This is a genomic window from Pseudomonas sp. P4_C8 (assembly GCF_056401975.1).
Map to the genome: position 1 here is coordinate 1 of NZ_JBFUIH010000024.1, position 56,695 is coordinate 56,695.

The following is a 56,695-nucleotide window of genomic DNA, read 5'->3' on the forward strand; positions in this document are numbered from 1 at the left end:
TTCCAGAGTAGACGGATCTAGCAACGACATAATGATAAACTCACCAAGCGGTGAAATTTATTACGAATACTTATCATCCGGATTTAAATCATGCATCTCCATACTGTTTGGCATAATTAAGGAAATTGAATATCGATTCACAGACCCAAAACTTTCAGCAAAAGATTATAATGGCATCATACTAATAGATGAACTTGAAATTCACCTACACCCAGAATGGCAGTCCGTGATTGCCGCTACACTTACATCAATATTTCCTTCCGCACAATTTATTGTAACCACACACAGCCCACACATAATTCAAGCAGCTGACAGCAGCCAGATAATTGCGTTAGAACATACCGACGGTGCTACTTACCAAAGAGTTCTACCTTCTTCGAGTGAAGGATTTAAAGGATGGACACTTGACGAGGTTTTAACTGATTTGATGGGGATGAATGATACAAGATCACAGTATTTTATAGATCTTATAGCCGACTTTGGCAAAGCTATTGACGATGAGAACTTAGCATCTGCAAAAGAACATTTCAAAAAATTAGACGCAGCTCTTCACCCGGCAAACCCAAGCAGAAAGCTTTTACGCATACAACTTGCGTCTATTGACGGGGGTGAAGATGATAAAGCTTGAGCGTGATTTCACACCACTCTGCCTGACACCAAAAGAAGTCTACAGACTTACGAGCGAATTCAAAAACACCGGAAAAAACGTTTGGAATATTGAATCTTTAAAACTTGCTCTACTACAAACAAGCCACAACAAATGTGCTTACTGCGAATGTAATTTATCCAGCGAGTCAAAATACGTAGAAGTTGAGCACTTTTTAAATAAGGACCGCTACCCAGCGGAAGTATTAACTTGGAGCAACCTACTTCCATCGTGCAAAAGATGCAATGGCACGAAGGGCTCTCACGACACTTCAGCAGAGCCTATTGTAAACCCATACATCACGAACCCAAAATATCACTTCAAGCTAAAACACTACCGACTAAATCCTAAATCAGATCTAGCTAAAAGCACAATACATGCTATCGATCTAAACAACTACGATCGAGTAATAAAAGTTAGGCTCGAAATTGGCGAGTACATACAGCAGTCGATTGAACTTGCAACTGAAAAATTAGAATCCTATATAGAAAAACAAAGCACGCGCCGCCGCAACACGTTAATTTCACTGGTAACACAACTCTTGAATGAATGCCAACCTCAAGCATCTTATTCAGCAACAGCATCAACCATCCTGCATGACTCCGAATTATATACAGAGTTAAAACAAGGGCTGGCAGATGCTAAACTATGGAGTGACGACCTCGAAAAATTACACATCGCGTCAGAAGCGCTATCATTAGAAACAGCGTAGGCCTCGTTTGCCTGCTATTACAAACATGCAGGCAACCCCTCCTCAACTGAGCTAAGACCACTTAAACATTAGTCAACTCATACTTTTTGAATCGTACAACCTCCTCCCCCAACCAGTTATTCAATTGCAACATCCGTGTCTGAATGGGTTCCAGTTCATTGGCCGCATAGGTCTGCGCCGCCTCTCTGATCGATCCGAACCCCCCAGCATTCTGCGGCACGATGCCCATCAATTGTGGCGGAATCCGCAGACTGGCCAGCACGTCATCACGGGTCTGATCCTTGATCGAGTTGAATTCATCCTTTGCCGCCACCTCGCTGACCGGAATCAGTTGAATCCCGTCCTTCTTGCCGGTCGGCGAGTACACAAACAGATTGCGAAAATTCCCAGGGCCCTTCGAGTCCTTCAGCGCCTTGCGCAAGGCATCGATATCGGTCTCCGTCTGCGCAGCGTCGGTCATGTACAAAATGAAGCCCGCATGACTTCCGTTCTCGTAGTACTTTCGTCGGAACAGCGTCGCTGACTCGTTGAGCAAGGCCGATTGCAGTGCGCTGATCCACTCCGGCAGCCCATAAATCTCCTGGTGCAGATCTGCCTCCCGTAGATGAAAGACGCTGCCCAGTTCAAATGCATGCTCATCTTTGATACCCGGCACTTGGTAAAACTTGCCCTCCGGCCCCGCCCGCATGTATTTGGCCAGTGTCGGTACCAGTTGGCGAGTGCCGCCCAGTACCGAGCGGCGGCGTTCCAGATAACCATTGCCCAGGCACAACCAGTCCAAGGCAAACTGTTCAAACGCGGCGCGGGACAACAGCGGATGCGGGATAAAGGTCTTGCTCAGCAAGTTACGCTTGAACATCAGGCCCGAGTGCAGATGTACACTCGCCCCCACTGAGCGGGCCAGGCCATCCAGCGACAGCGGCGGCTCATACCAGCGCCCATTGAACCAACACTCCAAATAGTCGAAAACCTCTCGGCCACCCAACACAGGCGAAGGGTCACCAAAACTAAACACCTGCGTACCTTGGCTAACTGTCGGCGTCTCGGTAGCTGCGGGCACCAAGGCTTGATTGGTGTGTTGTTCCGTCATCAATAAATCTCCATCCGCCCAGTATTGGCAGCCGTCTGCCCCTCAAGCGGTTCATTATGCAATGCATGAAAAAGCGCCCACGCCAAATCAGCATGACCAGTATTGTCGTTCCGCCCCGCCGTATAGGTGTACTGCCGCCCCCCAGCAGTAACCGTCTTACGAATCGCCATCAACGACTGAGCCATATCAGTCCACCCCGCATCAAACTCCAGCCGCCCCTTATGGATCACGTCATAGGCCTTCAACACCAAGCGAGTTTTCACCTCAGGCGAATAGCTGAAGGAGGTAACCGCCGGAAAAAACTGCCGCACCAACTGCGCCACGCCACTCCCCAGCCCAGTGACATCAATCCCGATATACGTCACCCAATACCGATCACAAACACCCTTGATAAAACCCGCCTGCGCAGCAAAATCCATCCCCCGAAACTGATGCCGCTCCAGCACCCGAAACTTCCCCCCAGGCACCAACGGCGGCGCAACCACCACCAACCCCGAACAATCCCCCGTCTCAGCCGGGTCATACCCCACCCAAACCTGCCGATCACCAAACGGCCGCATAGCAAACGGCTTGTAGTCCTCAGCCCACTCCACCCAGCTATCGACCATGCACGGCTGCAACAACGCCAGCGGAAAAATGCTCGCCCCATCATCAATAAACTCGCACATCAGCAAATTGGCGAACGCCTCGGCGCTGTACTCCCGACGCAGCTCCTCAAGGTCGAACAGGTCGCAACCACCCTGCTCCGCATCCAGAATCGTGACGATCTGCCGCCACAACCGGTCCTCACAAAACCGACCCTGCTGAAGGGCACCGTGAGACACATCCACCTTCGTATGCTGCGCGGCCGGCAGGCCCTTGTTGAAGCGCTCGCCCGTCCAAAAGCTGTACGCCTCATGCGCCATGCTGGAAGGCGTCGAAAAGTAAGTCTTGCGCCACTTCTTGTGCATCGCCATGCCCGAGGCGACCTTATTCAGCTCCTCAAACTTGAACGTCCAGAAAAACTCATCAAAGTAAAAGTTGCCGTGATAACCCTGGGCGGTACGGGCATTAGTGCCGAGGAAAAACAGCTCAGCGCCATTGGGCAAAACGATGGGATCACCCGTCAGGTCAACCCCAATCACCTCACGGGCAAACGCCAGAATGTACCCACGAAACAGGTAGGCCTGGTTCTTCGAAGCCGACAGAAAAATCTGATTGCGCCCCGTGTCCAGTGCATCAATAAACGCCTCACGGGCGAAGTAGTAAGTCGCACCGATCTGCCGACTCTTGAGGATGACGCGGGTCCGCTGATTACCCGCCCGATACCAATCTTTCTGATAATCAAAACAGCCATCAACAAACGCTTCACGCAACAGCTCGACCTGGTCTTCACCGATCTCGTTTTTGACGGCCTTTCTCTTCGGCTCGGCATTGCGCTTGGCCAGATTCGGGTTGAGGTCGGTTTCGGTACCACCACCCTGAAAGCGCTGAATCCGTGCCTGCCGTTCCAACTGTCGGTGCAGCAAATCAATCTCTTTGAAGTCCCCGCCGCTCTTACCTTCCTTGAGGATCAACTGCACCAACCGCGCCTCCAGCGCCCCACCAATCCGCTCAACATTGTCCGCTCGGTCCCACGCATCACGGGCTTTCCAACTATGTAGCGTCTTCTCCTTTTCCCCCGTAGCCTCGGCAATCTCACAGACGCGCCAGCCCATCCAATACAGAAACTTGGATTGGCGTCGCGGATCAATGGGCAGCAGTTCAGTCGTAATCATGACCGCGATGCTGCCGCCCAACCCCGCGACTCAATAGCACCGCCCCTTGTACCCTCCCCGCCGACAGTTCCGTCTCATTGCCGCCACCCGCGCGCGTCCCGACCATGCCCCTCATTGCAACGCACTGAGAATTCCCGGCATGAAAAAATTCCGCAGCAACTGGTTCCGCGTCGCCGTCGAAGGCGCCACCTCGGACAAACGCACCATCAAACGCGACTGGCTGGAACAGGCCGCCAAGAACTTCAACCCATCCACCTACGGCGCCCGTATCTGGCTGGAGCATATCCGCAGCCTGCTGCCGGACAGCCCGTTCAAGGCCTACGGTGACGTCCTCGCAGTGAAGACCGAAGAAATCGACATCAACGGTCAGAAGAAACTGGCCCTGTTCGCCCAGGTCGAGCCCACCGCCGAACTAATCGCCATGAATAAGGCCAAGCAAAAGATCTACACCTCGATAGAAATCGACGACAGCTTCGCCGACACCGGTGAAGCCTACATCGTCGGTCTGGCCGTGACCGACTCCCCGGCCARCCTCGGCACCGACGTCCTGGCGTTCTCTGCGCAGAAGCCAGACGTCAGCCCCTTTAAAGACCGCCACTACTCCGCAACCTCGATGTTCACCGAAGCCGTCGAAGCCGAGCTGAAATTCGAAGAGTTTGAGGAAAAGCCCAGCCTCGGCGCCCAGCTCTTCAGCAAGGTACAAACCCTGCTTAAAGGCAAACAAGCCAGGGACGACAGCGAGTTCGCCCAGATCGGCCAAGCCATCGAAACCCTCGCCGAGCACGTCAAAGACCTGCCCGAGCAACTGGCCGCCGAAAAGCAGTTTTCAGCCCGGTTGAAAACGCAAATCGAACAGGTCAGCACCGATCTGAAAGAGCTAAAAACAAAACTCTCAACCATCCAAGACCCCAACCAAAAAACACGCCCTCCGGTAACCGGCGGCGGAAGCCAAGTCATGACCGACTGCTAAGACCCAGCTCCGAATACCAAGGACGACCTCCATGCGCAACGACACCCGGAACCACTTCAACGCCTACCTCGGCCAGCTAACCAAACTGCATGGCGTCCCCGACGTCACCACCAAGTTCGCCACCGCGCCGAGCGTCACCCAAACGCTGGAAACCCGCATGCAGGAATCCAGTCAGTTCCTCAGCGCGATCAACATCTACGGCGTCACCGAGCAAATGGGCGAGAAGATCGGCATGGGCATCGGCGGCCCCAACGCCGGCACCACCGACACCACCCAGAAGGACCGCGAAACCAGCGACATCACCACCCTCGATGACCGTGGCTACTTCTGCTCACAAACCAACTTCGACACCCACCTGCGCTACAGCAAACTGGATGCCTGGGCCAAGTTCCCGGATTTTCAGGCGCGCATCCGTGACGCCATCCTCAAACGCCAAGCACTGGATCGCATCCTCATCGGCTGGAACGGTACCAGCCGCGCCGCCACCTCAAACCCAGCAACCAACCCGCTACGCCAGGACGTCAACGTCGGCTGGCTGCAAAAAATGCGCACCGAAAACGCCGCGCGGGTGATGAAAGAAATCAAGGAAGACACAGGCAAAATCGCCATCGGCGCCGGCAAAGACTTCACCAACCTCGACGCCCTGGTCTTCAGCATGGTCGAAGAATTCATCGCGCCCTGGTATCAGGAAGACCCAGACCTGGTGGTGATCTGCGGTCGCCAACTGCTGGCCGACAAGTACTTCCCAATCATCAACAAGGACCACGCCCCGAGCGAAATGCTGGCCGCCGACATTGTCACCAGTCAGAAGCGCCTGGGTAACTTGCCGGCAGTGCGCGTGCCCTACTTCCCCGCGCGCGGCCTGTTGGTGACCAAGCTCGAAAACCTCTCGATCTACTGGCAGGAAGGCAGTCGCCGTCGCACCGTCCTCGACAACGCAAAACGTGACCGCATCGAAAACTACGAGTCGGTCAACGACGCCTACGTCATCGAAGACCTGGAATGCGCGGCCCTCGCTGAAAACATCGAAATCGCCTCGTAAGGCAAACGCACATGACCAACCCCTGCCGTCATCACTTTCTGCGCGTCACGGCCGCCATCGAGGCGGCCGCGGTTGCCCCCAACCAAACCATGGCCGGCGCCACCGCCTACGAGCATCAGCTCAACCAGCTGCTGCAAGATCGCCTGCGCCTGAAACAGATCCAGTCGAACCAAGGCAAGGCCGAACTCAAACGTCAGCTACTGCCAGACTACGTGCCCTACGTGCAAGGCGTGCTGGAAGCCGGGCTCGGTGCGCAAGATGAAGTGATGACCACCGTCATGGTCTGGCGCTTCGATGCCGGCGACTTCACCGGCGGCCTCGACATCGCCGAATACGTGCTGAAACACAAGATGGTCATGCCCGATCGCTTCGCCCGAACCTTGGGCTGCCTGGTTGCCGAGGACGTCGCCACCGCGGCATTGAGTGCCCAGAAAATCAACGAACCGTTCGACCTGGCCACCCTGCATCGCGCCGCCGAACTCACCGACACTGAAGACATGCCGGACCAAGCCCGCGCCAAGCTGTTCCTCGCCATGGGCCGCGCCACCCTGGAAGGCATCACCGAAAAACACCCCGGCCAACCCGGTCAAGCTCAGGTCGGCATCGACCTGCTGAAAAAAGCCATCGAACTGCACGACGGCTGCGGCGGCAAAAAGGATCTAGAGCGGGCCGAACGCCTGCTCAACAAACTCGTCGCCACTGGCGGCTAACCGAGCGTCCCCACGCACCCCGCCGGCTCGGGGCGGATCGGCCAGGACAAGTACCTGAACGTGAAGCCTCGACCACCGGCGACCTACAACAGAGTGCAGTTCCATGAGCGGATTCGTAGCGGGCGGCAAGACCGTCAGTGGCCACATCAACACCGACCCCTTCTGGCCATCGATTGACCTCGACAACGTGCGCGGCACATTGAGGATCGACGCCAGCGTCACCGCTATCCGACTGGAAACCGCAACCATCGCCGCCGCCATCAGCATCAATCGTGAGTTCGCAGAGTGGCGCCGATCCAAACAGACCGATGGCTATTCCACGTTGACCGAAGTCCCAGCCGAACAGGTCAAAGGCGTGTCGCACTACATCCACCTGTACCAGCGCGCGATCTACGCCGCGACCGGCGCGGAAATCTGCGAGCGCTACCGCTCCTACGACAGCACCAACAGCGGTAACCAGAACGCCGACGACCTCACCCCAAGCATCGACGAACTACGACGCGACCAGCGCTGGGCGGTGCGCGACTTCCTCGGCCTCGGCCGTACTACCGTGGAGCTGATCTGATGACCGTCACCGTCCGCACCCAGCAAAACGACACCGTCGATGTCCTGTGCTGGCGACATTACGGCCGCACCGCCGGCGTGACCGAAGCCGTATTTGAAGGCAACCCCGGACTGGCCGACCACGGACCAACATTGCCCCAAGGCCTGTCCGTGCAAATGCCCGAAACACAAACCGCCGCCCCCCAGCGGCAAATGGTGAACCTATGGGACTGACCGACCAGCACCATGCCCTTGTACCCACCCGCCTAGACCATGGAAGGAAACACATGCCCGAACGTCCCGACACCTGGGCCTGGCTCGCCACTTGGCTCGAAGAGCACTGGCCAACCCTGTACGCTGGCCTCCTGGCCTTGATCATTGCGGCCCTTCGAATCATGTACGGCGGTGGCACGTTACGTCGCATCGCCATCGAAGCCCCGCTCTGCGGCGCCTTGGCGCTGGCGGCCAGTCATGGCCTACCGTTGCTCGGTGTTTCCGCGTCCACCGCACCATTTTTTGGTGGCATTATCGGCCTGCTCGGCGTGGAAGGAACCCGCGCAGCAGCAAGGAAATTTTTCATTCGCAAGGAAGCCTCACGATGACCCCATTACGTCACGGCGACCGCTCACAAGCGGTTCGCCACCTGCAAACCATCCTGAACAGACACGGCGCACACCTAATCGTTGACGGGTACTACGGCGACACCACCGAAGCGGCCGTGCGTGCCTACCAGCTAAGCATCGACCTGGTCGCCGATGGCATCGCAGGCCACAAAACGCAGGCAACGCTCGCCGGCAATGACTGCCAGCAACTGCTGAAAAACGCCGACCTGGTCAACGCCGCGCAACGCCTCGACGCGTCCTTGGCCACCGTCTACGCGGTCAACGAAGTTGAATCAAAAGGCCGCGGCTTTCTCGACATTGGCAAACCGGTGATCCTGTTCGAACGGCACATCATGTACCGCCAGCTTTCGAAAGCTCGCCATGAAAGCGACAACATCGCCGAGCTCAAACACCGCGCCGATGAACTCGCCATCGCTCACCCGGCCATCGTCAACCCGAAAACCGGTGGCTACGTCGGCGGTAGCGCCGAACACCAACGGTTAGGTAGCGCCCGCGTGCTTCACGACATTGCCGCCCTGGAATCCGCTTCTTGGGGCGCCTTTCAGATCATGGGGTTTCACTGGGAGCGCCTAGGCTATGCCAGCGTGCATGACTTCGTCGCCGCCATGAGCGCAAATGAATCGCAGCAGTTCGATGCGTTCGTGCGCTTTATCAAAACCGACCCGGATTTGTACAAGGCATTGAAGGGGCGTAAATGGGCCGAGTTCGCCAAGCTCTACAATGGGCCGGATTACCAACGAAACCTGTACGACATCAAGCTCCAGCGCGCCTACGAGCGGCATGAGAACTGCGGTTGTGGTCAGTGGGTGGCCGCATGATCCGCCGTACCATCACTTATCCAGATATCAGCCCAGCAGGCCGCCATGAACAAACCCGATAGCCTGCGCACTCATCTGCTCACCACCATCGCCGAACTCAAGCACAACCCTGACCGGTTACTGGTCTTCATCGATAATGGCAAGGTGCGCTGCACTGCTGCGGCGAGCCTGTCGTTCGAATACAGCTTCGACCTGCAGATCATCTTGACCGACTTCGCCGGCCATCCTGACAGCGTCATGTTGCCCCTGCTTGGCTGGCTGAGCGTGCATCAGTCCGAGTTGTTGGAGAACCTGAACAAGTCTGCCGACGGCATCCAATTCGAAGCAGACATTCTCGACAACAGCAAAGTGGATATGAGTTTCACTCTGCCGCTGACTGAACGTGTGGTGGTGGGCAAGGATGAAGAAGGCAACACCACCACTCGCCATCCGGGTGAGCCGCGACGGGTCGCAGCATTCCTCGACCCGAACTGGGTGCCCGCTGCCAGGGACAACGGCAGCGAATGGGCCCTACCTCAATGACCAATCACCTGGAACCGCTTGAAGACTGGGCGGCAGGCCTACTCAGGCAACTTGAGCCGGCCTCTCGAAATCAGCTCGCCCGCGGCCTCAGCCAGATGTTGCGCCGTGGCCAGCAGAAACGAATCGTTGCCCAACGCAATCCGAACGGCAGCAAGTACGCGCCACGCAAACAGCGCAACCTGCGTGGTAAACAAGGGCGGGTGAAGAGAAATGGTCAGATGTTTGAAAAATTGCGTACGGCTGGTTTTTTGAGAATCCGAAATGACAGCAATGCAATCAATATTGGTTTTAATGGCCTAATTGCCCGAATCGCAAGGGTGCATCAGTTCGGATTGAAGGATCGCGCTGAACAAGGTGCACCAGATACTAAGTATGAGCAGAGAAAAGTGCTAGGGGTTACGGATGTTGACCTAGATTTGATTCGCGAAGAAWTACTCACTCACCTCATATCTCAAGTGTAGCTTGCTTTAAACATGCAAATATACATGTACAGCGCTGTTATTTTACTAGTAAAGTCGGGCGCCGACAGCAACATAATTGAAAACTACACAAACAAACACTCCCAGACTATGAAAAGGTCGCGACCGTTAAAATAGCAACTGATAGCACTAGATATAAACACCATACAAGACACCGAAAGTCCAAATAAAAAACCAAGACCATCATTGCCACATGTTTTTACGGTATTTTTATTTTTAACAACATTGATAATTACTCATTACAAAATGAGCTTCCAGTCACAACTATTGGTGCTACTGCCAAACCGTAGGTGACGTTCGTAAACCATGATAACGGCGACACAAGGCCGCCCTCAACGAGAACCACAATAAATCAGCCAACCTAAACTTAATATTTTAAGAATTGGCAAGACCATTTATAAGACGCCTGATTTTTGCTCTGCTCTCTTTCCTTATCTCTTTCCCCAACAATTCCCAATCCTGTCTCACCTGCGGGTTTTCGGCTACTGGCGTGTACAGTGTTGTAAGGTGCGATTGCAATTCATAGATTTGGGAGACCAAACGAGCCATGGGCTGACGTTCATTACCTACAATCGAGTCAAAATCAAGCGGCTCATTTTCATCATCCATTCGGCGAACCCCATCACCAAACTGACGATACAACTTTCCTATTTTTAGACCTTCTCGCTCCAAAGTATTATCTTCCAAATATTTCATCAACTCTGGCACACTATCCTTGAAACCACTTTCAATTAACTCTTTCACCGGCACTTGGACAATCGGTTGAAAAACATACACAGAAGGTTTATATAATGAAAATCGAGAAATTGGCGATTTAATTTTTCTCGAAGCTTTAAACTCTGACAAAACCGCCTTACCAGAATTCTCCCCATCAAGTTTTAGTTCAGTTTTAGAAGGGTATGGAAAACCGCACCTACTGGAGCACAAATAATCACTTGAACAATTAACAATGAGAACGTCATTAATTCTCAGCCCAAAAACAGCAGGTTCGCGATGAAAAGCTAAGCTCTCAACGCCGAAGGCGTTAAGCCCTTTACTCTTTTCATCAACTGGATAGACTGCAAGAAATCGATCTTTACTACGCATCCGACTTTTCACATAAAACGAAGGAGCAATATCAGTCGGATTACCTTGTAAAATATGGTAGTTCAGCCACAACCCCACTCGAACCTTATCTAGCCAATCTAACAACTTACTATATTGAATCGATGTCAACGAACCTCTTCCAAGAAGCGACTCAACGAGAGGGCTAACCTCACTTTCAAGAGTGGCAAATTCTGTATTGCAAGATTCACACGCCGGCATCACCAAAGCATTCCAAGCAAACCTGACAATTTTGTTTCGCTTATAGTCAAACCCTAAGTTAACAACTCTACTAGGATCCCCTGTCAGACTTAAAAGCCATTGAGGCAAAACATGCTCTCTATTTTTATTTACAGGCGGACTTCCACAAAACACACAAAACTTCTCTCCACTCATATTTCCATTCCTTGCTAAAAAAACGCTCAAATACGGTAGGACTAAGGAGCATATTAACGTTGTAAAAATAGACCTTACAAGTATACGAAGCCTCGCTAACTTTCCTGCGGTGCCATCATCCGCACCATGAACGACCTAGCCACCCTCGCCCGCCTGATCGAAAACCTCATCCGCTTCGGCACCATCGCTGAACTCCAGATGAAGCCCCCACGCGTGCGAGTTAAAACCGGCTCGGTGACCACCGGCTGGCTTCCCTGGATCACTCCGCGAGCCGGTGCCGACCGCGAGTGGAACCCGCCGACCGTTGACGAACAAGTCATCCTGTTCAGCCCGTCCGGCCAACTCGGCAACGGCATCGTCCTCACAGGCCTATTCAGCGACCACATCCCGGCCAATGGCGACCGCGAGGGCCTGCACCGTCGTACCTACCGTGACGGCGCCGTCATCGAATACGACAGCGTGGCCCATCACCTCAACGCCACCCTGCCTGCGGGCGGCACCACCAAGCTGGTCAGCCAAGGCGGGGTCCACATCACCGGCCCAATCACCCACGAAGGCGACTACACCCAGACCGGCAATCAAACCATCACCGGCAAAATTACAGCGTCAGTGGATGTGGTCGCAGCCAACATCAGCCTGGTCAAACACCCCCACGGCGGAGTCATGTCCGGCAGCGGCATCACAGGACAGCCGCAATGAACCGAGAGACCGGCGCCGCTATAGACCAGGTCCAACACATCACCCAATCCGTTACCGACATCCTGACCACTCGCCTCGGCACCCGCGTTATGCGCCGTGAGTACGGCAGCTTGTTGCCCGAGCTCGTAGACCAGCCATTCAACGACTTCATCCGCTTGCAAGCCTACGCCGCCACCGTCATGGCCCTGATGCGCTGGGAGCCGCGCATCAGCCTCAGTCGCGTGCAATTACATAGCGCTACGCTGCAAGGCCAATCGATCCTGGACCTTGAGGGCAGCATCGTCGATACCAACGAACCACTGAGCCTGAGCGTTCCTCTGCGTTTGGGGTCCAGCGCATGAACACCTTCGTCGCCATCGACCTGAGCCAGCTGCCGGCACCGCAAGTCGTCGAACAGATCGATTACGAACAGATCCTTGCCGAGCGCAAGGCCTATGCCATCAGCCTCTGGCCAGCCAACGAACAAGCGGAAATCGCCGCACGCCTGAACATGGAATCGGAACCACTGACCAAACTGCTCGAAGAGAATGCCTACCGCGAAATGGTCTGGCGCCAGCGGGTCAATGAGGCGTCGGTAGCCAACATGCTGGCTTTGGCCAAGGGCGGCGATTTGGAGAACCTGGCCGCCAACCACAACGTCAAGCGCTTGATCATTCAGGAAGCTAACCCTTCGGCCATAGCGCCACTGCCAAAGCTGATGGAAAGCGACGACAGCCTACGCGAACGCGCACAAATGGCCTGGGAAGGTCTCAGCACGGCAGGCCCACGTAACAGCTACATCTTCCACGCACGTTCCGCCGACGGTCGCGTTGCCGACGCCACCGCAGAAAGTCCTAAACCCGCAGAAGCGGTCATCACTGTGCAATCGGCACTGGGCGATGGCAGCGCCTCGGCGGATCTGCTGGCCACCGTCAAAGCCTACCTGAGCGACGATGACCGCCGCCCATTAGGCGATCGCCTGAAGGTTCAGGGCGCGCAGATCATCAACTACGAAGTCAGCGCCAAACTCTACCTGCTGACATCGGGGCCAGAGTCAGAGCTGATCCTGAAAGCGGCCAAAGAACGGCTGCTGAAATTTGTGCATCAACGCCGTCGGCTGGGCTTGGAGGTCTCCGAATCCGTCCTCCACGCCTCGCTGCATGTAGAGGGCGTGCGCAAAGTGGTGCTGGACGATTGGGACGACATTGTCGCTACTCCCTACCAGGCGCCGTACTGCACCAACATCGACCTGTCACTGGGGCTCGATGATGCCTGACCTTTCACTGCTGCCGCGCAACGCCACACCACTGGAACACCAAACCGCTCAAGTCTTGGCCCAGATCCAACGCGTACCGATCCCGCTGCGCCAACTCCACAACCCAGACCTTTGCCCTTTGCCCTTGCTGCCTTATCTGGCCTGGGCTTTCTCGGTAGACCGCTGGGACAGCCAATGGCCCGAAGCAGCCAAGCGCTCCGCCATCCGCTCCGCGTACTACATCCACTCCCACAAAGGCACCCTCGGCTCCCTGCGCCGAGTCGTCGAGCCGTTGGGATTCGTGATTGAAGTCGTGGAATGGTGGCAGACGATCCCCCTCGGCCCCCGTGCCACCTTTGCCCTAAACATCAGCGTTTCCGAAACCGGCATCACCGATCAGATGTATCAGGAACTGACCTGGCTCATCGACGACGCCAAGCCCCTCACCCGCCACCTGACCAGCCTCGACATCATTCTGGAAACCCACGTCGATATCCACGCAGCGATTGCCATCGATGACGGCGACGAAATCGATGTCTATCCGTGGGTAAACCCAGACATCGACGTGTTCATCCAAGGCTATGGCGGCGCCCGCATCTACACCCTCGACGAACTGGACGTGTACCTTCATGGTTGATAAGAACACCCTATTCGGCGGCATGCTCACCACCCTCGGAGCCGCCAAGAAAACCAACTGCGACGCCCTCGGCATTCCTTGGGAGCCAAGCTACATGCTGATCGGTGATGCCAACGGCACCGACCCGGTGCCGGATCCGTCACAGACACAGTTGATCAATCAGGTGCACCGCGCGCAGCTCAATCAATTGCGCGTCTCGCCTGCTGATTCAAACGTGTTGATTGCCGAAGTCGTGTTGCCACCCGAGGTAGGTGGCTGGTGGATGAGGGAACTCGCCCTTGAAGACAAGGACGGAGTGTTTTCGGCCGTCGCGAATCTGGCGCCCAGTTACAAACCGCTGCTGGCTCAAGGCACGGGGCGCAACCAGGTCGTGCGGATGCACCTCATCACCAACGGTACCGCCAACGTTCAACTCAAGATCGATCCCTCTGTGGTTCTGGCCACCCGTGATTATGTGGATCGATCCGTCAATGCGGGGGCTGCCTTCACCACCGTATCGTCCTCCAGAACCTTAAAACCCACAGAGATGGGCTTCGTCCTGATCGACGCCAGCGCGGGGGCTTTGAACATCCAACTGCCATCCGCCGATGCCAAAGTGGGTACACGCGACGTGATTGTTCACCGCAAAGACAACAGCATCAATCGCTTGGTCATCAAGGCCAAAGGCAACGACACCCTGAAATTTCATACCCATCTGAACCCGGCGGGCTACCCCTTTCTGGTGCTAATGGGTGCGGGCGATTGGTGGCGCTTGCGCAGCGATGGGGCCGGGAGCTGGTGGCCGGTTGGGCGCTTCGATAACACCACGCTGGGTCGCCCCGTCTTCGAAACCACCACCATGTTCAGCCCCGGCGGTTACGGCGCCATAAATGGGCAATTGCTCAAGCGGGATGAATGGCCATGGTTATGGGATCACGCCCAACAGTCGGGAATGCTATACCCGGAGAAGTATTCGTATATGGAGGGAGCCTGGACCTTCGGTGATTTCAAATCGACGTTTCGCATACCCGAGGCGCGAGGCGAGTTTTTCAGGGTGCTCGACGAAGATCGGCGCGTCGACAAATCGACCCTGAAGGGGGTTACGAAATCCGGCAGCCCTGTCATCACCCACCTCAACGGTCGCGGGCGTGTAAAGATTGGTATGACGCTGGAAGGTGGCGATTTTCCGAGTGGCACAACCGTTATTTCGGTCGGTGAAGGGGAGATAACAGCTTCCAACGCATCACAAACGGATGGTGCTGGGGAGTGGCGAATTGTCGGACGGATAGCCGGCTCATGGACACCCGACAATCTTGAACGTCACACCCACCCCGTCTCTTTCGGATCAGGCACGGGCGACCGTCTAGCACTGCTTCCGGCACCCTCCTCACTCGTTGGAGGTAACGCTCGACTGGACCATGTTGAGGCCAGAAACGCTTCACCCCCCTTCATCGGTCGCGTGGGTGACGAAGAAACCCGTCCCCGCAACATCGCCTACCCCGGCCGTATCAAAATGATTTGAGGTCTGAATGATTACCTATTTGATTGATGACGCAGGCGCCCTTTCTGGCCCGGTCACGTTCCCGGACATTCCCGGTTTCGGTCCGCAACTGCCGGGTAATGCGGTACAAGTCCCTAAGGTACTCGCACCATCAGAGCCCGGAAAAACCTGGGCATTGATCGATGGCGCGACGCAACAACTGCTCGACCTGCGAGGCACCGTATTCCGCACCACAGACGGCATGGAGCAATCATGGCAACAATTGGGAGAACTGCCTGAAGGCCTCACCACTCAGCCGTGGCCGGGCGAGCATTTCCGATGGATCAACGGACAATGGACCCTCGACGAATCTGCTCAACTTGCGGCACAAAGCGCCCAAGCCTTGGACCATCGCGACAATTTGCTGCGTGATGCGCAACTACGGATCGCACCACTTCAGTACGCGGAAAAACTGGCCACCGCTACGGCTGAAGAACTGGCCTCCCTCCTGGACTGGATGCGCTACAGCGTGGAACTCAACCGCGTCGAACAGCAAGAGCATTTCCCCAGCACCATTGTGTGGCCAACTCCGCCCCAACCCCTGCGCCGTTAAACGCACGCTGTAGCCACGCCCCCTACAATCCTCACCGCGCGACGAATTGACGTACGCGCGGCAGCCTGTGCACTGACTCAACATTCACTGCACAGGCCGCAACCATGTCCGACTATCTTCACGGCGTGCGAGTCATCGAACTCAACGATGGCTCACGCCCGATCCGCACCATCCCCACCGCCGTGATCGGCATGGTGTGCACCGCCGACGATGCCGACGCAACAGTCTTCCCCTTTGACACCCCCGTCCTGATTACTAGCATCCAAACCGCCATCGGCAAAGCCGGCGTAAAAGGCACCCTCGCCGCCAGCCTCCAAGCCATCGCCGACCAGACCAAACCCTACGTCATCGTCGTACGCGTGAAGGAAGGTCAGGACGAAGCCGAAACCACCAGCGCCCTGATCGGCACCACCACCGAGTTGGGCAAATACACCGGCATGAAAGCCCTGCTCGCCGCCAAGTCGAGACTCGGCCTGGTGCCGCGCATTCTCGGTGTCCCAGGCTTGGACACCCTACCCGTCGCCACGGCACTCGCGGCCATCGCCCAACAACTACGGGCGTTCAGTTACGTCAGCGCCTGGGGCTGCAATACCAAAGAAGAAGCCGTCGCCTACCGCAAAAACTTCGCCGCCCGCGAAGTCATGGTCATCTGGCCGGACTTCCTGAGCTGGGACACCGTCACCAGCAAAACCGTGAGCGCCACCGCGACCGCTCGCGCCCTCGGACTGCGCGCGAAGATCGATCAGCAAACCGGCTGGCACAAAACCCTCTCCAACATCGCTGTCAACGGTGTCACCGGGATCAATGCCGACGTGTTCTGGGACCTGCAAAACCCGGCCACCGACGCCAACTACCTGAACAGCCACGAGGTCACCACGCTGATCAACGAAGGCGGTTTGCGCTTCTGGGGCAGTCGCACCTGTAGCGACGATCCGCTGTTCGCGTTCGAGAGTTACACCCGCACCGCGCAGGTACTGGCCGACACCATGGCCGGCACGCAGATGTGGGCCATGGACAAGCCGCTGCACGCCTCCCTGGTGCGCGACATGATCGAAGGTGTGAACGCGGAATTTCGCAGCAAGGTGTCCGCCGGCTACCTGATCGGCGGCCATTGCTGGTACCCCGAAGACATCAACACCAAAGACACGCTCAAGGCCGGCAAACTCTGGCTCGATTACGACTACACACCGATCCCGCCGCTGGAAGACCTCACCCTGCGTCAGCGCATTACCGATCGCTACCTCATCAACTTCGCCAGCCAGATCAATCGCTAACCGGAGAGCTGCGCCATGGCCATGCCGCGCAAACTGAAAAACCTCAACCTGTTCAACGATGCCAACAGCTACGTAGGCGTCGTGAAGTCGGTCACCCTGCCACCCTTAGGCCGCAAGATGGAAGCCTATCGCGGTGGCGGCATGAACGGCCCAGTCAAGGCCGACCTGGGCTTCTCCGACGACGGCATCCAGTTCGAATGGAAGACCGGCGGCCTCGATCTGATTTCCCTGCGCCAGTTCGGCGCCGTCAATGCGTCGGGCGTGGCGCTGCGGTTCGCCGGCGCTTTCCAGCAGGACGACACCGGCGACGTCAGCGCCGTGGAAGTCGTCCTGCGCGGCCGCCACGAAACCATCGAGATGGGCGACCACGAACCCGGCGAAGACACCGAACACAGCGTCACCACCACCTGCACCTACTACAAGCTGATCGTCGACAGCGAAGACATCATCGAAATCGACTTGCTCCACTTCATCGAGAAGGTCAACGGCGTCGACCTGCTCGAAAAACAGCGCGCCGCTATCGGCCTCTAACCCTTGGAAAACGCTATGCAGACTGCTGAAATTCAACCGCTCGCCGACGACAACACCGTCACCCTCGACGCGCCGATCAGGCGCGGCAAAACCAGCATCGACGTCATCACTTTGCGCAAGCCTTCTTCAGGCGAGTTGCGCGGCGTGCAACTGGTTGAGTTGCTGAACATGGACGTGGCCACCCTGATGAAGATCCTGCCACGCATCACCAGCCCCGGCATCACCGCCCCGGAAGCCGCCGCCATGGACCCCGCCGACCTGCTCGCCTGTGGCAGCAAAATCTCCGGTTTTTTGTTGCAGAAATCGGTGAAGACGGACGCCTTCCTCGTTGCGTAGAGGACGCCATGGCTGACTTGGCGGTGGTCTTTCACTGGGCACCGGCTGATATGAATCAGCTGGGCCTGCAAGAACTCATGGAATGGCGCGAACGTGCCAGGGCGCGGAGCGTCGCCGATGGCGAATGACTTAAAACTTCGGGTACTGCTCAGCGCCATCGATAAGGCCACGCGGCCGCTGAAGGCGATCAACAACGAAAGTATCGGTGCCGCCCGCGCACTGAAAGACGCTCGCGACCGCCTCAGGGCACTCAACACCCAACAAAAAGACATCAGCGCCTGGCGCACACAACGGGCGGCCGCCGAGCAAGCCGAGCTGGCCCTCGGTGCTGCACGTGACAAGGTCAAAGCACTCCGCCAACAGTTCTCGACCATGGGCGCTCCCACGAAAGCCATGGCGAAGGACTTTCGCTCAGCCGTGCGTGAGGCGCAGAAGCTCAAGCAGCAACATCAACTCAATAGCGAACAGCTTCAAAACCTGCGCGGTCGATTGAGCGCTGCCGGCATCAGCACCAAAAACCTCGGCGACCATGAGCGACAATTGCGAGAGCAGGTCCGCGCAACCAACAACAGCATCAGCGAACAAACCAAACGTCTGGCCGCACTGGGCGCTCAACAGCGACGACTGGCAGCGGCTCGCGCGTCCTTTGATCAATCCAAACACCTTGCCAGCAGCATGTCAGGCAAAGGCGCCACTGCCGTGGCTGGTGGCGGCGCAACACTATACTCGGGCGCAAAACTGCTTGCGCCGGGCATCGACTTCGACGCCAGCATGAGCAAAGTGCAGGCGATCTCCCGACTCGATGAAAACTCTGAAGCGCTCGGCGCATTGCGCAGCCAGGCACGCGAACTAGGCGGTAAAACACAATTCACTGCTGGCCAGGCTGCGGACGCGCAAGGCTTCCTGGGCATGGCCGGCTTCGATCCTGCAGCGATCAAAGCCGCGATGCCGGGAATGCTCGACCTCGCAGCCGCTGGCGGCGCCGATCTGGCACAGACCGCCGACATCGCCTCAAACATCCTGTCGGGGCTCGGTATGAACGCCGGACAAATGGGCAAACTGGGTGACGTATTGGTGGGCACCTTCACGCGCTCGAACACCAACCTGCAGATGCTCGGCGAAACAATGAAATACGCCGCGCCGATGGCGAAAACCTACGGCGTTGAGCTGGAGGTCGCAGCCGCGATGGCGGGTAAATTGGGTGACGCCGGTTTGCAAGGCAGCATGGGCGGCACCGCGCTCAGCTCAATCATGAACCGCTTGGCCGCCCCGCCCAAGGCAGCCGAAAAAGCCTTGCAGCAACTGAACATCGTGACCGCCGACGCCCATGGCAATTTGAGAAACATGCCGGACATTCTCAAAGAGATTTACGACAAAACCAAAGACCTGGGCACTGCATCAAAAGGTGGGATGTTCAAAGCCATTGCCGGCGAAGAAGCGGTCAAAGGCATGACCCAACTGGTGGAGCAAGCGGGCACAGGTGAGCTGCAAAAGCTCATCGTGAGTCTGCGGCAAAGCCAGGGCGAAGCCTCGCAGACCGCCACCGTCATGGCCGACAACCTCAAGGGGGATCTGAAGACCTTGAGCAGTGCTTGGGAAGATTTGGGTATCGAGCTGCAAACCCAGCAGGATGGTCCGTTGCGCGGGCTGATCCAGTCCGTCGCAAACGTCATCCGAGGCATCAAAAGCTGGGCTAATGAAAACCCGAAACTCGCCGCCGGCATTGTGAAAACCATCGCCATCATCGCGGCACTGGCCATCGCGCTTGGCGGATTGTTGATGGTGGCAGCCAGTGTACTGCTGCCGTTTGCGGCATTGCGTTTGATGTTCGCCCTGATGGGGATCCGCCTGCCCGGTCTGATCAGCCTGCTGTGGAAGCTCGGCCGGTTCGTGCTGCCCTTCGTGGGCAAAGCACTGCTCATGGTTGGACGTGCGCTGATGCTCAACCCCATCGGCCTGGCAATCACCGCCATCGCAGGTGCGGCTTACCTGGTTTACAAAAACTGGGACGCGGTGAAGGCCTACTTCGCCGATGCGTGGCAAGAAATCAAAGCCGGGTTCAATGGCGGCACCAGTGGCATCCTCAAAACCTTGGCCAACTTCAGCCCTGTCGGGCTGCTCTACCGGGCCTTCTCTGCGGTGATGAAATACCTGGGCATCGAACTGCCCAGCCGCTTTACAGAGTTCGGAGGAATGATCATCGACGGTCTGGTCAATGGGCTAACGGCAGGCGTCGGAAAGCTCAAAGACGTCATGGGCGACATCAGTGATTCAACCATCGGCTGGTTCAAGGAAAAGCTCGGCATCCAGAGCCCGTCGCGAGTGTTTGCCGAACTGGGCGGCTTCACCATGGCGGGTCTCGCCCAAGGATTGGAAAGCGCGAAGAAAGGCCCGCTCCAAGCCGTCAACACGATCAGCCAGCAAATCACCAAGGTCGGGGCGTTCGCGTTCCACTCACCGGCAATTTCGCCGCCGACGTTTGCCACGACGGCGTTCGCTGCGCCTGCTACGTCTGCCGTACAGACCAAGGAAGCACGAGTAGCCGTACTCGGGCCTCTCGCCGAGCATCATCCGACAGCAAAGGCCAAAACCAGCGAGCTGCTGCCAACCATCGTTAAATTCGGCAAACAACTGGCCATTGGAGGATTGGCGTTTGGCTGGATGTCCATGCCGTCCTTCGCCATTGATGACCGCGCGCCCCTCAGCCCTACTCCAACGCCGGCCTTCGACAGCCACGACACCTATGAAATCAACATCCACACCACACCGGGTATGGATGCGTTGGCGGTGGGCCGTGCAGTGCGCGCAGAGCTGACCCGCGTCCAGTACGAGAAAGATGCCCGTCAACGCAGCCGACTGGCCGACCTGGAGTAATCCCTATGATGCTTGCCTTGGGTATGTTCGTCTTCAGCCTTTCCACCGCGGCTTACCAGGCATTGCAACGCCAGACCGAATGGCGCCACGTCAGCAACCCGCGCATCGGCGCAGCCCCAGCACGGCAATTTGTCGGGCGTGGTGACGACGCCATCACCCTCCCCGGCATCATCCTGCCCGAGCTGGCGGGCAGCACCCTCAGCCTGGATACCCTCCGCCTGATGGCCAACACCGGTAAAGCCTGGCCCATGGTGGAAGGCAGCGGCCGTATCTACGGCCTGTGGGTGATCGAAAATTTGAATGAAACCAAGACGGTATTTTTTCGCGATGGCACACCGCGCCGGATCGAATTCAGCCTCAACCTGAAGCGCATCGACGACGACCGCATTGACCTGATCGGTGCGGGAACCAGCGTGGGCGTCAGCATCATGAGGCGTTTGCTGTGATCGACGCTGCGCTCTCACGGGTGACCGGCTTCCTCAACGACGCCGCCGAACGCTATCGGCGCGACGCCGCTTATCCAGTCCCGGCGATCCGTATCACCGTCGATGGCAAAGACATTGCCCCCGCGATCATCCCTCGACTCATAAGCCTCGATCTGATGGACAATCGTGGGATCGAGGCCGACCAGCTGACCCTGAGTCTCAGCGACCACGATGGCCTGCTGGCGATTCCGCCCAAAGGCGCAATCATTCGACTCTGGCTCGGCTGGAGCGATACCGGCCTTGTGGACAAAGGCACCTACACCGTCGATGAAACCGAACACCACGGCGCCCCGGACGTACTGAACATCCGCGCTCGATCAGCGAACTTTCGTAAAAGCCTGAAGACCAAACGCGAACGCAGTTGGAGCAACACCACCCTCGGCAAAGTGCTGAGCAACATTGCCCTGAGCAACGGCTTGAGCGCGACCATCGCGGCCCCCTTGAAGGCTTATCCATCCTGCAGCTCGACCAGGCCAACGAGTCCGACGCCAACCTGATCAGCCGTATCGGCGAAGAGTTCGACGCCGTGGTCACCATCAAGGCCGGCCGCTTGCTGTGCCTGCCTGCGGGCGGCGGCAAGACCGCCAGCGGAGCCGAACTGCCCCATATCACCCTCACCCGTGCCGACGGTGACCAGCACCGCTACCTGCAAGCCGACCGCGACCGCTACGACGGTGTGCGCGCCTACTTCTACGACGTCAACAGCGCCAAGAAACAGGAGGCTATTGCCGGTGGCGGAGAAAACCTCAAAGTCCTGCGCCACACCTACAGCGACTACCAGTCCGCCCTGCGCGCAGCCCGGGCCGAATTCAACCGCCTGCAACGCGGCAGTGCCACGCTCAGCTACACGCTGGCCCGTGGACGACCCGACCTGATTCCCGAACTGACTTACACGCTCCAGGGTGTGAAGGATGAGATCGACGAAATCATCTGGTACGGCGGCAACGTGCAGCACACCCTCAGCGCGGACAACGGCTACACCGTCAGCCTGGAGCTGGAGAGCAAACTGCCGGACGACACCGTTGAGGATCTGGTCGAAGTGAACAACGGTGACTTTACCGGGCTCATTGCCCACTACCGCGAAAAGAAGACCGGGAAGGAAAAGACCGTGACGGCTGGGGACCAGCGCAAGCCGAAGCGGTTGCGCTGGTTGTACGCCACTGAGAAAGCCGCGAAGCGGGCGGTGGATCGAGAGTGGAGGCGAATGCAGCAATAAAAACCATGAGCCCGGCTGGTTATGACCAAGGACAAATTCCCTTTCAAGGACGACTTCATGCAGGACATCCGTTGCGGCCACTGCTGCCGCAAACTCGCCGCCGCCAGCGGCTTCATTGAGTTACAGATCAAGTGCCCGCGTTGCCGGACACTCAACCACTTGAAGGCCCAGAGCCTCCCCCAAGCGTGCCGCGAGCATCCAGAACAACGAGTTCATGAATGCAGCATCCCACCATTGGAAGCCTGTTCGCAGGCATAGGAGGTTTTGATGTCGGATTTGAAAACGCCGGTTACCGCAGCGCCTGGCAAGTTGAACTCAACCCGGTCAACCGGGCTGTGCTTGCCGATCGATTTCCCCATGCACGCCAATTTGAAGACGTGCGCCAATGCGGCGCCCACAACCTGTCCCCTGTCGACGTCATCACCGCCGGCTTCCCCTGCCAGGACATCAGCGTCGCCGGAGCCCGAGAAAGCAACCGAGACCACCGCGGACTACGCGGCGAACGCAGCGGCCTGTTCTGGGAAGTCATACGAATCCTCAAAGAAACTCAACCTCGCTGGGTGGTCCTTGAGAACGTCGTTAACCTGCTCGCTGTCAACGATAGCCAAGACTTTGAAACAGTCATCCGGGCCCTTGCGGACTGCGGGTATGTGGGATTTTGGCGAGTGCTTAATGCTCAATATTTCGGAGTCCCCCAGCAACGTCGTCGCGTATTCCTGGTCGCCGGTTATCGACAAATGCCCCCCTTCGAGTTCCTGGCTGACGCCGCGCCAGTGGACGCAATACCTCCAGCGTCTCAATCGATCCAGTGGCCACGGCCCGCGGATGCCTGGGCTGCCAATACTCTATTGGCCAGCAAAGCCGGCTCCCAAATCTCTCTGGGCTGTACCACTTTCGTCGCTCACGCGAACGGATGGGATCAGATGGCTGAGCGGCAGCGAGCGTCTGAAGATGATGGGGTTTGCCTCGGACTGGATGCGGCCAACCTTGCGGAGGCTTTTGGTGCCGGAAATGCCGTTGTTACGCAGGTGGCGGAGTGGGTTGGGCGGGGGTTGATCAAGGTTGACTATTGAGCTCGGAATGTAGACAGATGCCACTGAAAGATGAGCTTCTTTCTAACCCGGCGGAACATTCACGCACCACTTAACCGGCTAGGATCGCCTTGTAGCTTTCGTAGCTGAATCATTTTTTGATCGTTTTGCCGGGCCAGTCGACAGCAAACGGAAAACCTCCATTAGTGTCACTCCGTGCTTTGGAAGTTTTGAAACTAGGTGCGGGCCTCAAGTCAGCCCTGACGGGATCAGCACCAGGATTTAGGCACCGAGAGAACCGTAGACAATAGTTTCGTTAGTCAGTAATGTCACTTTGCCTCATGTCACTTTCCTCCTCGCCGGATTTCGCGATTGCTAACGGAGCACTCAGCCTATCAAGGAGTGAAACATGAGGCGGGGCATATGGGCATATTGATACGACGAGACAGTAACCAACGCGCCATCACAAATTTAGGAATGCGCTAATTAATAGCACTTGATTTTATACTCAACCTTACTCCAATTAAAGAGAATATGCATGTTCGACCTGAATAAGATTCGAAAAGAAATACATGAAAACATCAAGTTAAAAAATGAAATAGCGCTAGCTGGCGTGCGAGGTCAATTATTCTGGTTGTCAAAGACAGAAAGAAACTTCCGAAACTCCGCTATCTGCTGGGCATTAAAAGCTCAAGAGGGAACACTTGAAAAATTTCGCGACATATATAGCGAATCCAAATTAGAAAGCGACACTGAACTAGTAGCGCTCGCACGCAATTTATTTGAAAATGTCATATGGCTAAAGCTCTTCAACGAAGATGCAGATTATGGGCTGGTGTTTTATCACCATTTACTTGGCGAGCAACTAAAAAGCCAACAGCAAGTGATTGAAAAAAATATCGGCGAGATAAAACTTTTCAAAGAGCTCGCAGAGGAGGATAAAATTGATTTCGGGCCATAYACCGAACTAATGAACAAAACTAGCGCATCTGAAGAAGAGCTTAATCAGGCGCGAGAGTACCTGTCCAACCAAGGCGCTAGAGTGGACGAGAAAGCTCGCAACGCTTTCTCTATATACGGAGAATCAGCCAAGGTAAATGGCTATAGTTACCAAGCCCACATAATAGAAACTAAAATTATTCCTGAGCATGAGAAGCGCATATCAATTTTAAATGAGCATCTTGAAGAACTAAATAATTCGCACTCCGAAGCAGAGCTGTCGAAATTAAAAAAACTTGGTATATCGCACTGGAAATGGTATGACAAAGCGAAAATGGTCAAAATGAAAGACCACTACCATTTCCTGTATGCATTCACAAGCCGATCATTACACTGCACTGCAATGAGTATCATCACACCGAAAATTCTGGATGACAAAGAGAGGTATCTTCTGCTGGATTATATCTATATCACCAGCAGTAATTGCTACGATGAAATTAATAAATTTAGTTACCCTGGGAAAGTTGATTTGGCATATGTAGAGTTATAGCCCAACTAAGAAAAACGATCGAACTAGCTAAAGAGTCGTACATTCGGCCCGTACAATGCCAACCAGCAAAGTGCATGCATCTCTCTGCCCCGTTGCGGGCCGGACTGACGGTTAGTAATCTTGAATCTATGGAAAACTTGTTGTTGGCATTGTCATCTTCAAGCCTCTATGTAAATCTTCGTTATCAATGCAGTGCATTGATTCCACCGCGAAGGCCAGCGCCTCGTCTGCCAGCTCAAACAGATCGCAGAGGTCATCGCTATCAATTACTTTATTTTCGCGCAACGCATAAGCGCAGGTCAGCAATGCCTTGTGATGCGATCCAGGCTGGGCGAGTAGCGCGGCTTTGTCAGCAAGCAGGGCTTGCCAGTGCGATAAATTCTTTTGCGCGGCGCATGCCGTGCTTGTGATTGAGGTTTTCATCGAGTCGCTTCCCAAGGCCAACTCTGTATGCATTACCAGTATATTCATGATTCTCGGACCTCACTTACAGATGCTGAGGAAATGCCTTACGAACAGCAGAGAGAGGCTCAGAGAAAAGTCCTACTTATGACAGTTTATTGATGGCAAAAAAAAACCCGCCTCAGCCGAAACTGAAGCGGGCTTTTCCCCACATCAACGACCGTTACTTCAGGTCGTTAAAGTGGTCTCGCAGGAATTCGTAAAAGCGAAACGCTTGAAACGATTTCCATACGAGGCTCAACGTACGCAATAAAAGCTTCATACGTTTTGGCCTCCAGGTTGGGGGCCAAACCTCCAGCGCACTTACCGGATCACGCGTGCCTTCGGGAAGACACGCCAATGACTCCCACGAGGCGGCCGGTTGAGTTCCCTCCGAGCCATCATTCCGGCACGGGTGCAAAACCGTGTCAGAGGGGACGAAACTGTTATGTCACCGGCCAAACCTCATCGCTGCACTGGCGTGCGAGCGACGGCATATTAACCTAGAACTCCAAACGCGGCAGTCGGAAATGGGCGATCTTTTGGGCATCAAAGCGATGGATAGGCTTGATTTTGTAAAACGTTATTTCTGTCAGAGTCTATCGATCAGAATTCAACGCCGAGCAGCCACTTTCTGCACCTTCAAATGCCGTCAATCGGAATTGGCAAAATACATTGCAAGGATGAGCAAAGGTTAATACTATTGCCTCCACGCCAATGTCTCCCATGAGATGCGCTAAGCTCCAGCCGCAAACTGAGGCTTACAAAAGAACCGCCCCGCAAAGGCGGTTTTTTTTCGCCCTCCGTTTAGATATGAATCGTGTGCGTTGCGCTTCGGGCAGTGTTGCCGCATCGCGGTACAGTTGATCGAACAGCCCTCATCAAAAAATGTGCGTGCAAGCCGTCCAACGGCGCCAGTTGCGAAATTGCGCTCCACTTGACCACCCGCTTGCTCTCGACCTGAACCCAAAGCTGACCCTCAGGAATTCGAATGCTCAAACCCCATCCGCGAATTACACCATTGGCGACATATCGGTACATCGGGGAGGGGCATGAGACCCACTAAAAAACTGACTCAAGCAGCGCTATCTGCAATCCCAGATCAACGGTCATGGATTGTCATGAAATGAAAAAGTGCTGTCGCCAAAGGAAAGGCTGCCCCCCCCTCCGACTATAAGCTGATCCTAAAGATCTGCACGGCCCGCCCCGCTATTCGACGAATCGACCTACCGGTGCGCCACTGCTCCCAAGGGGGATTTATGTCAACTGAACATCACTACGCCTACGCGACGACCGCCGAACTCCTCGCCCTGCAGGATCGCGAACTCGATGCCTATTCGCGGACCCAGCTCGAGGCCGAACTTGGCCGCCGCGACCTGGCACCTGATCACCTGCAGGATCGCCGCGCGGAACCGATGGGAAAACAAACGGGGTTTTTTTGGTGGGAAACCTGGGCGCAGCTGGGCCTGCTTTTTGGGTCGTTGCTAATCATTGGACAGTTTTATCGGGCGCCGGCCGTTATGGTCGCCGTCTTGGTTTTTAACGCGCTGATCTGTTGGGGAATCCTGCGATATAACAAGTGGGTTTTTTTGTTCGCGACTGTGATCAGCTTTAACCCGATCCTTTGGATCGTAAACGGGATCTACCTTAAAAACCGCTGGCACCATCCTCAATGCAATGGAGGGAAAAGTGAAACCCGACGCAAATCAGCAGAAATAAGGAATTCATTCACATGGCGCTCGCGGTTCTGATAGCGCTCGAGCGATCAACAGATGAACGTCCCCCACAACCTGGGCCGATTGCTGACTGTCATCAAGGACTGCAGCCGACCCAAAGCTGACGGTGGCGTCAGTCAGAAATCGGACAGAAGTAGAAGACGACACGGTGATAGCAAATGGACAGGATCACTGATGCTGGTTTCAACTCTAGTGGGCAACTGGCCTTGGCGTCATCTATGTTGCATTTCTTCCTGAGTAATGTCGCGTTCGCATTGCCCACCTCTAAGCTTGACTAGGAGGTACAGGACGACAGGGAGCGTTATAGGACACGCCATTGCCGCAACAAACGCGACATGGCATGCTCCAAAATAGCGGTTACATCTTAAAGAAACCATGTGCACTGCTTCAGTGCCGGTTAACGAGCCATATAGTTAATGGAGTGGTCATGATTAAGCAGTTATCTACTTTTATTGGAATATTTTTCCTTGTGGGCGCCGCTAGTGCAGCAGATATCAAAGGAAATTATTCCTATCTCGCGCAAGGAGCGCAAAGCTGTGGGAAATTTATGGATGCAGTAAACAAAGGAAACAATGAGCAGAACTGGATTGACTGGAACAATTATCAATCATATACCTATGGTTACTTCACTGGTGTAAACAGATACCTTAACAACACTATAAACATCAAAGGCAATACAGATATGGCCGGGGTAATGGCTTATATAGAGAAATATTGTAAAGAAAATCCGCTAAAAGATTATTTTGACGCTATCGATGCGGTGCAGTCAGAACTTTACGCCAAGCGTACACGTTAACACTATCAAAACACCTTTATGTTTGGTTAGGTGAAGTGATTTAGGTTGTTTCAGACATGTTAATTTAATATATAAGTATTTCTAATGGCGCAAGGGGCTTTCGATGATGAAGATATTACTAACGCTTTCAATATCTATATTTGCAATGATGACAAGTGCCTTTACTTATGCGCTATCTAGTAATGGCATTGAGGGGACATATAGTGTCGCATTCAAACCGAAAAGTACCCAGGGAGAACTCGATGGATGCATGCTAGAGTATGTCGCAACATACAAAGACCACGCCTATCATCAGGGTAGTGACTACGTTATTAGTGGGTTCATTGGGGTGTATTTCATAAAAGACAGTCTCGCTTTAGTTTTAAAGGCCGGACCTGCCAAGCTTGATACGAAAATAAAAATAGAAGAACCGTATTTTATTTTCGCAAAAACTAACGATATTTCAACGGCCAGATTCAAAGGGAAAAACGTTAAGGGAGAAAACAACTTTAAGATTTCCGTTTTTTCGGTATTTGAAAATTTGGAAGTTATGGATTTTGTTGAGACATTGACTTCTGAAAAGTCTATCTCTATCGGTTACAACCTAAAAAAAGGTGGCATGGATGTTGTTGTGCCAATCGATCTGACAGTAAAGGATACAACCATTACAAATGATCAAGGTTTTGTAAGGGTTAACTCTGATGAAATGCTTGACTCTTTCGTTGTTTGTTACGCCTCGCTTCTTGATAAGCAAGTAAAGGCCGCTGAGAAAATTATTGGCAAACCATGATGCATATTAGTTTTATGTGGCAGCCTGATACCTGATAAGTGTCAATGTGCTATGGAGTTGCGCCAAATACAAATGGGTGGGCAAGTCTGCGCAATTACCCAGCCAGTCGCGGAAGGCAAAAAGCGTTGCAAGGGTGGGGTAGAATTAATAGCATGGATATACGCCAGTACTGTCCGTGAGACGAGCTAAGCCTCAGCCGCAAACTGAGGCTTACGAAAGAACCGCCCCGCAAAGGCGGTTTTTTTTCGCCTGTCGTTTGGATCTGGGTCATATGTGTCGGGCTTGGGCCAGTGCTTCCATATCTCGGTGCATGGGTGGACGAGGTGTGATTCGTAGGCTGTGGGGTAGCGTCTATATTTTTGTTCCAGTAATAGGGTGCGCCCGGGCTTGGTGCTCGTCTCCAGGCAATCCGCGACCGTCTGAGTAAAGGCTTCGTGAACGCGGCGACTGACTCGCAATGGGAGCCAACGATGCTCTTGATGCCCACGATATGTCCGATAAACAGGTCATCTTCGTCGCGGTACTCGATTTGTGGGGCGTCACCGCCGACTCCACCAGGCTCACTTTTCCACTCCTGCCAGTATTATTTTCAGAGTATTGGGTGGCTTCATGTCGAAGTTGTAGGCAAAATCCGAGAGTTGCGTAAGGAGGTGCGCTTGCTGTGCTTTTGAGCCTGTCACCACCTTGTTGAGCTTGTCTTTGTCGGGCTACTCTCCAAACGTCGCTGCACATTCAGCGACCGGGCTTGGAAACCCGACAAGTCACGCAACAGCACCCCTATAACTATCAAGGGCATTTTTTATGCCTGCAATGATGTGTTATGGCGGCTGTGCGTGGGACGTCTTCGGGCGTGCCGGTTTCCTTGACTCCCGGTTTCCAACCTGCGTTCAGCTGCCACCCATTCGCTTGGAACGAAAGTGGCAGCTCCTCATGTCAAGGAGTTAGACACATGCACACAGTAAATCCGTACACGCTCAGCCTTTCCTCTCACCGCACCAAGCTGCGTAATACCCCCTCACTCAGCCTCCCTTGCTTCATGAATGGAGGTGGCAAATGACCGAGTCATCAGAAGCTAAAACCATCGGCTTCACCCCCTGCATCTATTGCAAAGACAACGCACTGTTCCACGTCAGCGCTGGCGTTCCTGTCGACGCAGCTTTGGCCATGGCATCCGATCTGCTGTTCCTGGCCAAAGCGCTTACAAAAGACGCGGCTTTTGACAGAGAAACTGACCGGTTTTCGTGGGCCGCGCACTATTTGACGGCTATGGGAAAGGCGGTGATTGATGATGTGGTAAAAGCCGTTACGCCACGACCTGTGAGGGCGGGCATGAAAGTCGCCAAATAGTATTAAATGAGTCGCGCATAAAAAAACCCGGTGAATAGCCGGGTTCTTTGAAGAGTACTGGGTGCAGTCAAACACTAGTTAACTGGCTTTGTTATCGTTCTACACCGGTCAGAGTGCCGCCAGCGTCTGCGCGATATGCAGGATATAGCCCTGATCCGCCTCAGGCACTTCTCTGTACCATGTAAGAAGTTTCCACTCATCTTGTGTTAGCTCAGAATTTTCGCTAGTGGTGTTATCTCTGCGAATGTTCTCTTTTTCATCCTGATCCAACATGCACACTACTCCGTTAAGTGATTGCAGGCGCAACGTTACTTAGGAGTGTGAAAAATCAAAATGAAATCCGTCGTAACGAATGTTTTAAATATCAACGAGTTATTTCTTGGCGTTTGAAAGACTGGTGACTTCGGACATGGCGCCGACAATGCGATGCACAGCTTTTTGGTCATAATCAGACAGCGTTCTGAATTGCTGGATCAGCCGCTGTTCGGCCTCGTCCAGTCCTTCAACAGCGCGTAGCAAACGCCCGCCAGTCAAGACGTACAGCACGTCAACACCGGCTGCGGCTACGGCAGAGAGGTAGACAGAATCAGCGTTTCGCTCGCCTTTTTCGTAACTGCCTTGGGTATTGCGGGTGATGCCTCCCAGTTGCGCAAAGGCTTCTTGATTAAGCCCCAGTCGCGTCCTTTCTTCACGCAGGCGCTCACCTACGGCAACGTCCAAGTGTTCTTTAGATGCACAACTATTCAAGCTTTCACCCTTTACAGGCCAAAATGTTTGGGCATAATGGCGAAAAAATCAACCCGGATGCCCACGAATGGACACTATGCCCGCCCCTCTCACCACCGAGCAAGCCCGAGCAGCACTTGATCGAAAAGGGATTAGCCTCGCTGAGTTCTCTCGTCAGCACGCGCTAAACAGCAACTTGGTCAGCGATTTGTTGAATGGACGAAAAAAGGGGCGCCGCGGGCAGGCACATCGAGCTGCCGTGTTGCTGGGCATCAAGGAAGGCACAATCGATTAATGAGGCACACGCTCTACCACGTCGTCAGCACAGCGCAAGGATGCATTAAGTGAGCACTTACAAATTGGTTTGCCCTCATTGCCTCTCCCGAATGCGGATACGCACCAGCGAAGGGACCCATATTTTTCTACGCGTCGCTTATTTGCAATGCACCAATGAAGCCTGCGGCTGGTCGGTGCGCGCTGAATTCGAGATGACTCATGAGATGAGCCCAAGCGGTATGGCCAACCCTACCGTCAAGCTCCCACTGGCTGACACGGCGTTGCGTCGGGAAGCCATGAAACACGCCAGCGATCAGCTGGAATTGCTGCCAAACCAAGGATCGGAGACCGCACCATGACCCTCACGCAAGATTCTTCTCAGGATTACCGCACCAGCATGCAGGAAGCCGCTCGTGCGTATCTGTTGCGTCACCAGGCGCAGTACCTGTCCGACTCCGATCAGCTCTTTGAAAGCTGCGTACGCCATCTGATTGTGGCCCTTGAAGTGCCCACCAACACTGCAACAACGCTGGTGCACTTGGCGTGGAGTGAGATTCAGGCAGCCGCCTGATAAACACCGTGTAACCCCCCAGTTCAACAAGCCTCAAACCTATGCCGCAATGGGTATGGGTGAGGTGCGCCAAAAATGTGAGGCAGCATGGAAAACGACGTGAACATCTTCACCACCCTGCCCCGTGAACAGGCGGGAATGTTGCTTGAAACGCTTCGCGCGGATTATGCCAACCAGTTCAATGCGCACTGGTATGAGGAGCGCTTTAACGCGGTACCCGAACATTTACGGCATGACGCACTGATCGCGACCTTCCCGAAGATGGCGGCGCAGAAGCGGTTGATCGGCGCGCTCTCGTTCAGCCTCGGCCGAAGGTGCTGATCTTGAAGGAGCTATCACACTCGCTTCGCGCCGAAGTATTGCAGCGCCTTGCCAACGACTACGGTCTGAAAAGACGCCTCAGCACCGATTATTTGCGCGGTGGCCGATGTCCCGCGTGCGGCAAAAAGGAGCTTTACACCCGCGCCTCCAACCCTTGGCTGATCATCTGTGGTCGCGAGAGTAAATGTGGGCAGCGTTGGCACTTGAAGGAAATCTATCAGGACCTGTTCGACGACTGGAGCAAGCGCGCTCCCTCCTCCGATCAGTTCCCCTCCGCGACCGCCCGTGCCTACCTGGAGTTTGCCCGGGGCTTTCGCTTTGAGTTGATTCAAGGCTGGTTCACCCAGGAGACGTACTTCTCCGGCGAGTTGAACGCCGGCAGCGCGACGGTACGTTTTGCGCTTGATCAGGGCGGTTACTGGGAACGGCTGATCGACCGACCGCATCGCTTCGGCAACATGAAAGCCCGGTTTCAACCGGGTGAAAGTTACCGAGGTACCTGGTGGTGCCCGCCCTGTGTTGAATTGCTGGAGGTCAAAGAGCTGTGGATTGTCGAAGGCATCTTTGATGCGACTGCCCTGGCCCATCACGGCATCGCGGCTGTGTCGGCCATGTCGTCCAATGCGTTTCCGGAAACATCACTCAAAGAGCTCTCTCGACAGCGCGGCGGCAAGCTGCCCAAACTGGTTTGGGCGCTGGATAACGAACCCGGCGCGCATCGCTACACCAAGCGCTGGGTCCGCGACGCGCGCACCCTGGGCTATGACTGCGAAGCGGCGCAGATCCCGCAACCCGATAACCGAAAGATCGATTGGAACGATCTGCACCAGCGCTGGCAATTCATTGATGACATCGAGCAGCGCGCCGAGCAAGTTGAACAGGACCTCAGGACCGCACGCCACTACGGCGCGCTGCTGATCGCCGAAAGCGCTGCCGAAAAAGGCGTGCTGATGTACGAATGGCGTGAAAGCCATGAATTTCACTTCGGGTACGAGAGTCGCCTGTACTGGTTCAAGATGGACCTGGATAAATTCAACAAGGCCATGCAGGCGCTGGACACGTCCGAGCGCCATGAAGACCAGCAGCTCAGCGACAAGCAGCGCCGGGCCAAAGCACTGCGCCAGTGCGGCGGCGTGGTGGAGATTGCGAACTGCTACCCCCAGGCCTTGTACTTCCAGCGCAACGACGTCACCGATGAGTCTTGGTACTACTACCGCATCGACTTCCCTCATGACGGCGGCAGCGTCAAAAACACCTTCACCGGTGGCCAGGTGGCTGCTGCCAGTGAGTTTAAGAAACGCCTGCTGAGCATGGCCGCCGGTGCGGTGTTCACCGGCAGCGGGAAGCAGCTCGACAAGATCCTCAAAGACCAGCTCTACGGATTGAAAACTGTCGAGACGATTGATTACGTGGGCTACAGCAAGGAATACGGCGCATACGTGTTTGGTGATGTGGCCATGCGTAACGGACTGGTGTGTGAGGTGAACAAGGAGGACTTTTTCGAGTTTGGGAAACTGCGGCTGAAGACGCTGCAGAAGTCGATCAAGATGCATATTCAGCGGGATCACAAGCAGTACCGGACTGACTGGCTGCCGATGCTCTGGCTGTGCTTTGGCGCCAAGGGAATCGTGGCATTGGCGTTCTGGTTCGGCTCACTGTTTGCCGAACAGATTCGGGCCAAGTACAAATCCTTTCCGTTTCTGGAAGTCACGGGCGAAGCCGGCGCCGGCAAAACCACGCTACTGACCTTTCTCTGGAAATTGCTGGGCCGGGAACACGAAGGCTTTGACCCTTCGAAATCAACCCGGGCCGGACGGCAGCGAGCGATGGGCCAGGTGTCGAACATGCCGGTGGTGCTGATCGAAGGCGACCGGAATGAGCCAGACAAAGCCCATGCAAAAAGCTTCGACTGGGATGAGCTGAAAGACTTCTTCGGCGGCGGCACGCTCGGCACCAAGGGTATGAAGACCAGCGGAAATGAAACGTATGAACCGCCGTTTCGTGGCGTTATTGCCATCAGCCAGAACGCGGATGTCAGCGCGTCCGAAGCCATTTTGACCCGAATTATCAAATCGCACTTTGCCCGGCCTGAGGTGACTACTGAGAGCCGTGCGGCGGCGGACAACCTCAATGTGATCCCGGTTGAGCAGTTGAGCCACTTTCTCGTGCTGGCGGTTCGCGCTGAACCGCAGATTTTGTCGAAATTCTCCGAGCGTGTGCTGGTGCACGAGGGGCGTCTGCGACAGATCAAGGAAATCCGCGTGGAGCGGATTATCAAAAACCACAGCCAGATGATGGCCTTAGTCGATTGCCTGTGTCTGATCTGCCCGCTAGATGAGAACCAGGTGGTCACGACTCACCAGCAACTCACCGCCATGGCCTTGGACCGGCAATCCGCAATCAGCGCTGACCATCCTCTGGTGGCTGAATTCTGGGAGGTTTATGAGTACCTCGAAAGCCTGGGCGAAGGCCCGCAGGTCAATCACAGCACTGACTCGAAGCTTATCGCTATCAATTTGAACGAGTTTGCCGAAAAGGCCGGTGAGCATCGGCAGAACCTGGCTGACCTTAAGACGCTGCGCACGCTTCTGGTTAACAGCCGCAGTCACAAGTGGCTGGAAAGCAACAAGGCCATCTACAGCGCTGTCCGCGCCTCACAGACTGCTAGCAACACCATGTTAAAAAAACCAACCACTGTGCGCTGCTGGATATTCAAAACTACCTGACGCAGGACAAATAGAGCACGACCATGCGCCTAGGGCACGCAAGGCGTCAGCAGTTGAACGTTTCGCCAAGGAGGCGAGTTGTGAGCAGCATTGAGTTTTTAACGCACGACCAGGTCTGTGAGCTGACCGCGGCACGGACAAAAGCCGGTCAATTGACTGTATTGAGCAAAAATGGCATCCGCCACACGATCAAACGAAATGGATGGCCGTGCGTGACCACGGCCGCGCTGATCGACAGCAAACAGAGCCATACGGTGGCACCCGTCACCTGGCAGCCAAGGAAAGCACTCTAAATGGGTCGCAAGCCATCAAAACCGGGCAGCATCGCCCGCCTCAGACCGCGCAAACAGCGCAGTGGCGTTATTTATTACTACTACGACACCGGATCAAAGCCACGCAAAGAGATTCCACTGGGGTCTGATTACGGCTTAGCTATTTTCGAATACGCCAAGTTGGAGAAATCCCGGGTCTCGGTTGAGTTGGCGAAAACAGTGCTCACCTTTGAATATGTGGCAAACCTCTATATGGGCGAAGTCGTCCCGACGAAGGCGCCTGCAACCCAAAGAGACAACGCGCGCGAGTTGAAGCAGTTACTCGTTTTCTTCAATGATCCACCTGCCCCGCTCGAGTCAATTGAACCGCTGCATGTCAGGCAGTACCTGCGGTACCGCTCAAAAACTGCCCCTGTCCGAGCAAATCGTGAAAAGGCACTGCTCAGCTCGATCTGGAACTTCGCGCGTCAAAGCGGTTACACCGCCCTGGCAAACCCTTGTTCAGGAATAAAAGGGAACAAAGAGACCGGGCGAGACATTTACGTCGAGGATGACCTTCTATTAAAGGTCTATCAGCACGCAGAGCAACCGTTGAAAGATGCCCTGGATCTGTTCTATCTCACGGCACAACGGGTTGCCGATACGTTAAAGATGGACGAGCGGGATATTCGTGATGGACAGCTTTCGGTGCAACAAGGGAAAACAGGCGTGAAACGACGCATTGAGGTAGTGGGTGAACTGAAAGTTGTAATTGCCCGGATTATGGCGCGCAAAGCCGGCTACAAGATTCGATCCACTCGCCTTGTCGTACTGGAAAACGGTCAGCCGATGACGACCAGCATGCTCAGGAAGCGATTTGATGATGCGCGGGAAGCGGCAGGCATTCCGAAAGCAGACTTTCAGATGCGCGACTTGCGGGCGAAGGCGGCGACAGACAAGGAGGAATCGACAGGCAATATACGAGCAGCACGCGATCAACTGGGGCACACCACCGTTGGTATGACGGAACAATACATTCGAATGCGCAAAGGGATGAAAGTCACGCCCACAAAATGACCTGTGGTAGCGAATTGCGGAGCGGAGGTTGGTTTTTGCGGAGCAAAGAAATAAGGGCTTACGTGAGGTGTATCACGTAAGCCCTTGATATTCATGGTGCCCGAAGCCGGAATCGAACCGGCACGCCCTTACGAGCGGGGGATTTTAAGTCCYATGCGTCTACCAGTTTCGCCATTCGGGCGGTAGCGCGGTGAAGCAGTCTCAAAACTGACAGATGACAACCTGGCAGTTCTGACGCTTGTGCAGCAGAGGGGGAAATATATACACCCCGCCCCGGTGAAGCAAGTTCGCAGATGACCTTTTCAAGACAAAATCTTGCAGGGCTGCGGAAATAAAAAAAGCTCCGTAAATCATAGATCTACGGAGCTTGTTTATAGTGGAGGCCGAGGTCGGAATCGAACCGGCGTAGGTGGATTTGCAATCCACTGCATAACCATTTTGCTACTCGGCCTCAAACATTTGCTGTCAGTAGCACAACAACAAATGCGTACAAACTTGGAGCGGGAAACGAGACTCGAACTCGCGACCCCGACCTTGGCAAGGTCGTGCTCTACCAACTGAGCTATTCCCGCGTCTTGGTGTGGCGCATTCTATAGAATCCAGAAGCCCCGTCAACCCCTTGATTCAAAAAAGTTTTATTTCTTTTCAACGTCGGTCTTCAGATGCGGCCAGGCAGCCCGCAAGTACTGGACCATGGACCACAATGTCAGGCCCGCAGACACCAGCAGCAAGGCATAACCGATCAAGACCCAGAAGGAAAAGTCTGACGGATTGGCCAGCAGGATGACCAGTGCGAGCATTTGCGCGGCGGTTTTCCATTTGCCCAGGTTCGACACCGCCACATGAGCACGGGCGCCGAGTTCGGCCATCCATTCGCGCAATGCCGAAACGACAATTTCGCGACCGATGATGACAGCGGCCGGCAGCGTGAGCCACAGGTTGCCGTGTTCTTGCACCAGCAAGACCAGCGCGACGGCGACCATCAGCTTGTCCGCCACGGGATCGAGGAAAGCCCCGAACGGGGTACTTTGCTCCAGGCGTCGGGCCAGATAACCATCCAGCCAGTCTGTAGCGGCGGCAAATGCGAAGACCGAGGCAGACGCCAGGTAGCTCCAGTGGTAAGGCAGGTAGAACAATAAAATGAAGATCGGGATGAGCAGGACGCGTAGAACGGTAATCAGATTAGGGATATTCATCGGCACAACTGGCTACGAGGTGAGTTGGGCATTCTACTCGCTGTGCAGATTTGCATAAATCAACTCTGCGAGCTTTTTACTGATCCCGGGTGCTTTGGCGATCTCCTCGATGCTGGCACGAGACAGCTCCTGCAATCCACCAAAATGTTTTAATAAATCGCGACGCCGTGTCGGCCCCACGCCGGCCACACCTTCAAGCGTGGACGTGCGGCGGGTTTTCCCACGACGTGCGCGGTGCCCGGTAATCGCAAATCGGTGAGCTTCGTCGCGTATTTGCTGAATCAAATGTAGCGCAGGGGAATCGCCGCGCAAGGTGAACTCGTGGGCAGCATCGTTGAGGTACAAGGTTTCGAAACCGGCCTTTCGCGTCGCCCCTTTGGCCACGCCCAACAGAATCAAGTCGGGCACCGCCAGTTCATTGAGTACGTCACGCGCCATGGACAGCTGACCCTTGCCACCGTCCACCAGCAGAATATCCGGTAGCTTGCCCTCACCGTCCTTCAACTTGCTGAAGCGGCGGGTCAAGGCCTGATGCATTGCGGCGTAGTCATCCCCCGCCGTCACGCCTTCGATGTTGTAGCGGCGATAATCGGATTTGATCGGGCCTTCCGGGCCAAACACCACGCAAGACGCCACAGTGGCTTCGCCGCTGGAATGGCTGATGTCGTAGCACTCCAGACGCTGCGGCGGCTCGTCCAGGTTCAACACTTCTGCCAACGCATCGAAACGTGCCGCGACGTGCTGACGGTTCGCCAGACGCGCGCCCAAGGCCTGCTCGGCGTTGGTGACCGCCAATTGCTGCCAGCGCGCTCGCGTACCGCGTACCCGATGACTGATCGTCAGCTCGCGACCACGCAGGGCTTCGATGGCCTCGATCAGCGTCGGGAAATCTTCATGAACGACGTTGACTATCAGCTCGCTCGGCAAGTCGCGCTCGGGGCTGGTGATGAAGTATTGGCCGAGAAAGGCCGCCATGACTTCGGACACATCTTCGTCGATGCCGGTTTGCGGGAAGAAGTTCTTGCTGCCCAGCACCCGACCGCCGCGCACGCTGATCAAGTGAACGCAGGCACCGCCCGGATTGACGAAGGCGGCAATCACATCGATATCGCCGGTGCCACCTTCCATGCTTTGCTGGTCCTGGACTCGACGCAACAATGAAATCTGGTCGCGCAACTCGGCGGCGCGCTCGAATTCAAGATTGATCGCCGCCGCCTCCATGCCCGCGGACAACTCGTCCGTCAGCGCATTGCTGCGCCCCTCAAGGAACATCACCGAGTGTCGAACGTCTTCGGCGTACACCTCAGGCTCGACCAACCCCACACACGGTGCCTTGCAACGTTTGATCTGATATTGCAGGCAAGGTCGCGTGCGGTTCTTGTAATAGCTGTCTTCGCATTGACGGACAAAAAAGGTCTTTTRCAAAAGGCTCAGGCTTTCGCGAATCGCGCCGGCGCTCGGGTACGGGCCAAAATACTTGCCCTTGGCCTTCTTCGCACCGCGATGGATGCTCAAGCGAGGGAACTGGCCATCCGAGAGAAAAACGTAGGGGTACGATTTGTCATCGCGCAGCAGGATGTTATACGGCGGGCGCCATTCCTTGATCAGCGTCTGCTCAAGCAGCAGGGCTTCGGTTTCATTGGCGGTGATGGTGGTTTCGACTTGAGCGATGCGGGCCACCAGCGCCGCCGTCTTGGGCGACAGGCCGGATTTGCGGAAGTAGCTCGACAGACGATTTTTCAGGTTCTTGGCTTTGCCGACATACAACAGGCGCGCATCGCTATCGAACATGCGATACACACCGGGACGCCCACTGACCGTCGACAGAAAAGCGCTGGGATCGAAGACTTCAGTCATTGTCAGAGGCTGGCATCGACCATGCCGTGACGAACCGCCAACAGCGTCAGCTCGACATCACTGCTGATCGAAAGCTTCTCGAAAATGCGGTAACGGTAAGTGTTGACCGTTTTGGGCGACAGGCAAAGTTTGTCGGAAATAATCTGTACTTTCTGACAGCCGACAATCATCAGCGCGATCTGGATCTCGCGCTCGGACAACGCATCGAAGGGCGAATCGTTGGTCGGCTGGAAGGATTTGATCGCCAGTTGCTGGGCAATCTGCGGGCTGATGTAGCGTTGCCCGGCAAACACCAGGCGAATGGCCTGAACCATTTCCGGCAGCCCGGCGCCCTTGGTCAGGTAACCTGCGGCACCGGCCTGCAACAATCGCGTCGGAAACGGATCCTCCTCACACACGGTAACCGCGACGACTTTGATATCCGGGTGACTGCGCAACAGTTTGCGCGTGGCTTCAAGACCGCCGATCCCGGGCATCTTGACGTCCATCAACACCACATCGGGTTTCAGCTCACGCGCTTTCAGCAGGGATTCTTCCCCTGACTCAGCCTGGCCGACTACTTGTAGGCCATCGATGTCAGCCAGCATTCGTGTAATGCCTGTACGAACGAGATCATGGTCATCGACTACTAGCMCCCTAATCAAGCAGACACCTCGCGATTTGGTCTTATTGGGTTGCCGGACACCTTAGCAAAAAGCAACTGGCAGACCTAGCGGCAAGCGTCATATAAAAAGTATCAATTCGTCTTGAAAGGCTTGTTGCAAGCGTGTTTCAGCGATGTACCCCACCGGCATCACGCTGCATTTTCAGGAAACACTCGTCTTTGCCGACCACCGTCAGCCCTTTTCTCTCGTAAAGATTTTTTGCCGGATTGTTTTCAAAAACGGTCAGGCGTAACGCCTGGCGACGTTCCTTGCACGCCAGTGCGAATACCTGATCGATCGCCCAGGAACCCGCGCCCTGCCCCTGGAACGCTTCGACAATGTGCAGCTCGCGGATGTACAAGGCGCTCGCATCGCGACTCAAGCTGACAAAACCCAGCAGCGCATCATCGCGCACAATCATGCGGTTCTCCCGCCCCGCCCACGCGATATCAAACGCCTCATCCAGCCAAAGCAGGTCGTGCTGAATGTAATAGCGCAGCATGTTGTCGCAGGTCAGCTTCCGGGCGAAGTCGAGATCCTGGGGTGTCGCCGGACGCCATTGGAAACCCATTCAAGCCACCGCAACGTCGACGACATGCCCGCGCCAGTCACCCGCTTCGCGGCGAGCCACTACCATCACATTCCCCGTACCGTTCGCCGCGGCAATGAGCGAACCATCTGACGCCCAGATAGCACTGCGCCCTGCTGACTCCCAACCTCCGGTTACTCCGCCGTGGTTGGCCATCAGCACCGCCATTGAATGAGTGCCAGCGTAGCCTTGCAGAAGCGCAGTGTCCGGGGCATAGCCGTTTTCCGTGATCAGCACACCGGCGGCATACAGGTCGGCACCCTGCTCCGCCGCTGCGGCTGCGTGACTGGCGTGAGAAAAATCGGCACACACCGCTAGCGCGACGGCATCGGCACCGATCGTCAACATCGAACCACCTGCGCCCGGGGCAAACGCGACTTCCTCGCCCGGGTGCAGATGCTGCTTGCTGTAAACCCCGAGCGAACCATCTGCGCCGAACACCAATGCGCCAATCAGTACCGGCGATCCGTCCGACAGCCGAATCGGCATTCCGACGACGCTCGTCACACCGACTACCTGGGCGAAATCTCGCAACGGCCGCAACACTTCGGCATCCGGTGTGATTGCCAATTCGGCTGCCAATCCCCGCTCATACCCGGTCAGCGACAATTCTGGAAAGACCAGCAACTGAACACCCTGTTCCGCGGCAACCTGCATAAAACGCTGATGCCGGACAATGTTGGCGGCAAGATCACCCGCAACGGAAATCGATTGAGCGGCGGCTATGGTCAATGGCGTCATGATTCGTCCTTGTGACGTTAAAGGGTGGGCAAAACCCAAAGTGTGTCATAAAACAGCCGGCGCTCAAGCGATAGAAAACGCTGTCGGCCATCGATAGCATTTTCTGATTGAAACCGCGCACCGGCCTCGAGTAAGCTCGGCGCATCCATCGGAGACAGTCCATGCTCAACGCCCTCTCACAGCTTCCAACTATCAGCGCCCTGCGCTCGGTGGCGGCTGCGCGGGCGAATGAAGTTTGCGCTCCGGTCAGCTTTTATTTTGGGTATTGGTTTAGCCACTGGCGCGCCTGATACCCACACGGCGCCCACTTTAAACGGGTCGCCGCCAGAGTTTTCCAAACCCCCGGTCGGCCTCCCGACCGGGGGTTTTGTTTTTTCAGCCCCGCACATTTTTGCGACACACCAGACACTTTGAGGATTCACGACATGAACTACGCCACTTATTACCGTTACGACAGTTTTACCGCCTGGCGATTTACCAGCCTCCGCTCGGGACAGCCTGCCGCCTCCGATCGGTCACCCACAGGTGGCATGCACACACACGCAGCCAATCCGGCCAATTGTCGAACACCCCAGTAGGGCCGAGCGCGCGGGAACGAACCCGCCGCCAGCCCAGGAATCCTTGATATGAACTCGTCCGTCTCTGCTCTGCCGCTGTCCACCTTGAGCCCTGCCAATGAAACGCTGACCCTGCGTCTGCCCAGCTCATTGCAACTCAAGCAGCAACTGCCCCTCAACAACGCCCTGACCCGGCAAGTCGCCGCTCACCGTGACGCCGTCCGTGCGATCCTCAACGGTGAAGACGCCCGTTTGCTGGTGATCGTCGGCCCTTGCTCAATTCATGACCCGCAGTCCGCCCTCGAATACGCGGCCAACCTTGCCCGACTCGCCACCAACGTCAGTGATGAAATGCTGCTGGTCATGCGCGCCTACGTCGAAAAACCGCGTACCACTGTCGGCTGGAAAGGCCTGGCCTACGATCCGCATCTGGATGGCAGCGATGACATGGCCGGCGGCTTGACGCTGTCCCGCGAGCTGATGCGCGAAATGCTCCGCCTCGGCTTGCCGATTGCCACCGAACTGCTGCAACCCATGGCCGCCGGTTACTTTGATGACCTGCTGAGCTGGGTGGCGATTGGTGCCCGTACCACCGAATCGCAGATCCACCGGGAAATGGCCAGCGGCCTGGGCATGCCGGTCGGGTTCAAGAACGGCACCGATGGCGGCGTGACCGTTGCCAGCGACGCCATGCGCTCGGCTGCCCATCCCCATCGGCATTTCGGCGTCGACAGCCAGGGACATCCTGCGATCATCCAGACGCCGGGCAATCCCGATACGCACCTGGTGTTGCGCGGCGGACACCGTGGACCGAACTACGACCGTGACAGCGTCGCCCAAGTGAATCGCGATTTGACCCGACTGAAGATCCCGGCGCGGATCATGGTCGACTGCAGCCACGCCAATAGCGGCAAAGACCCGGCACGGCAACCCGCGGTGTTCAACGACGTGCTCGAACAACGCCTGCAAGGCGACCGTTCGCTGATCGGCATGATGATCGAGAGCCATTTGTTCGAAGGTTGCCAGCCCTTGAGTCCACCCCTGCGCTATGGCGTCTCGGTCACGGATGGCTGCCTTGGCTGGGACGGCACAGAGCAGCTGTTGCGCCAGGCCGCCGACCGGCTTCGAGCGCAGCGCGGGAATCAATAAACAAGGCGAAGCAGTTTTCGGAGTAACGCAATTTCTGTAGCAGCTGGCGAAGCCTGCGTCCGGCTGCTACGGATCGCGTGATGGCTTAACTGATCGGTATCCCCCTTCCAGCCGGAAGAGGACATGACTGACAGGTAAAGGTGTTTCCTGAGTAGGCCATCGCAAGAAAACGCACAGTTACAGATCAAAAGATGTCGAAACATTCCGAACGAGACCTCAACCACATTCGAAATTTCCTACGTTTTCTATACCTTTTTCAGCAGGTTACAGCGGATTCCTCATACACCGCCGAAGCGCTGGGGTGCTTTAGAGTGAGCCCATCTGCACACCTCTGAACGACCGCGAAAAAGGAATGAACATGCTACGGAATGCAACCACCCAGTACCCTATCCTGCTGATCCACGGCCTCTTTGGCTTCGATCGCATCGGCACAACCGAATTCTTCCATAACGTCAAGCAGTCCCTGCGAGGTGCGGGGGCCAGAGTGTTCATCCCGCACCTGTCGGCTACCCATAGCAACGAAGCACGTGGCGACCAACTGCTGGCACAGATCGACCGGGTGCTGGAAGGAACCGGCGCCAGCAAGGTCAACTTGATCGGCCACAGCCAGGGGGCATTGGCCGCACGTTATGCGGCGGCGATGGCCCCCCATGCCATTGCGTCCGTGACCTCCGTCAGCGGCCCGAACCACGGTTCGGAACTGGCCGATTACCTGCGCAAGGCACTGACGCCCGGCCGACTTCCGGAACATGTCGCCGCGACGGTGGCGACGCTGTACGCCGATTTTGTGTCGTTGCTCAGCGGCAACGCTCACCTGCCGCAGAACGCTGTCGCCGCGCTCAATGCGCTGACCACCGAAGGCGTCGGCGCTTTCAACGATAAGTATCCTCAAGGGTTACCAAAGACCTGGGGTGGCAAGGGCCGCAAACTGGTTAACGGCGTGCGTTATTACTCCTGGAGCGGCACGTTACAGGGAACCCTTCTCGACGAAGGGCTCAATGCGCTCGACCCGCTGCACGGGTTCCTTCGCGCTTTTTCCCATTATTTCACCACGGAAGCGGAGCAAAATGACGGCATGGTCGGCCGTTACAGCTCACATTTGGGCAAAGTCATCCGCTCCGACTATCCGCTGGATCATCTGAGCAGCCTTGGCCATTCAGATGGCCATAGCCGCAAAGCCATCGATCCCGTTGCGTTGTATGTGCAGCATGCCGAGCGCCTGAAAAACGCCGGCCTGTAATCTGTCCGGAACTTTGACGAGAAATAGACCACTGAATCCGGTAGGCTCCGCACTTTACTGAACATTGAAAGGAGTATTTCCCATGGCTAAAGCCACTGCCCGTCACATCCTGGTTGCCTCGGAAGCCAAGTGCAACGAACTGAAAGCCAAGATTGAAGGCGGCGCTGATTTCGCCGAAATCGCCAAAGCCAATTCCACTTGCCCGTCCAGCCGTCAAGGTGGCGACCTGGGTTCGTTCGGTCCTGGCCAGATGGTCAAGGAATTCGACGCCGTGGTGTTCAGCGCTCCACTCAACGTCGTACAAGGCCCGGTGAAAACCCAGTTCGGTTATCACTTGCTGGAAGTGACCAGTCGTCAGGACTGATCGATCCGCCAGGCTTTACGCATAACGGCCCGCCTTTTGGTGGGCCGTTGTGTTTCAGATACGTTTTTAGGCTGGCGAGGGACGCGCCGCTAGCGTACAAATTGTGGTTTTCGATCCTCCGGCTCTAAGGCTGACAATGCGACTGGCTTTCCCCACTTTATTGTTCACTGCCGTGGTGCTGCTATTGGGCGCCGCCGGTGTGGATGCAGCACCGCAACATGCGTTGACCGTGTACGGCGAACCCGCGAAATATCCCGCCGGTTTCAGTCATTTTGCCTACACCAATCCGCAGGCCCCCAAGGGCGGCACGATGCGTCGCTCGGCGATCGAAATCGGGCATTTCGACCATATCCTGCCGTACATCGACAAGGGCATTGGCGTCACCCAAATCGATGGTTTGCTTTACTCGCCGCTGGCCCAGCGCTCGCTGGATGAGCCCTATACCGTGTACGGCCTCGTCGCGCAAAAGATGGAGCGCCCGGACGACGGTCTGTTCCTGCGCTTCTATCTCAACCCCAAGGCGCGCTTTGCAGACGGCAAACCGATCACGGCAGAAGACGTGCGCTACACCTTCAACCTGTTGATGACCCAGGGCAGCCTGCGCTATCGCACCCAATTCGCTGACGTCAAAGGCGTGGAAGTTGAATCGCCTCTGACCGTCCGGTTCGATTTCAAAAGTAACGAAAACCGTACCCTGCCCCTCGACATCGCAACGCTGCCGGTGTTTCCCGAACATTGGTGGAAGACCCGCGACTTCGCCAACGGTGGCGGGTACGAGGCGCCTTTGGGCAGCGGCCCTTATAAGGTGGGCAAAGTCGACTCCGGTCGCAGCATCACGTTCGAGCGCGACGCCAATTGGTGGGGCAAGGATTTACCCGTCAGCCGCGGCCTCTATAACTTCGATCGCTTCAGCATCGAATACTTCGGTGACACCGACGTCGCGCGCCAGGTGCTACGGGGTGGGGCCTATGACTACAACCGCGAATTCTCCGCCACCGGCTTTTCCATCGGCTATGACAGCCCTGCCCTGAGCGACGGGCGCCTGCAAAAGGCTCACCTGGCTACCGATGCGCCGCAGCCGGCGCAGGGATTTGTCTTCAATCTGCAGAACCCGATTTTCCAGGACCGCCGGGTGCGCCAGGCACTGGCCATGCTCTGGGATTTCGAATGGAGCAACCGGCAGATGATGCGCGACATGTACATCCGCCAGCAGAGCTACTTCTCCAACACTGACCTGGCTGCGCGGCAACTGCCCAATGCAGCGGAACTGGCCATTCTTGAGCCGTTACGCGGGCAGATCCCCGATGAGGTGTTCACCCAGGTCTTCGAAGCAGCGAAAACCGATGGCAGCGGTGTGATTCGCGATAAGCAATTGCAAGCGCTGGACCTGCTCGAACAGGCCGGCTGGAAACCTGATGGCGATCAATTGGTCAACGCCGATGGCAAGCCGCTGAGCTTTACCTTCCTGGTCAGCCAGAACGGCATGGACCGATTGCTGTTGCCTTACAAGCGCACCCTGAAACAGATCGGCATAGACATGAACATCCGCCGTATCGATTCATCGCAGTACGTGAATCGCCTGATGAGCCGCGATTACGACATGATCGTCACCGGGTACCCGGTCACCACCTCACCGGGGGGTGAACTGTTCAATTACTTCGGCTCGATCTCGGCCAACGATCCCGGCGCCAATAACTACATGGTGCTGAAGAACCCGGCAGTCGACACACTGATCACCGGACTGGTCCACGCCACCACCCAGCCCGAGATGCTGCGTTACGCCCACGCGCTCGACCGGGTGCTGCAATGGAACTACTACTGGATTCCCAACTATTACCCGCCGGGCACATCGACCGTCTGGTGGAACCGGTTCGGCCGGCCCAACGAGCAGGCCAGCAATGACGAAGCCATTGAGAGCTGGTGGGAAATAAGCACCACGCCGCTGACCAACCAGCAAATGACCGCCGAGCAAATCAGCCGTGGCAAACCCGGAGGGCCGCACTGATGTGGGCTTACATACTGCGGCGTTTGCTGCTGATCATTCCGACGCTGGTGATCATTCTGTTGGTCAACTTCGTCATCGTCCAGGCGGCACCGGGCGGTCCGGTGGAACAGGCCATTGCGCACCTGCAAGGCATCGGCGGCGCGGCAGTCGGTGGCGGATCCGGCGAAACCATGTCCGGCACCTCGCGCGCCAGCCGGGGCCTCGACCCGCAGCTGATCAAGGACATTGAAAAACAATACGGTTTTGACAAACCCGCGCATGAACGCCTGTGGCTGATGCTCACCAGTTACGCCCGGCTGGACTTCGGCAAGAGCTTCTTCCGTGGCGCCACGGTCACCGACCTGATCCTGGAAAAAATGCCGGTGACCATTTCCCTCGGGCTTTGGGCGACGCTGATCACCTATCTGGTGTCGATCCCCCTGGGTATTCGCAAGGCCGTGCACCACGGCAGCCATTTCGATATCTGGAGCAGCACCGCGATCATTATCGGCTACGCCATGCCGGCGTTCCTGTTCGCCATGTTCCTGATCGTGGTGTTCGCCGGCGGCACCTCATTGAACTGGTTCCCGGTGCGCGGGCTGGTCTCGGACGACTTCGAGTCGCTGTCGACCGTGGGCAAAGTCGCCGACTACTTCTGGCACCTGGTGCTGCCAGTGACGTCGCTGGTGATCGGCGGTTTCGCCACCCTGACCATCCTCACCAAAAACTCGTTCCTCAATGAAATCACCCGCCAGTACGTCATCACCGCACGCGCCAAAGGCATGAGTGAACGTCGGGTGCTGTACGGGCACGTATTCCGCAATGCAATGCTGCTGGTGGTGTCGGGCATTCCGCAGGCGTTCATCAGCGTGTTTTTCGCCGGCTCCTTGCTGATCGAGGTGATTTTCTCCCTTGATGGCCTGGGCCGCATGAGTTATGAAGCCGCCGTCTCGCGTGACTATCCAGTAGTGTTTGGCTCACTGTTTATCTTCACACTGTTTGGCCTCCTGATAAAACTGGTCGGCGACCTCTGCTACACCCTGGTCGACCCGCGTATCGACTTCGCCGCGAGGAATGCCTGATGTTCAAGCTCTCGCCGTTGGGCCGTCGCCGTTTTGAACGTTTCAAGAAAAATCGCCGGGGTTGGTGGTCGCTGTGGTTGTTCATTGGTCTGTTTGTGCTGACCTTGGGCGGCGAGTTGATCGCCAATGACAAGCCGCTGGTGGTCAGCTATCAAGGGCAATGGTATTTCCCGGTGTTCAAGCGCCACACTGAGCAGACGTTCGGCGGGCAACTGCCGTTTCAGGCGGATTACCGCAGCGACTACGTGCAGAAACTGATCAAAAAGGACGGCGGCTGGATGCTGTTCCCGCCGATCCCCTTCAGTGACGACACACCCAATTACGACCTCAACAAACCGGCGCCGAGTCCGCCCTCGAATGTGAACTGGCTGGGCACCGACGATCAGGCCCGGGATGTATTGGCCCGAGTGATTTTCGGCGCCCGAGTGTCGATCCTGTTTGCGTTGATGCTGACCTTTGTCAGCGCCCTGATCGGCATTGCCGCCGGCGCCCTTCAAGGCTATTACGGCGGCTGGGTCGACCTGATCGGCCAGCGCTTGCTGGAAGTCTGGTCCGGGCTGCCGGTGCTGTACCTGCTGATCATTCTCTCGGGGTTCGTCGAGCCGAATTTCTGGTGGTTGCTGGGGATCATGGCGCTGTTTACCTGGCTCGCGCTGGTCGACGTGGTGCGCGCCGAGTTCCTGCGCGGGCGCAACCTGGAATACGTCAAAGCCGCCCGGGCGCTGGGCCTGACGGATCGCAAAGTGATCGTGCGGCACATTCTGCCCAACGCCATGAACGCGACCCTCAGTTACCTGCCGTTCATTCTCACCGGGGCGATTTCGACCCTGACAGCACTGGACTTCCTCGGTTTCGGCATGCCGGCCGGCAGCGCATCCCTCGGCGAATTGATCGGTCAGGGCAAGCAGAACCTGCAAGCGCCTTGGCTAGGGCTGACAGCGTTTTTCACCTTGGCACTGATTCTTTCTTTACTGGTGTTTATCGGCGAGGCATTACGTGATGCTTTCGATCCAAGATCCTGAAGCGGACTGTTGATATGAGTACCCCCTTGATCGAAATCCGAGACCTCAGCGTCGCCTTCAATGGCGAAACCGTGGTGCGCAATCTGTGCCTGAACATCCACCCCGGCGAATGCCTGGCACTGGTCGGAGAGTCGGGGTCCGGGAAATCGGTGACGGCGCATTCGATCCTGCAATTGCTGCCCGAAACCGGCACAGAATCCACCGGCAGCATCCGTTATCGCGGCAAGGAACTGCTCGGCGCCCCGGCCAAAGTGCTGCGTGAATTGCGCGGCAACCGCATTGCGATGATTTTTCAGGAGCCGATGACATCGCTCAATCCGCTGCACAGCATCGAAAAGCAGATCGGCGAAACCCTGCTGCTGCACAAAGGCCTGACCGGCAAAGCGGCACAAGCGCGGATTCTTGAGTTGTTACACCTGGTCGGCATCCAGAAGCCCAAGGAGCGGCTCAAGGCCTACCCCCATCAACTCTCGGGCGGCCAGCGTCAACGCGTGATGATCGCGATGGCCCTGGCCTGCGAACCGGAGTTGTTGATCGCTGACGAACCGACCACGGCGTTGGACGTGACGGTGCAACGCAAGATTCTGATCCTGCTCAAATCGCTGCAACAACGGCTCGGCATGTCACTGTTGCTGATCAGCCATGACCTCAACCTGGTGCGCAGCATTGCCCAGCGTGTCTGCGTGATGAAGGATGGGGAAATCGTCGAACAGGCCACTTGCGAAACGATTTTCACCGAGCCGAAGCACCCCTACAGTTGCGTGCTGTTGAATGCCGAACCAGAGGGCGAAGCCCTGCCCCGCGACGAGCGCGAGAACGTGCTGGAAGTGGACAATCTGCGCGTGCAATTTCCCCTCGGCGGCGGCTTGTTTCAGCGCAAGACGTACCTCACCGCAGTGGATGGCATCAGCCTCAATATTCAGCGTGGCAAGACACTGGGCATCGTCGGTGAGTCCGGCTCGGGCAAGTCGACGCTCGGGCAGGCGATCCTGCGGCTGCTCGATTCCCAAGGCAGTATTCGCTTTCAGGGCGAAGAACTGGATGGCCTGACGCAAAAGCAACTGCGGCCATGGCGCAAGAAAATGCAGGTAGTGTTCCAGGACCCTTATGGCAGCCTCAGCCCACGGATGTCAGTGGCACAGATCATCAGCGAAGGCCTTGAGGTGCACAGCCAGTTGACCGATGAACAGTGCAAGGCCGAAGTGATTCGGACACTGGAAGAAGTCGGCCTCGACCCGCAAAGCCGTCATCGCTACCCGCACGAATTCTCCGGCGGCCAACGTCAGCGAATCGCCATCGCCCGGGCACTGGTGCTGAAACCGGCGCTGATCCTGTTGGACGAGCCGACCTCGGCGCTAGACCGCACCGTGCAAAAACAAGTGGTCGCCCTGCTCCGCCAGCTTCAGGAAAAACACGGCCTGACGTATTTGTTCATCAGCCATGACCTGGCGGTGGTACGCGCCTTGGCCCACGACATGATCGTGATCAAGGATGGCAAAGTGGTGGAAAGCGGTGCCAGCCATGACGTGTTTGATTCGCCGCAGCACCCGTACACCAAAGAGCTGTTGGCGGCGGCGCATCCGCGGTAGGCATAATTTCAACAGGCAGTTAGACCGAGTCGCCCATATCGCGAGCAAGCTCGGCTCCCACAGGTTCTGCTGTGTTCACAAATAGAGTGGTCACACAACGGAACTGTGGGAGCCGGGCTTGCCCGCGATGAGGCCCGCCCAGTCACCACACATTCTGGATAAGAACTCATGAACACCACTGAAAGCCTCAAGGATTACCAACGGGTCCGCCTGCTGGCGATCCGTTCGCTGTTCGAGATCATCGAGCAGTCCAGCGAAGGCACGGTGATTGTCGACCGCGATGCGAACATCGTCTGGATGAACGAACGATATGCCCGGCGTTTCGGTCTGGAGTCGGCAGAAGGTGCCATCGGCAAGTCCTGCGAAAGCGTGATCCCCGGCAGCCTGTTGCGTGAGGTGGTCCGCACCGGGCGCCCGATTTTGCTGGACATGCAGGACGCACCCAAAGAGCCGCTGGTGGTCATGCGCCTGCCAATTCACGACGATGCGGGCGTGGTGATCGGCGCCATTGGTTTTGCGCTGTTCGACGAATTGCGTAGCCTGTCGCCGATGCTCAAGCGCTACATGAGCATGCAGGAAGAACTGGCGTCCACCCGTTCGCTGCTGCGGGCGCGGCAAACCAAGTACAACTTCGCCCATTTCATTGGCACCAGCGCCGCCAGCCTTGAAGTCAAACGTCGCGCCCGACGTAGCGCCAGCGCCGAGTCGCCAGTGTTGTTGCTCGGCGAAACCGGCACCGGCAAGGAACTGCTGGCCCAGGCGATCCATAGCGCTTCGCCACGTGCGCACAAAGCCTTCGTCAGCATCAACAGCGCGGCGATTCCCGAATCGCTACTGGAAGCGGAATTCTTTGGCACCGCCCCCGGCGCGTTTACCGGCGCCGACCGCAAGGGCCGCGCCGGCAAGTTGCAGATCGCCCAGGGCGGCACGTTGTTTCTCGATGAAATCGGCGACATGCCGCTGCCGCTGCAAAGCAAACTGCTACGGGTTTTGCAGGAAAAGGAATTCGAGCCGGTTGGTTCCAACGAAGTGATCCAGAGCGATGTGCGGGTGATTGCCGCAACGTCCACCGATCTTGAGGCGGCGATCAAACGCGGTGAGTTTCGCGCGGATTTGTATTACCGCCTCAACGTGCTGCCGATCCACGTGCCGCCCCTTCGCGATCGTCTCGACGATATCCCGGCGCTCAGCGAAGCGATCCTTGAGGAATTGCGCAGTCAGCATGAACTGAACCGCGAGGCGCTGGCGTTGTTGAGCCAGCACGCATGGCCGGGGAACATTCGCGAACTGCGCAACGTCCTGGAGCGGGCAGCGTTACTCAGTGATGATCTGGTGCTGGATGCGGCGCAGATTCGTGCGGCGATTGGCACCTTCACGCCAGTGGAGCGCTCGACACCGCTGATGATTGAGCCGGTTGCACATGAGACGTTTAGTGAAGCTCGGGCGCGGTTTGACCGGCAGCTAATTGAATCCGCCCTGGCGCAATGCGGGGGCAAGGTGACTGAAGCGGCTGCGCAACTGGGGTTGGGGCGGTCGACTTTGTACAAAAAGATGGTGGCGTTGGGGATTGCAGAATCTCCATAAAGAGACACAAATCTCCATTATTAGACAGGCCATCGCGGGCAAGCCCGCCCCCACAGGGGACCGCATTTTCATGGGTGACTCGGTCAAACTGTGGGAGCGAGCCTGCTCGCGATGAGGCCATCACTGCCGAACAAGTCTCAAATCAGAGATTTGCATCTCGAAAACCCATCAAAAACAAAACAAATATCCTTATATTTCAATGACCTAAGTGTCTGGCACGAATCTCGCTAAAGCCCTCTCCCACAAAAGACCCACCCTACAAAAATAACAATCCAGGAGACACACCATGAGTGTGATCATTGCCTTGGCAGCCCTCACGCTGCTGATGCTGGCTGCTTACCGTGGCTACAGCGTTATCCTTTTCGCCCCGATTGCCGCCCTCGGCGCCGTCCTCCTCACCGACCCTTCCGCCGTCGCTCCAGTCTTCACCGGGGTGTTCATGGAGAAAATGGTCGGGTTCATCAAACTGTATTTCCCCGTGTTCCTGCTCGGTGCCGTGTTCGGCAAACTGATCGAGTTGTCCGGCTTCTCACGTTCGATCGTCGCCGCCGCCATTCGCCTGCTCGGCACGCGCCAAGCGATGTTGGTGATTGTGCTGGTCTGCGCCCTGCTCACCTACGGCGGCGTGTCGCTGTTCGTGGTGGTGTTCGCGGTCTATCCGTTTGCCGCTGAAATGTTCCGCCAGAGCAACATCCCCAAGCGTCTGATCCCGGCGACTATCGCCCTCGGCGCGTTCTCGTTCACCATGGACGCCCTGCCCGGCACTCCGCAAATCCAGAACATCATCCCCAGCACCTTCTTCAACACCACCGCCTGGGCGGCGCCGTGGCTGGGTTTGATCGGCGCGATCTTCGTGTTTTGCGCCGGCATGCTGTTTCTTCAGCGCCAGCGCAACAAGGCCCAGCGCTCTGGCGAAGGCTATGGCACTGAGTTGCGCAACGAGCCGGAAACGGCGCTCGATATCAAACTGCCTAACCCGTGGATCGCCCTGTCACCGCTGTTGGCCGTGGGCATCACGAACCTGCTATTCACCCAGTGGATTCCGCAGTGGTATGGCAAGACCCACACCCTCCAGCTGCCCGGCATGGCCGCGCCGGTGACCACCGAAATCGCCAAGCTGACGGCGATCTGGGCGGTTCAGGCGGCGTTGCTGGTGGGCATCATCCTGGTGCTGGTATTCGGCTTTCAGGCGATTCGCGGCAAGTTGGCTGAAGGCAGTCGAAGTGCAGTCAGCGGTTCGTTGCTGGCGGCGATGAACACGGCGTCGGAATACGGCTTTGGGGCGGTGATCGCCTCGCTGCCAGGCTTCCTGGTGCTGGCGGACTGGCTCAAGAGCATTCCGAACCCACTGGTCAACGAAGCCATTACCGTGACGGTACTGGCGGGCATCACCGGTTCTGCCTCGGGCGGAATGAGCATCGCCCTGGCGGCCATGGCCAACGACTTCATTGCGGCGGCCCATGCGGCCAACATACCGCTGGAAGTGCTGCACCGCGTGGCCGCGATGGCCAGTGGCGGCATGGACACCCTGCCGCACAACGGCGCGGTGATTACCTTGCTCGCGGTCACCGGCCTGACGCACCGCGAAGCCTACAAAGACATTTTCTGTATTACGCTGATCAAGACCCTGGCGGTCTTCGTGGTCATCGGCACTTTCTACGCCACTGGCATTGTGTGAGGTATTCATGACGACTCTTACAGGCAAGACCGCACTGGTCACCGGTTCCACCAGCGGCATCGGCCTGGGCATTGCGCTCAGCCTGGCCAAGGCCGGCGCCAACGTGGTGCTCAATGGCTTCGGTGATGCCTCCAAGGTAATTGCCGAGGTCCAGCAGTTCGGCGGCAAGGTCGGTCATCACCCGGCCGACGTCAGCGACCCGGCGCAGATCGCCGAGATGATCGACTACGCCGAGCGTGAGTTCGGTGGGATCGACATTCTGGTCAACAACGCCGGCATCCAGCATGTGGCGTCGGTGGAAGACTTTCCCGTGGAGCGCTGGGACTCGATTATCGCGATCAACCTGTCGTCGGTGTTTCACAGTACCCGCCTGTGCCTGCCGCGCATGCGGGCCAAGAACTGGGGGCGGATAATCAACATCGCCTCGGTGCATGGTCAAGTGGGTTCGGTGGGCAAGGCTGCGTACGTGGCGGCCAAGCATGGAGTGATCGGCTTGACCAAAGTGGTCGGTTTGGAGACTGCAACCACGCACGTGACCTGCAATGCGATCTGCCCGGGCTGGGTGTTGACGCCGTTGGTGCAGAAGCAGATCGATGACCGCGCCGCGACCGGGATTGATCCGCAGCAGGCCCAACATGATTTGCTCGCGGAGAAACAGCCGTCGCTGGAGTTCGTCACCCCGCCGCAGCTGGGTGAACTGGTGCTGTTTTTGTGCAGCGAGGCCGGTAGCCAGGTGCGTGGCGCGGCGTGGAATATTGATGGTGGGTGGTTGGCGCAGTAATCCGCCACTAGACCGCGTTATCGTTCTTCGCGAGCAGGCTCGCTCCCACAGGGGATGGCATTTCAATGTGGGAGCGATCCTGCTCGCGAATGGATCTGAAGCTAGAACAAGAGGCCAAGCCATGTCCGATATCCTCTGGCAACCCAGCACCGAACGCATCGGCAAGTCGCGCATGGAGGCCTTTCGGCGCTCCATCAGTCATCGACATCATGTCCACGTCGATGACTACCCGGCCCTGCACCAATGGTCCATCGATCAGCGCGAAGATTTCTGGCAAGCCATCGTCGATTTCTTCGATATCCGTTTTCACGATCAACCGGACGCGGTGCTGGTCGAGGGCCCGCAAATGCCCAGCGCCCGGTGGTTCCCCGGCGCCACCCTGAACTTTGCCGAACACCTGCTGCGCCGTCGCGACGATGCCATCGCGGTGATCGCCATTGGTGAGAACGGCCAGCGCGAACACCTGACCTGGGCTGAGCTGGCGGAGCATGTGGCCGGGTTCCAGCACAGCTTGATCGCTGCGGGGGTCGGCCTTGGCGATCGTGTAGCGGCGTGCATGCCCAACACCTGGCAAACACTGGTGGCCATGCTCGGCACCACCAGCCTGGGGGCGATTTGGTCCTGCTCGTCTCCGGATTTTGGCACTCGAGGTGTGATCGATCGCTTCGGCCAGATCGAACCGAAAGTACTGATCACCTGCGCCGGTTACCGCTACGCCGGCAAGGACATCGACCAGACCGGCAAAATCAACGAAATTCTTCAACGCCTGCCGTCGCTGCAGCAGTTCATCGTTGTGCCTTATGCACGGCCGCAGGCGCACATCGTGGACTTCCATACCCGCGCCAACGTGGCGTTGTGGGAGGATTTCTACGACGTCGGCGGCGAACCGGATTTCGTCCCCGTGCCCTTCGCGCACCCGCTGTACATCCTCTATTCCAGCGGCACCACCGGCGTGCCGAAATGCATCGTCCACAGCACCGGCGGCGTATTGCTGCAGCACGTCAAGGAGCACGGATTGCATTGCGATCTCGGCGCCGGCGATCGGTTGTTCTACTACACGACGTGCGGCTGGATGATGTGGAACTGGCTGGTCTCGGCCCTCGCCGTGGGCAGCGCCGTGGTCCTGTATGACGGCTCGCCTTTTCATCCCGGCCCAGAACGCTTGATCGACCTGATCGACGATGAGCGCATCAGCGTCTTCGGCACCAGCCCCAAATTTCTCGCCACGCTGGAAAGCAACGGTGTGAAGCCAAGGGAAAGCCATGACCTGAGCAGTCTGAAAACCCTGCTCTGCACCGGTTCTGCGCTGTCGCCCCAGAGTTATGACTATGTGTACCGTGACCTGAAACCCGACGTGTGTCTGGCCTCGATGTCCGGTGGCACGGACGTCGTTTCTTGCTTTGTGAACGGTAACCCTTTCCAACCGGTGCGCCGTGGCGAAATACAAGGCAAGAGCCTGGGCATGGCGGTCGAAGTCTGGAACGAGGATGGTCAGCCGGTGATCGGCGAGAAAGGTGAATTGGTGTGTACCCGGCATTTTCCGGCGATGCCCATCGGCTTCTGGAATGATCCGCAGCAGGAAAAGCTGCACGCTTCGTATTTCAGCCAGTTCCCCGGTGTCTGGGCCCAGGGCGATTACGCCGAGCAACTGCCGCACGGCGCGATGATGATCCATGGTCGCTCGGACGCAGTACTCAACCCCGGCGGCGTGCGCATTGGCACGGCAGAGATCTACCGTCAGGTGGAAAAAGTCCCGCAAGTGCTGGACAGCGTGGCCATTGGTCAGCAGTGGCAGGATGACGTGCGGGTGGTACTGTTTGTGCGCTTGCATGACGGCGTCGAACTGGATGAAGCCTTGCAGCAGCAGATCCGTCAGGTCATCCGCGCCAACACCACACCTCGGCATGTGCCGGCGAAGATCGTCGCGGTGACCGATATTCCACGCACCATCAGCGGCAAAGTCGTCGAGTTGGCGGTCAGAAACGTAGTGCACGGACATAAGGTGAAAAACACCGATGCGCTGGCTAATCCGGAGGCGCTCGAACAATTCCGCAACCGCCCCGAACTCCAGGACTGAAGAAGATCCCCTGTGGGAGCGAGCCTGCTCGCGAATGTGATGTGTCAGCCAACATTGATGTCGACTGATTCACCGCATTTGCGAGCAGGCTCGCTCCCACAGTTATATCTGCGTCAGCCGATGATTTGCGAAAACATCGATTTCCATGGCAAAAAGCACCCGCGAAGCATTCAATGAAAAAATAATGACCCAACACGGGTCATTCAGCGTCTACCGCCCTACGAGATAGAAGACGCCGCCACACCGACTTAAACG

The 56,695-nt window shown here is 56.6% G+C and carries 59 protein-coding genes, 3 tRNA genes and 1 pseudogene; 49 read left to right on the top strand and 14 right to left on the bottom strand.

Annotation, left to right across the window (positions count from 1 at the left end):
• Positions 1-628: AAA family ATPase (locus AC1DWM_RS16420; RefSeq protein ID WP_477795666.1), on the top strand; the 628-nt coding region annotated here is incomplete at its 5' end.
• Positions 615-1,358: an HNH endonuclease gene (locus AC1DWM_RS16425; RefSeq protein WP_477795667.1), complete on the top strand. Its 744-nt coding sequence runs from the start codon at positions 615-617 to the stop codon at positions 1,356-1,358. The genes AC1DWM_RS16420 and AC1DWM_RS16425, both read left to right, overlap by 14 nt.
• Before the next feature lie 61 nt (positions 1,359-1,419).
• On the opposite strand, the gene AC1DWM_RS16430 is transcribed toward AC1DWM_RS16425, so the two are convergent.
• A complete protein-coding gene (locus AC1DWM_RS16430) occupies positions 1,420-2,448 on the bottom strand; it encodes a phage portal protein (protein WP_477795668.1) in 1,029 nt (342 codons plus the stop codon).
• Positions 2,448-4,205: a terminase ATPase subunit family protein gene (locus AC1DWM_RS16435; RefSeq protein WP_477795669.1), complete on the bottom strand. Its 1,758-nt coding sequence runs from the start codon at positions 4,203-4,205 to the stop codon at positions 2,448-2,450. Before AC1DWM_RS16435 ends, AC1DWM_RS16430 begins: the two co-directional genes overlap by 1 nt.
• A gap of 139 nt (positions 4,206-4,344) precedes the next feature.
• Between AC1DWM_RS16435 and AC1DWM_RS16440 the strand changes: the two genes are divergently transcribed.
• From AC1DWM_RS16440 to AC1DWM_RS16480, 9 genes are all read left to right on the top strand, one after another.
• Positions 4,345-5,175, top strand: coding sequence for a GPO family capsid scaffolding protein (locus AC1DWM_RS16440; RefSeq protein ID WP_477795670.1), 831 nt, complete (start codon positions 4,345-4,347; stop codon positions 5,173-5,175).
• A 31-nt stretch (positions 5,176-5,206) separates the two neighbouring features.
• Positions 5,207-6,217: a phage major capsid protein, P2 family gene (locus AC1DWM_RS16445; protein WP_477795671.1), complete on the top strand. Its 1,011-nt coding sequence runs from the start codon at positions 5,207-5,209 to the stop codon at positions 6,215-6,217.
• Between the two features lie 11 nt (positions 6,218-6,228).
• Positions 6,229-6,927 carry a phage terminase small subunit gene (locus tag AC1DWM_RS16450; protein ID WP_477795672.1) on the top strand — a complete coding sequence of 233 codons (699 nt, stop codon included), beginning with the start codon at positions 6,229-6,231 and terminating at the stop codon, positions 6,925-6,927.
• Between the two features lie 103 nt (positions 6,928-7,030).
• Complete coding sequence (locus AC1DWM_RS16455; protein ID WP_477795673.1) at positions 7,031-7,492, top strand: head completion/stabilization protein; 462 nt, start codon at positions 7,031-7,033, stop codon at positions 7,490-7,492.
• Positions 7,492-7,704 carry a tail protein X gene (locus AC1DWM_RS16460; RefSeq protein ID WP_477795674.1) on the top strand — a complete coding sequence of 71 codons (213 nt, stop codon included), beginning with the start codon at positions 7,492-7,494 and terminating at the stop codon, positions 7,702-7,704. The genes AC1DWM_RS16455 and AC1DWM_RS16460 overlap by 1 nt, the downstream gene beginning before the upstream one ends.
• 53 nt (positions 7,705-7,757) lie before the next feature.
• Complete coding sequence (locus tag AC1DWM_RS16465; protein ID WP_477795675.1) at positions 7,758-8,072, top strand: phage holin, lambda family; 315 nt, start codon at positions 7,758-7,760, stop codon at positions 8,070-8,072.
• On the top strand, positions 8,069-8,911 hold the full coding sequence (locus AC1DWM_RS16470) for an N-acetylmuramidase domain-containing protein (RefSeq protein WP_477795676.1): 843 nt from the start codon (positions 8,069-8,071) through the stop codon (positions 8,909-8,911). The genes AC1DWM_RS16465 and AC1DWM_RS16470 overlap by 4 nt, the downstream gene beginning before the upstream one ends.
• Before the next feature lie 45 nt (positions 8,912-8,956).
• Complete coding sequence (locus AC1DWM_RS16475; RefSeq protein ID WP_477795677.1) at positions 8,957-9,433, top strand: phage tail protein; 477 nt, start codon at positions 8,957-8,959, stop codon at positions 9,431-9,433.
• Positions 9,430-9,894 (top strand): phage virion morphogenesis protein, encoded by a 465-nt coding sequence (locus tag AC1DWM_RS16480; RefSeq protein ID WP_477795678.1) that lies wholly within the window; start codon positions 9,430-9,432, stop codon positions 9,892-9,894. Before AC1DWM_RS16475 ends, AC1DWM_RS16480 begins: the two co-directional genes overlap by 4 nt.
• A gap of 393 nt (positions 9,895-10,287) precedes the next feature.
• Here AC1DWM_RS16480 and AC1DWM_RS16485 read toward each other — a convergent pair whose 3' ends face one another.
• The gene (locus AC1DWM_RS16485) at positions 10,288-11,391 is read right to left on the bottom strand and encodes a hypothetical protein (protein WP_477795679.1); all 1,104 of its coding nucleotides are present in this window, start codon (positions 11,389-11,391) and stop codon (positions 10,288-10,290) included.
• A 126-nt stretch (positions 11,392-11,517) separates the two neighbouring features.
• Here AC1DWM_RS16485 and AC1DWM_RS16490 point away from each other — a divergent pair, with 126 nt between their 5' ends.
• The 16 genes and pseudogenes from AC1DWM_RS16490 (at position 11,518) to AC1DWM_RS16565 (ending at position 25,269) form a co-directional block, all read left to right on the top strand.
• A complete protein-coding gene (locus AC1DWM_RS16490) occupies positions 11,518-12,090 on the top strand; it encodes a phage baseplate assembly protein V (RefSeq protein ID WP_477795680.1) in 573 nt (190 codons plus the stop codon).
• Positions 12,087-12,431: a GPW/gp25 family protein gene (locus AC1DWM_RS16495; protein ID WP_477795681.1), complete on the top strand. Its 345-nt coding sequence runs from the start codon at positions 12,087-12,089 to the stop codon at positions 12,429-12,431. Before AC1DWM_RS16490 ends, AC1DWM_RS16495 begins: the two co-directional genes overlap by 4 nt.
• Complete coding sequence (locus tag AC1DWM_RS16500) at positions 12,428-13,345, top strand: baseplate J/gp47 family protein (RefSeq protein WP_477795682.1); 918 nt, start codon at positions 12,428-12,430, stop codon at positions 13,343-13,345. Before AC1DWM_RS16495 ends, AC1DWM_RS16500 begins: the two co-directional genes overlap by 4 nt.
• A complete protein-coding gene (locus AC1DWM_RS16505; RefSeq protein WP_477795683.1) occupies positions 13,338-13,961 on the top strand; it encodes a phage tail protein I in 624 nt (207 codons plus the stop codon). Before AC1DWM_RS16500 ends, AC1DWM_RS16505 begins: the two co-directional genes overlap by 8 nt.
• The gene (locus AC1DWM_RS16510; protein ID WP_477795684.1) at positions 13,954-15,462 is read left to right on the top strand and encodes a phage tail protein; all 1,509 of its coding nucleotides are present in this window, start codon (positions 13,954-13,956) and stop codon (positions 15,460-15,462) included. Before AC1DWM_RS16505 ends, AC1DWM_RS16510 begins: the two co-directional genes overlap by 8 nt.
• Positions 15,463-15,469: 7 nt before the next feature.
• The gene (locus tag AC1DWM_RS16515) at positions 15,470-16,033 is read left to right on the top strand and encodes a tail fiber assembly protein (RefSeq protein WP_477795685.1); all 564 of its coding nucleotides are present in this window, start codon (positions 15,470-15,472) and stop codon (positions 16,031-16,033) included.
• Positions 16,034-16,137: 104 nt separating this feature from the next.
• Positions 16,138-17,307 (top strand): phage tail sheath protein, encoded by a 1,170-nt coding sequence (locus AC1DWM_RS16520; RefSeq protein ID WP_477795686.1) that lies wholly within the window; start codon positions 16,138-16,140, stop codon positions 17,305-17,307.
• 15 nt (positions 17,308-17,322) lie between these two features.
• Positions 17,323-17,838 (top strand): phage major tail tube protein, encoded by a 516-nt coding sequence (locus AC1DWM_RS16525; protein ID WP_477795687.1) that lies wholly within the window; start codon positions 17,323-17,325, stop codon positions 17,836-17,838.
• A 15-nt stretch (positions 17,839-17,853) separates the two neighbouring features.
• Positions 17,854-18,174: a phage tail assembly protein gene (locus AC1DWM_RS16530; RefSeq protein WP_477795688.1), complete on the top strand. Its 321-nt coding sequence runs from the start codon at positions 17,854-17,856 to the stop codon at positions 18,172-18,174.
• A gap of 8 nt (positions 18,175-18,182) precedes the next feature.
• Positions 18,183-18,302, top strand: a complete 120-nt coding sequence (locus AC1DWM_RS16535) for a GpE family phage tail protein (RefSeq protein ID WP_477795689.1) — start codon at positions 18,183-18,185, stop codon at positions 18,300-18,302.
• Complete coding sequence (locus tag AC1DWM_RS16540) at positions 18,292-21,048, top strand: phage tail tape measure protein (protein ID WP_477795690.1); 2,757 nt, start codon at positions 18,292-18,294, stop codon at positions 21,046-21,048. The genes AC1DWM_RS16535 and AC1DWM_RS16540 overlap by 11 nt, the downstream gene beginning before the upstream one ends.
• A 5-nt stretch (positions 21,049-21,053) precedes the next feature.
• Entirely contained in the window at positions 21,054-21,494 is a 441-nt protein-coding gene (locus AC1DWM_RS16545; protein WP_477795691.1) for a phage tail protein, read from the top strand.
• Positions 21,491-22,749, top strand: a pseudogene (locus tag AC1DWM_RS16550) (phage late control D family protein). The gene AC1DWM_RS16545 and the pseudogene AC1DWM_RS16550 overlap by 4 nt, the downstream one beginning before the upstream one ends.
• A 57-nt stretch (positions 22,750-22,806) precedes the next feature.
• Positions 22,807-23,007, top strand: a complete 201-nt coding sequence (locus AC1DWM_RS16555; protein ID WP_477795724.1) for a Com family DNA-binding transcriptional regulator — start codon at positions 22,807-22,809, stop codon at positions 23,005-23,007.
• Positions 22,968-23,822, top strand: a complete 855-nt coding sequence (locus tag AC1DWM_RS16560) for a DNA cytosine methyltransferase (protein WP_477795692.1) — start codon at positions 22,968-22,970, stop codon at positions 23,820-23,822. The genes AC1DWM_RS16555 and AC1DWM_RS16560 overlap by 40 nt, the downstream gene beginning before the upstream one ends.
• Positions 23,823-24,318: 496 nt before the next feature.
• Positions 24,319-25,269: a hypothetical protein gene (locus AC1DWM_RS16565; RefSeq protein ID WP_477795693.1), complete on the top strand. Its 951-nt coding sequence runs from the start codon at positions 24,319-24,321 to the stop codon at positions 25,267-25,269.
• A 126-nt stretch (positions 25,270-25,395) separates the two neighbouring features.
• On the opposite strand, the gene AC1DWM_RS16570 is transcribed toward AC1DWM_RS16565, so the two are convergent.
• Positions 25,396-25,740, bottom strand: a complete 345-nt coding sequence (locus AC1DWM_RS16570) for a hypothetical protein (protein ID WP_477795694.1) — start codon at positions 25,738-25,740, stop codon at positions 25,396-25,398.
• A gap of 1,229 nt (positions 25,741-26,969) precedes the next feature.
• Here AC1DWM_RS16570 and AC1DWM_RS16575 point away from each other — a divergent pair.
• The 4 genes from AC1DWM_RS16575 (at position 26,970) to AC1DWM_RS16590 (ending at position 30,358) form a co-directional block, all read left to right on the top strand.
• Complete coding sequence (locus AC1DWM_RS16575) at positions 26,970-27,461, top strand: hypothetical protein (protein ID WP_477795695.1); 492 nt, start codon at positions 26,970-26,972, stop codon at positions 27,459-27,461.
• Between the two features lie 412 nt (positions 27,462-27,873).
• Positions 27,874-28,242 carry a hypothetical protein gene (locus tag AC1DWM_RS16580; RefSeq protein WP_477795696.1) on the top strand — a complete coding sequence of 123 codons (369 nt, stop codon included), beginning with the start codon at positions 27,874-27,876 and terminating at the stop codon, positions 28,240-28,242.
• Positions 28,243-28,345: 103 nt separating this feature from the next.
• Positions 28,346-29,011, top strand: coding sequence for a hypothetical protein (locus AC1DWM_RS16585; RefSeq protein WP_477795697.1), 666 nt, complete (start codon positions 28,346-28,348; stop codon positions 29,009-29,011).
• Between the two features lie 1,053 nt (positions 29,012-30,064).
• A complete protein-coding gene (locus AC1DWM_RS16590) occupies positions 30,065-30,358 on the top strand; it encodes a DUF3077 domain-containing protein (RefSeq protein WP_477795698.1) in 294 nt (97 codons plus the stop codon).
• Between the two features lie 108 nt (positions 30,359-30,466).
• Here AC1DWM_RS16590 and AC1DWM_RS16595 read toward each other — a convergent pair whose 3' ends face one another.
• Positions 30,467-30,631, bottom strand: a complete 165-nt coding sequence (locus tag AC1DWM_RS16595; RefSeq protein WP_258667926.1) for a hypothetical protein — start codon at positions 30,629-30,631, stop codon at positions 30,467-30,469.
• A 99-nt stretch (positions 30,632-30,730) separates the two neighbouring features.
• Positions 30,731-31,105 carry a helix-turn-helix domain-containing protein gene (locus tag AC1DWM_RS16600; protein ID WP_477795699.1) on the bottom strand — a complete coding sequence of 125 codons (375 nt, stop codon included), beginning with the start codon at positions 31,103-31,105 and terminating at the stop codon, positions 30,731-30,733.
• Between the two features lie 76 nt (positions 31,106-31,181).
• On the opposite strand from AC1DWM_RS16600, the gene AC1DWM_RS16605 reads away from it, so the two are divergent.
• From AC1DWM_RS16605 to AC1DWM_RS16635, 7 genes are all read left to right on the top strand, one after another.
• On the top strand, positions 31,182-31,379 hold the full coding sequence (locus AC1DWM_RS16605; protein ID WP_258668307.1) for a DNA-binding protein: 198 nt from the start codon (positions 31,182-31,184) through the stop codon (positions 31,377-31,379).
• 49 nt (positions 31,380-31,428) lie between these two features.
• Positions 31,429-31,719: an Ogr/Delta-like zinc finger protein gene (locus AC1DWM_RS16610; RefSeq protein ID WP_258667924.1), complete on the top strand. Its 291-nt coding sequence runs from the start codon at positions 31,429-31,431 to the stop codon at positions 31,717-31,719.
• Positions 31,716-31,931, top strand: coding sequence for a hypothetical protein (locus AC1DWM_RS16615; RefSeq protein WP_477795700.1), 216 nt, complete (start codon positions 31,716-31,718; stop codon positions 31,929-31,931). The genes AC1DWM_RS16610 and AC1DWM_RS16615 overlap by 4 nt, the downstream gene beginning before the upstream one ends.
• Before the next feature lie 87 nt (positions 31,932-32,018).
• Positions 32,019-32,252 (top strand): hypothetical protein, encoded by a 234-nt coding sequence (locus AC1DWM_RS16620; RefSeq protein ID WP_477795701.1) that lies wholly within the window; start codon positions 32,019-32,021, stop codon positions 32,250-32,252.
• A gap of 2 nt (positions 32,253-32,254) precedes the next feature.
• Positions 32,255-34,978, top strand: a complete 2,724-nt coding sequence (locus tag AC1DWM_RS16625) for a toprim domain-containing protein (RefSeq protein ID WP_477795702.1) — start codon at positions 32,255-32,257, stop codon at positions 34,976-34,978.
• Positions 34,979-35,058: 80 nt separating this feature from the next.
• On the top strand, positions 35,059-35,271 hold the full coding sequence (locus AC1DWM_RS16630; protein WP_477795703.1) for a DUF4224 domain-containing protein: 213 nt from the start codon (positions 35,059-35,061) through the stop codon (positions 35,269-35,271).
• Entirely contained in the window at positions 35,272-36,306 is a 1,035-nt protein-coding gene (locus AC1DWM_RS16635; RefSeq protein WP_477795704.1) for a site-specific integrase, read from the top strand.
• A gap of 94 nt (positions 36,307-36,400) precedes the next feature.
• On the opposite strand, the gene AC1DWM_RS16640 is transcribed toward AC1DWM_RS16635, so the two are convergent.
• From AC1DWM_RS16640 to AC1DWM_RS16675, 8 genes are all read right to left on the bottom strand, one after another.
• Positions 36,401-36,487 (bottom strand) — tRNA-Leu (locus AC1DWM_RS16640).
• 196 nt (positions 36,488-36,683) lie between these two features.
• A tRNA-Cys gene (locus AC1DWM_RS16645) sits at positions 36,684-36,757 on the bottom strand.
• A gap of 45 nt (positions 36,758-36,802) precedes the next feature.
• A tRNA-Gly gene (locus tag AC1DWM_RS16650) sits at positions 36,803-36,878 on the bottom strand.
• A gap of 63 nt (positions 36,879-36,941) precedes the next feature.
• Positions 36,942-37,502 (bottom strand): CDP-diacylglycerol--glycerol-3-phosphate 3-phosphatidyltransferase, encoded by a 561-nt coding sequence (gene pgsA / locus AC1DWM_RS16655; protein ID WP_223513238.1) that lies wholly within the window; start codon positions 37,500-37,502, stop codon positions 36,942-36,944.
• 33 nt (positions 37,503-37,535) lie between these two features.
• On the bottom strand, positions 37,536-39,359 hold the full coding sequence (gene uvrC / locus AC1DWM_RS16660; RefSeq protein ID WP_477795705.1) for an excinuclease ABC subunit UvrC: 1,824 nt from the start codon (positions 39,357-39,359) through the stop codon (positions 37,536-37,538).
• 2 nt (positions 39,360-39,361) lie between these two features.
• Positions 39,362-40,003: a response regulator transcription factor GacA gene (gene gacA / locus AC1DWM_RS16665; RefSeq protein WP_477758847.1), complete on the bottom strand. Its 642-nt coding sequence runs from the start codon at positions 40,001-40,003 to the stop codon at positions 39,362-39,364.
• A gap of 127 nt (positions 40,004-40,130) precedes the next feature.
• Entirely contained in the window at positions 40,131-40,574 is a 444-nt protein-coding gene (locus AC1DWM_RS16670) for a GNAT family N-acetyltransferase (protein ID WP_223513234.1), read from the bottom strand.
• Positions 40,575-41,333, bottom strand: coding sequence for a carbon-nitrogen hydrolase family protein (locus tag AC1DWM_RS16675; protein WP_223513233.1), 759 nt, complete (start codon positions 41,331-41,333; stop codon positions 40,575-40,577).
• Positions 41,334-41,959: 626 nt separating this feature from the next.
• On the opposite strand from AC1DWM_RS16675, the gene AC1DWM_RS16680 reads away from it, so the two are divergent.
• From AC1DWM_RS16680 to AC1DWM_RS16730, 11 genes are all read left to right on the top strand, one after another.
• Entirely contained in the window at positions 41,960-43,039 is a 1,080-nt protein-coding gene (locus AC1DWM_RS16680) for a 3-deoxy-7-phosphoheptulonate synthase (RefSeq protein WP_477795706.1), read from the top strand.
• A gap of 358 nt (positions 43,040-43,397) precedes the next feature.
• Positions 43,398-44,279, top strand: a complete 882-nt coding sequence (locus tag AC1DWM_RS16685; protein WP_477795707.1) for a lipase family alpha/beta hydrolase — start codon at positions 43,398-43,400, stop codon at positions 44,277-44,279.
• Positions 44,280-44,361: 82 nt separating this feature from the next.
• Positions 44,362-44,643, top strand: coding sequence for a peptidylprolyl isomerase (locus AC1DWM_RS16690; RefSeq protein ID WP_223513228.1), 282 nt, complete (start codon positions 44,362-44,364; stop codon positions 44,641-44,643).
• Positions 44,644-44,779: 136 nt separating this feature from the next.
• Entirely contained in the window at positions 44,780-46,648 is a 1,869-nt protein-coding gene (locus AC1DWM_RS16695) for an extracellular solute-binding protein (protein ID WP_223513215.1), read from the top strand.
• Positions 46,648-47,709, top strand: coding sequence for a microcin C ABC transporter permease YejB (locus AC1DWM_RS16700; RefSeq protein WP_223513213.1), 1,062 nt, complete (start codon positions 46,648-46,650; stop codon positions 47,707-47,709). The genes AC1DWM_RS16695 and AC1DWM_RS16700 overlap by 1 nt, the downstream gene beginning before the upstream one ends.
• The gene (locus tag AC1DWM_RS16705; RefSeq protein ID WP_223513211.1) at positions 47,709-48,731 is read left to right on the top strand and encodes an ABC transporter permease; all 1,023 of its coding nucleotides are present in this window, start codon (positions 47,709-47,711) and stop codon (positions 48,729-48,731) included. Before AC1DWM_RS16700 ends, AC1DWM_RS16705 begins: the two co-directional genes overlap by 1 nt.
• Positions 48,732-48,745: 14 nt before the next feature.
• Positions 48,746-50,320: an ABC transporter ATP-binding protein gene (locus AC1DWM_RS16710; protein WP_477795708.1), complete on the top strand. Its 1,575-nt coding sequence runs from the start codon at positions 48,746-48,748 to the stop codon at positions 50,318-50,320.
• Between the two features lie 168 nt (positions 50,321-50,488).
• Positions 50,489-51,904 carry a sigma-54 interaction domain-containing protein gene (locus AC1DWM_RS16715; RefSeq protein WP_477795709.1) on the top strand — a complete coding sequence of 472 codons (1,416 nt, stop codon included), beginning with the start codon at positions 50,489-50,491 and terminating at the stop codon, positions 51,902-51,904.
• 286 nt (positions 51,905-52,190) lie between these two features.
• Complete coding sequence (locus AC1DWM_RS16720) at positions 52,191-53,582, top strand: GntP family permease (RefSeq protein WP_223513196.1); 1,392 nt, start codon at positions 52,191-52,193, stop codon at positions 53,580-53,582.
• A 7-nt stretch (positions 53,583-53,589) separates the two neighbouring features.
• Positions 53,590-54,363: a 3-hydroxybutyrate dehydrogenase gene (gene hbdH, locus AC1DWM_RS16725; protein WP_223513193.1), complete on the top strand. Its 774-nt coding sequence runs from the start codon at positions 53,590-53,592 to the stop codon at positions 54,361-54,363.
• Positions 54,364-54,484: 121 nt separating this feature from the next.
• Positions 54,485-56,440, top strand: a complete 1,956-nt coding sequence (locus AC1DWM_RS16730; RefSeq protein WP_477795710.1) for an acetoacetate--CoA ligase — start codon at positions 54,485-54,487, stop codon at positions 56,438-56,440.
• Positions 56,441-56,695 lie beyond the last annotated feature (255 nt).

Bases quoted from the DNA above. Each gene is read 5' to 3' on its own strand.
- AC1DWM_RS16425 (WP_477795667.1), top strand. From the start codon at position 615: ATGATAAAGCTTGAGCGTGATTTCACACCACTCTGCCTGACACCAAAA.
- AC1DWM_RS16430 (WP_477795668.1), bottom strand. From the start codon at position 2,448: ATGACGGAACAACACACCAATCAAGCCTTGGTGCCCGCAGCTACCGAG.
- AC1DWM_RS16435 (WP_477795669.1), bottom strand. From the start codon at position 4,205: ATGATTACGACTGAACTGCTGCCCATTGATCCGCGACGCCAATCCAAG.
- AC1DWM_RS16445 (WP_477795671.1), top strand. From the start codon at position 5,207: ATGCGCAACGACACCCGGAACCACTTCAACGCCTACCTCGGCCAGCTA.
- AC1DWM_RS16450 (WP_477795672.1), top strand. From the start codon at position 6,229: ATGACCAACCCCTGCCGTCATCACTTTCTGCGCGTCACGGCCGCCATC.
- AC1DWM_RS16455 (WP_477795673.1), top strand. From the start codon at position 7,031: ATGAGCGGATTCGTAGCGGGCGGCAAGACCGTCAGTGGCCACATCAAC.
- AC1DWM_RS16460 (WP_477795674.1), top strand. From the start codon at position 7,492: ATGACCGTCACCGTCCGCACCCAGCAAAACGACACCGTCGATGTCCTG.
- AC1DWM_RS16465 (WP_477795675.1), top strand. From the start codon at position 7,758: ATGCCCGAACGTCCCGACACCTGGGCCTGGCTCGCCACTTGGCTCGAA.
- AC1DWM_RS16470 (WP_477795676.1), top strand. From the start codon at position 8,069: ATGACCCCATTACGTCACGGCGACCGCTCACAAGCGGTTCGCCACCTG.
- AC1DWM_RS16475 (WP_477795677.1), top strand. From the start codon at position 8,957: ATGAACAAACCCGATAGCCTGCGCACTCATCTGCTCACCACCATCGCC.
- AC1DWM_RS16485 (WP_477795679.1), bottom strand. From the start codon at position 11,391: ATGAGTGGAGAGAAGTTTTGTGTGTTTTGTGGAAGTCCGCCTGTAAAT.
- AC1DWM_RS16490 (WP_477795680.1), top strand. From the start codon at position 11,518: ATGAACGACCTAGCCACCCTCGCCCGCCTGATCGAAAACCTCATCCGC.
- AC1DWM_RS16495 (WP_477795681.1), top strand. From the start codon at position 12,087: ATGAACCGAGAGACCGGCGCCGCTATAGACCAGGTCCAACACATCACC.
- AC1DWM_RS16500 (WP_477795682.1), top strand. From the start codon at position 12,428: ATGAACACCTTCGTCGCCATCGACCTGAGCCAGCTGCCGGCACCGCAA.
- AC1DWM_RS16505 (WP_477795683.1), top strand. From the start codon at position 13,338: ATGCCTGACCTTTCACTGCTGCCGCGCAACGCCACACCACTGGAACAC.
- AC1DWM_RS16510 (WP_477795684.1), top strand. From the start codon at position 13,954: ATGGTTGATAAGAACACCCTATTCGGCGGCATGCTCACCACCCTCGGA.
- AC1DWM_RS16515 (WP_477795685.1), top strand. From the start codon at position 15,470: ATGATTACCTATTTGATTGATGACGCAGGCGCCCTTTCTGGCCCGGTC.
- AC1DWM_RS16520 (WP_477795686.1), top strand. From the start codon at position 16,138: ATGTCCGACTATCTTCACGGCGTGCGAGTCATCGAACTCAACGATGGC.
- AC1DWM_RS16525 (WP_477795687.1), top strand. From the start codon at position 17,323: ATGGCCATGCCGCGCAAACTGAAAAACCTCAACCTGTTCAACGATGCC.
- AC1DWM_RS16530 (WP_477795688.1), top strand. From the start codon at position 17,854: ATGCAGACTGCTGAAATTCAACCGCTCGCCGACGACAACACCGTCACC.
- AC1DWM_RS16535 (WP_477795689.1), top strand. From the start codon at position 18,183: ATGGCTGACTTGGCGGTGGTCTTTCACTGGGCACCGGCTGATATGAAT.
- AC1DWM_RS16540 (WP_477795690.1), top strand. From the start codon at position 18,292: ATGGCGAATGACTTAAAACTTCGGGTACTGCTCAGCGCCATCGATAAG.
- AC1DWM_RS16545 (WP_477795691.1), top strand. From the start codon at position 21,054: ATGATGCTTGCCTTGGGTATGTTCGTCTTCAGCCTTTCCACCGCGGCT.
- AC1DWM_RS16555 (WP_477795724.1), top strand. From the start codon at position 22,807: ATGCAGGACATCCGTTGCGGCCACTGCTGCCGCAAACTCGCCGCCGCC.
- AC1DWM_RS16560 (WP_477795692.1), top strand. From the start codon at position 22,968: ATGCAGCATCCCACCATTGGAAGCCTGTTCGCAGGCATAGGAGGTTTT.
- AC1DWM_RS16570 (WP_477795694.1), bottom strand. From the start codon at position 25,740: ATGAATATACTGGTAATGCATACAGAGTTGGCCTTGGGAAGCGACTCG.
- AC1DWM_RS16575 (WP_477795695.1), top strand. From the start codon at position 26,970: ATGTCAACTGAACATCACTACGCCTACGCGACGACCGCCGAACTCCTC.
- AC1DWM_RS16580 (WP_477795696.1), top strand. From the start codon at position 27,874: ATGATTAAGCAGTTATCTACTTTTATTGGAATATTTTTCCTTGTGGGC.
- AC1DWM_RS16585 (WP_477795697.1), top strand. From the start codon at position 28,346: ATGATGAAGATATTACTAACGCTTTCAATATCTATATTTGCAATGATG.
- AC1DWM_RS16590 (WP_477795698.1), top strand. From the start codon at position 30,065: ATGACCGAGTCATCAGAAGCTAAAACCATCGGCTTCACCCCCTGCATC.
- AC1DWM_RS16595 (WP_258667926.1), bottom strand. From the start codon at position 30,631: ATGTTGGATCAGGATGAAAAAGAGAACATTCGCAGAGATAACACCACT.
- AC1DWM_RS16605 (WP_258668307.1), top strand. From the start codon at position 31,182: ATGCCCGCCCCTCTCACCACCGAGCAAGCCCGAGCAGCACTTGATCGA.
- AC1DWM_RS16615 (WP_477795700.1), top strand. From the start codon at position 31,716: ATGACCCTCACGCAAGATTCTTCTCAGGATTACCGCACCAGCATGCAG.
- AC1DWM_RS16620 (WP_477795701.1), top strand. From the start codon at position 32,019: ATGGAAAACGACGTGAACATCTTCACCACCCTGCCCCGTGAACAGGCG.
- AC1DWM_RS16635 (WP_477795704.1), top strand. From the start codon at position 35,272: ATGGGTCGCAAGCCATCAAAACCGGGCAGCATCGCCCGCCTCAGACCG.
- pgsA (WP_223513238.1), bottom strand. From the start codon at position 37,502: ATGAATATCCCTAATCTGATTACCGTTCTACGCGTCCTGCTCATCCCG.
- AC1DWM_RS16670 (WP_223513234.1), bottom strand. From the start codon at position 40,574: ATGGGTTTCCAATGGCGTCCGGCGACACCCCAGGATCTCGACTTCGCC.
- AC1DWM_RS16675 (WP_223513233.1), bottom strand. From the start codon at position 41,333: ATGACGCCATTGACCATAGCCGCCGCTCAATCGATTTCCGTTGCGGGT.
- AC1DWM_RS16680 (WP_477795706.1), top strand. From the start codon at position 41,960: ATGAACTCGTCCGTCTCTGCTCTGCCGCTGTCCACCTTGAGCCCTGCC.
- AC1DWM_RS16685 (WP_477795707.1), top strand. From the start codon at position 43,398: ATGCTACGGAATGCAACCACCCAGTACCCTATCCTGCTGATCCACGGC.
- AC1DWM_RS16690 (WP_223513228.1), top strand. From the start codon at position 44,362: ATGGCTAAAGCCACTGCCCGTCACATCCTGGTTGCCTCGGAAGCCAAG.
- AC1DWM_RS16695 (WP_223513215.1), top strand. From the start codon at position 44,780: ATGCGACTGGCTTTCCCCACTTTATTGTTCACTGCCGTGGTGCTGCTA.
- AC1DWM_RS16700 (WP_223513213.1), top strand. From the start codon at position 46,648: ATGTGGGCTTACATACTGCGGCGTTTGCTGCTGATCATTCCGACGCTG.
- AC1DWM_RS16705 (WP_223513211.1), top strand. From the start codon at position 47,709: ATGTTCAAGCTCTCGCCGTTGGGCCGTCGCCGTTTTGAACGTTTCAAG.
- AC1DWM_RS16710 (WP_477795708.1), top strand. From the start codon at position 48,746: ATGAGTACCCCCTTGATCGAAATCCGAGACCTCAGCGTCGCCTTCAAT.
- AC1DWM_RS16715 (WP_477795709.1), top strand. From the start codon at position 50,489: ATGAACACCACTGAAAGCCTCAAGGATTACCAACGGGTCCGCCTGCTG.
- AC1DWM_RS16720 (WP_223513196.1), top strand. From the start codon at position 52,191: ATGAGTGTGATCATTGCCTTGGCAGCCCTCACGCTGCTGATGCTGGCT.
- hbdH (WP_223513193.1), top strand. From the start codon at position 53,590: ATGACGACTCTTACAGGCAAGACCGCACTGGTCACCGGTTCCACCAGC.
- AC1DWM_RS16730 (WP_477795710.1), top strand. From the start codon at position 54,485: ATGTCCGATATCCTCTGGCAACCCAGCACCGAACGCATCGGCAAGTCG.